The following is a 57671-nucleotide window of genomic DNA, read 5'->3' as shown; positions in this document are numbered from 1 at the left end:
ACAGTTTACAAAAAACTTAATAACTTCGTATCTTAAAGAAAAATTTACTAATTTTGTGGTCTTTAATTCTGGAATTAATACCAATCCTGTTAATTATTGTTAACTATGTCTGAAACAAAAAATATCAAAGAACTAAGCGTAGAAGAAAAACTTCGCGCGTTATACGACTTGCAATTAATTGATTCACGTTTAGATGAAATCAGAAACACAAGAGGTGAATTACCTTTAGAAGTTGAAGATTTGAGCGACGATGTTGCACAATTAGAAACGAGAATCCAAAAAATAGTTGACGAAACTAAAGGTTTGGATGAAGAAATTAAATTGAAGAAAGAAGCAATCAAAAATGCTGAAGCTTTAATTAAAAAATACACGAAACAACAAGATAACGTACGAAACAATAGAGAATTTGATGCTTTAGCGAAAGAAGTAGAGTATCAAGGTTTGGAAATTGAGTTATCTGAGAAACGTATTCGTGAGTTTACAGTTAAAATTTCTCAAAAAAATGCACAAGTTGAAGAATTTAATGCAAAATTAAACTCAATGAAAGAGCATTTATCTCACAAACAAGCTGAGTTGGATACAATTGTAAAAGATACAGAAAAAGAAGAAAGTAATTTATTGAAATTATCTTCTGAATATTCTGCTAAAATCGAACAAAGATTATTAGACGCTTACAGCCGTATCAGAAATTCTGTGAAAAATGGTTTAGCTGTTGTTCCTGTACAACGTGGAGCTTCTGCGGGATCTTTCTTTACAATTCCACCACAAAGACAAATGGATATCGCTCAACGTAAAAAAATTATCGCTGACGAACATTCAGGACGTATCTTAGTTGATTTGGAATTAGCTTTAGAAGAGCAAGAAAAAATGGAAATCATTATCAAAGGATAATTTTCTTTGTTAAAAAATATTTTATTTAATATCAAAGTGTTACACGATTGTGTAACACTTTTTTTATGCTAAAACTAGTTGTTGTTATTTTTTAGCACGCTATTTGTAATACTGGCAATATAATTAGTTTGAAAATTTAGAAATTATGAAAAAAATTATATTTTTAGCAATGTTAGCTGTCTCGTCTATCTCATTAACATCTTGTGTGAATAATGATGATGGCTATTATGAACCTGAAATTGTTAATGTTGGACAAATCAATTATGATGGTGTATCATTTCCGCTTCGAAATGCAGTTGTTGCAGATATAAAAAAGGCTGATGGCGGATTTTATTATAGTGTAGTATTATCTACAAATCCAGTTCCTAAGAATGGTAAATTAAATGGAGCTTATTTGTATTTAGAAATTTTCCAAAGAGGTGATTTAAGTTTTAATGGATCTTACGTAACAGAAAATAATGATAGAGGATTGGATTATATCGAATATTATGAAGATCCTATAATGCAAAATTATGTGCCAGTTCTTAATTCTGGAACGTTTGCTTTGTTAGATACAGATTTTTCTTCTGGATCTATTAATCTAAAAAATTATTTTGACCCTTATAACAGAAGTTTATTATCTACAAACTTTGCATTGAGAGTTTCGAATGGTAAAACATTGACTGGTGATTTTGATGGATTATTTGATTTTATCCAATTATACAGCAAATCTGCTAAAGATGCTGTAAGTGCAAAATCTGCATCAACAGAAAGAGTAAAAACAGGAGTGAGAACACCTTCTGCAAGAAAATAAAATTTCAATTCATAGATACAAAAAACTCCGCTAAATATTTAGCGGAGTTTTTTATTGATATACTTTTTTGATTAAGCTTCTACTTCTTTATCACGATTCTTTGGAAAACGGCGATAACCTTTCAAATTAAATCTAAAATCTTTTTTCGTTGGACGAACAATAATACGTAATGATGAATCATTTGTAAAATAATTTTGAGCCCAATTAAAGAAAATAGCCAGTTTGTTGCGAACAGTCAAGATTAACATTAAGTGTAAGAACATCCATGTAAACCATGCCAAACGTCCAGAGAAAGAGAATTTAGGTAAGTCAACAACAGCTTTATGTTTTCCTATTGTAGCCATAGATCCTGGATCTTGATATTCAAATAAAGTTAATTTATCTTCTGATAAACCTTGTCCAATTTTATTGAAATTTTTGGCTAAATTCATAGCTTGATCCCCAGCAACACGTGCTAATTGAGGATGTCCATGAGGATATTTAGGTGTTTCCATACAAGAAATGTCACCAATAGCATATATGTTATCAGTTCCAATAATTTTACTTGTACGATCTACCTTAAAACGGTTACCTCTTTGTAACTCTTCTTGAGACACAGCTCCTTCAGGAATATTTCCTGTAACACCAGCAGACCAAATTAAATTTTTTGTTTTGATTGTGCGTCCGTCAGCTAAGGAAATAGTTTTTCCATCATAATCTGTAACTCGTCCTTCTGTCCAAATATGCACTCCCATATTTGTCAAATATTCGTGAGACTTTTTATGAGCTAAATCAGACATAGGTCCTAATAAATTAGGACTTCCTTCAATCAAATAAATATTCAATTTAGAGAAATCTAAATCTGGATAATCTTTTGGTAGAATGTGTTTTTTCATATGTGCAATTGCACCAGAAAGTTCTACTCCAGTTGGTCCACCACCAACAACAACAATGTTCAAAATTTCTTCTAATTCTTCTTCTGACTCAGCAGAATAAGCACTTTCAAAATTTGTTAACAATCTGTTTTTTAGCGTTAAAGCTTCGTTTGTGGATTTCATTGGGAATGATAATTCCTCAATTTGCTTATTACCAAAGAAATTTGTGGTACATCCCATGGCAATAACCAAATAATCGTAAGAAAAATCTCCGATTGTGGTTTCAACAATATTAGCTTCTTTTTTTATAGCTGTTACTTCAGCTAATCGTACGCTGACATTTTTACTTCCTTGAAATACTTTTCGTATAGGAAACGAAATATCACTAGCGTTTATTCCTGCTGTAGCAACTTGATAAAAAAGAGGTTGAAATTGATGATAGTTATAACGGTCAATAAGTGTAACAGAAAAGTGTGGGTTATTATTTAATTTACGGGCTAATTTAAGTCCGGCAAATCCAGCACCTAAAATGACAATCTTTTTCTTTTCCAAAATTCACTTTTTTGTAAAATTACGAACAAACTAAGAAACAATGAAAGATTTATTAAAAATTATTCTGAACCTTAGATATTTACTATGATATCGGATTGATTATTAGATTTTTTTAAATTTATGTTTTTTGTCAGTTTTAAATAAATTGTTAAAATTATTTGTGATTTCATGTATTTCTAAGCTTTTTTAATTTTGTTGAAAGATTAGAATTTAAACAATTTTTAAGCTGAATCGTTTTAAGAAATCAATCAAATTCACGAATTTTATTCCAAATTAATTAAGTCAAAAAAACAAGTAATGAGCAAATTATTTGAATCAATCAGTATAAATGAATCTATTTCATTAAAAAATAGAATTATTATGTCGCCAATGTGCCAATATTCTTCGGAAGATGGTTTTCCAAATGATTGGCATTTTCAACATTATGTTTCGCGTGCAGTTGGCAATGTTTCGGCGATTATACAAGAAGCTACCGCTGTTATTGCAGATGGTCGAATTTCGTATGGCGATTTAGGAATTTGGAAAGATGAACATATCGAAGTGTATCAAAAATTAACTTCCGAAATTAAAAAATACAATTGTGTTCCTGGGATTCAGTTAGCGCATGCAGGAAGAAAAGCAAGTACAGAAAAGCCTTGGTTGGGACACCATCAAATAAAATCTGACGAAAAAAATGGTTGGAAAACAGTTTCGAGTTCTAATTTACCTTTTAATGAATCGGATGAAATTCCACATCAATTAACAATTTCTGAAATTAAAGATGTTGTAAAAGAATGGGGAAAAGCAACTGAACGCGCGATAAAAGCTGGTTTTGAAATTTTAGAAATTCATGGTGCGCATGGATATTTGGTTCATCAATTTTTGTCGCCTTTAATCAATAATCGAACAGATGAATATGGTGGAAGTTTTGAGAATAGAATTCGTTTTGTGTTGGAAATTGTTGCTGAAATGCAAAAATATATTACAACTCAATCGCTTTGGGTTCGTTTGTCAGCTTCGGATTGGGCAGAAAATGGTTGGAATTTAGAAGAAACAATAGAATTGTGTAAGATTTTAAAACAAAATGGAGTAGAAGTGATTGATGTTTCGTCTGGAGGAGGAGTGAGTCATCAAAAGATTGATGTCAAAAAAAATTATCAAGTTCCATTCGCAAATGAAATTAAAAACCAAGTCGAAATCATTACTGGAGCTGTTGGATTAATTTTTGAGCCAAAACAAGCCGAAGAAATTCTTCAAAATGAAGAAGCAGATTTAATCTTTTTAGGAAGAGAATTATTACGCGATCCATATTTTGCATTACGTGCTGCAAAAGAGTTAGAAGAAGATATAAAGTGGTTGCCACAATATGAAAGAGCAAAAAATAATCATTACGCATAAATTATGTTAGCATTAAAAAAAATCCATCATATTGCAATCATTTGTTCGGATTATCAAAAATCAAAACATTTTTACACAGAAATTTTAGGATTCGAAATTGTGCAAGAAGTTTACCGAAAAGAACGTGATTCTTATAAATTAGATTTAGCTTTGCAAAATTATTACTGCATCGAATTATTTTCTTTTCCTAATCCACCAAAACGTGTTTCTCGACCAGAAGCTTCTGGATTGAGACATATTGCTTTTGCTGTGGAAAATATAGAAAATGAAGTAGAAAAATTAACGCAGTTGAATGTGATGGTAGAGCCAATTCGTGTGGATGAATACACGCAAAAGAAGTTTACTTTTTTTGAAGATCCCGACGGTTTGCCGATAGAATTATACGAAGAATAGAAGAATAAATGGTAAAAAAGAGTTTACTTGCCTTAGCAATGGGAGGTTTAGCCATCGGAATGACGGAATTTTCGATGATGGGAGTTTTAGAAGATTTTGCAAAAGATTTGAATATTTCAATTCCAACAGCAGGGAATTTTATATCAATGTATGCAATGGGCGTAATGGTTGGAGCTCCAACATTGATCATGGCTACAAGTAAATATTCGCCTAAAAAAGTTTTAATCTTTTTTATGTTATTGTTTACCATTTTTAATTCACTTTTTGTTATTGCACCAAGTTACAATACCTTATTAATTGCTCGTTTTATGTCTGGTTTACCTCATGGAGCGTTTTTTGGAGTAGGATCTGTTGTGGCAGCACAATTAGCAACAAAAGGAAAAGAAGCGCAAGCTATTTCGATTATGTTTGCGGGATTAACGTTTGCGAATTTAGTCGGAGTTCCATTAGGGACGAAATTAGGACAAGTTTTTTCGTGGCGATTAACGTTTGGGATTATTGCAAGTTTAGGATTAATCACAATGTTAGCGATTTCGCTTTGGGTTCCAAATCTTAAAAATACAAACAAAGGAAGTTTAGTAGAGCAATTAAGTTTCTTCAAAAAATGGGAAGCTTGGGTATTAATTGTGATGATTTCTATCGGAACTTCAGGATTATTTGCGTGGATAAGTTACATTTCTCCATTAATGACAAATGTGGCAGATTTACCCAAAACAAAAGTTCCAATTATTATGACCTTGATTGGTCTAGGAATGTTTGTAGGTAATTTTATAGGTGGAAAATTGGCAGATACCATGTCGCCAAATAAAGCTGCAATTATCTCATTTGCTTCGATGGCGATTTGTTTAGTGATTGTTTATTTCACTTCTCACATACAAATAATGGCTTATATTATGTCGTTTATTACGGGATTAATTGCGTTTACAATTGGTTCGCCAATTCAAATGATGTTGATTAATAACGGAAAAGGATCCGAAACTTTAGCCGCAGCAGCTGGTCAAGCAAGTTTTAATATCGGAAATGCTTTAGGTGCATTTTTAGGTGGAATTCCGATTGCAATGGGGTTAGGATTTAATTCGCAATTGTGGGTTGGCTTTATTATGGCTTCGGTAGGATCAATAATTGCAGCAATCTTTTTACAATTAAAATCGAAAAGAGTTTAAAAATATTACTTCAATCATAATCAAAGGATGTTCTACGGAGCATCCTTTTTTAGTTTATATTTGTAACAAATTAAACTCAAATGAATCATTACAAAGCTCTTATTATAGATGATGAACACTTTGCTCAACAAGGGTTAAAGAAAATTATTCAACATGCTTTGCCAGATTTTTTTGTTTCCATTGATACTGCAAATTCTGTAAAAGAAGGCGTTGAAAAAATTAAGGAAAATCAACCAGATATCGTTTTTTTGGATATTCACATGCCAGAGGAATTTGGGTTTAAATTATTTGATTATTTCGATGATATTACGTTTGATGTCATTTTCACAACAGCTCATTCAGACTATATTTTAGAAGCTGTAAATCAATGGGGATGTTTGGGTTATTTGATGAAACCTATTTCAATTTCTGATCTTAAAGTATTATTGAATCGTTTTGTAGAGCGTCAAAATCAAACAAAAATAACGAAAGAGATTATTAATATTGCAGATGATTTTGAAGATGAAGTAGAAACTGATAATCTGAAAGACGTTTTCAAAAATGAGCATGGAATTATATTTATTCCATCTATAACAGAGGTTTTGGTACTGAAAATTGAAAATATTATTTACTGTAAAGCAGATGATAGTTATTGTACAATTTTTACTGAAAAAGAGGCGTACATGGTAACTAAAACGCTGAAAGAGGTAGAAAATTTAATTGATCAAACCAATTTTTTCCGTGTCAATAGATCGTATTTGGTTAATATTAATTTTGCTAAAAAATTTGATAAACGAAACAATTTATTGATTCTGAATTGTCATCCAAAAGATGGTGAATCAAATCTTCCTGTAACTTCTTTGGGGTATAAAATTTTATCGAATGTGGTTGCGTAACTTCATTTTTTTACTTGTTTTATTTCATTGCTCTCATCAACTTTCTGCGCAATATGTTCTGACAAAACAATACACGTACGAAAATGGCTTGCCTGCCAATGAGATTTTGAGTGTTTACAAAGATTCTCGTAAAATCTTGTGGGTTGGAACTCGTTTTGGCGTATTTGTGAAAGACATGGACAATTTCAAAATGATGAAACGCTTCGAGAAAGTACAATACAATAATGTTTGGACAATAATAGAAGATAAGCAATATAATGTTTGGTTCGGAAGTTACGGACAAGGGATATTGAAATTTACTGGTCAACGTTTTGAACAAATTAATACAGCGAAAGGATTAGTTTCGGATCGTGTTCGAAATTTATTTTATTTAGATGATTTAATATATGTTGCTGCGCAAGGTGGCGTTTCGATTATTGATACAAAATCAAAGAAAATTTATAATCCTTCTTTTGAAAAAAATAACAATATTGTGTTCGAAGCGGTATCTTTTTTCGAATATCAAAACAAGGTTTATGTTGCAACAATAGATCATGGTGTTTATGAAGTTCATCGCGATAAGTTGAAGTTGGTCAATCCTTTCAATCGAATTAATTATAGTTTTTTGAATAATAATGATTTGTATTTGTCATCTTCTAAAGGTCTTAATATCATTTCGATAAACGATTTTTTGAATAAAAAATTGAATTTTAAAACCTACGATTTTCCAGTTTTTAGAAATCACAACATTTCAGATAAACGTCATTCTCTTTTATTAGCTGGTTACGAAACGGGTGCAGGAAATGGAATGGTTGCCGAATTAAAGGACAATAAAATAACAGATCAAACAGAAAATTTTAAAATCACTTCGGATTATCCATATCGAGTTTTTAGTAGTAAAACGGATGATTTAATTTATGTTGGAAGTGCTGATAAAGGACTTTTTGAAGTTCATTTTAATCATTTTTTAGATTTTTCAACGATTGATAATAAAAGAGTCATTGAAATTCTAAAAGTTGCGAATACACAATATTTTTTAACACCAGAAGGACTTTATTTTCAAGAGAATAATGTATTCAATAAGCAGATAAAGAGAAATGCTTTTTATCAATATATGCTTCGAAATAAGTCAAAATTCAAAGATTTTTTAAGTCAATCAAATAAAGATTTTTATGAAATTGATTTTGATTTGAAAGAAAAAAATCTTCGTTTTTATAAAATGATTATTCGTCATAATTCGTTTATTATAGCAACTAATTTAGGACTTTTCGAGTTAGATTTTAATGGAGAATTCAAAGATTATTTACCTAATCGAACAAGTCAATTTACATATTTTAATAATCAATTTATTCAGACAAATCCTTTTGGAGGAATTTTGGTTTTTGATGATCTGAATAATCTAAAATATCACGCATATTCAGCTACGCAAGCGAATGTTCCGAAAGATGTTGTTTCGATTTGTCAAAATAAAAAAGCTGTATTTTTTGGTTCTTCTTTGGATGGATTATTCAAGTATGAAAATGGAAATTTTATTTCTTATTTGCAAAATAATCAGTTTAATGAATCTAAAATTAAAATGATAAAATGCGTTGGAGATAATCAGTTGTTGGTTGCAACAGAATTTGCGAAAGTCTATATTTTAGAGGTAAAAGGAGATGAATTAATCACAAAAAAAGTAATCAATATTCGTGAAATTGGCGGGGAAAATATCAGTTCAATTGACATTTTTGGGAACTCAATTCTGATTGGAACCAATCGTAATTTACTCGTTTTCAATAATGGTAAAACATATATGATTGGTAATGAACAAGGTTTTGTAAATAAGGATATACATTCGTCTATTTTTGACGGAAAAACGGCTACAATTGGTGTTGAAAATGGATATTATAAGTTAAATCTTGAGAATTTATTAAAGCAAAAAAATCAGTCGAAAGAGATTATAATTACAAGTTTTAAAATTAATGATCAATCTTTTGGAATAGATAAATTTATGTGGTTTGATTTGATTGATAAAGATTTGAATTTAAAGAATAATGAGAATAATATTACATTAAATTTTGCTGTGGTTGATGCTAATTTTGCTCAAAGTTATAAGTACAGATATCGTGTAAATCCTGATGAAAAGTGGAACGAGTATTTTTATAACCCATCTATTTATTTGCGGAATATACCATATGGTAAATATCGTGTTCAATTAGAAATAACGGATACAAGCAATGGACAAAAACAAATTATTGATTTGGTTTCGTTGAATGTTGACGAACCTTTTTACTTGAATATTTATTTTATTTTGTTGTCAGTCTTAACTTTAGGATTGATTATTTATCGTTATAATACAAATAAAATCAAGACGTTAAATAAATTTAATCAATTAAAAATTAGTCAATTAAATGAAAAAAATACTCAAGAAAATCAACGTTTGCAATTAGAGCGGCAATTAACCGAAACGAAGTTAACAGCTTTACAATCGCAAATGAATCCGCATTTTATTTTCAATGTGCTGAATTCTATTCAGTTTTATATTTTGGATAATGATATTGATAATGCGTTAAATTCGTTGGGACGTTTTTCTCACTTGATTCGTCAGATGTTAAATCTTTCAACAAAAGATGAAATTAGTTTGAAAGACGAAATTGATTTTTTGAAATTATATGTTGAAGTTGAGAATTTTAGATGGAAAAATAAAATAGAATTTGATGTTCAAATTGATAGTCAATTGGATATTTATCGCATCAAAATTCCTCCAATGTTGATTCAACCAATTATCGAAAATTCTTTTGTTCACGCATTTGATCAAAATCATTTACAACCGATTATCAAATTGATTATTCGTGTAAAAATTGATTATTTAGAAATAATCATTGAAGATAATGGAAAGGGAAATACAACACAAATTACGCAAAATAAAACTCACGATTCGAAAGCACTTAAGATAGTTAATGAGCGTTTACAATTGCTTAATCGTAATATTGAAGAAAATATTTTTATAAATTTTCATGAAAAAGGAACAAAAGTTCGAATGATTTTGAAAGTTGATTAAAATTTCACCTGAATAAATTCACAATTCACCTTGCTGAAACGTGAATTAACGAAATCTGAACTCTATTTTAATGATAGATATTATTCAGTATATATATTTGTTGTATCGATTTCAAACTAAGTATTAAACTTTGATGCTTTGTTTTCTAAACCTATGAAGACACCATAAAAGTATCTTAAAAGTTACATTTTTCGACGTGTGAGTCAAAAAATTTTACAACAAGAAGCTACTGCAAAGTAGCTTTTTTTTATCTTTATCCCCATGAAAAATGTACAATTAGGAAATACAGATTTAGAAATAAAACCAATTTTTTTCGGAGGAAATGTTTTTGGTTGGACATTGAATGAAGAAGAATCTTTTCGAATTTTAGATGGATTTTTGGACAGAGGATTTAATGCGATAGACACTGCAAATAACTATTCGTATTGGGTGGAAGGTAATGTTGGAACAGAGTCTGAACGAATTATCGGAAATTGGTTAAAATCGAGAGGAGTGAGAGATCAAATTGTTTTGGCAACGAAAGTTGGTGGACGAAATATGATTCAAGATAAGCCAAATACTACAAAAGCTCATATCTTAAAAGAAGTAGAAGAATCACTTATCCGTTTACAAACAGATTATATCGACTTGTATCAAACTCATTATGATGATGTAAATACACCTGTAGAAGAAACTTTATCCGTTTATAATCAATTGATAAAAGAAGGAAAAGTGAGATTTATAGGAGCTTCTAATTTTTCTTCGGAGCGATTGATTGAATCGTTGGATAAATCAGAACTTTATAATTTGCCGCAATACAAAACCTTGCAACCTGAATATAATTTGTATGATCGTCAGCATTTTGAAGAATTTTTGCAACCTGTTGCTGAGAAATATAATTTAGCTGTTATCCCTTATTACAGTTTAGCGAGTGGTTTTTTATCAGGTAAATATAAAACTGAAGAAGATTTACAACAAAGTTTGCGCGGTAATGGAATCAAAAAGTATTTGAATGAAAGAGGATTCAAAATTTTGGACGCTTTACAAACTATTTCTACACGATATAATATTTCTTATTCGGCAGTTGCATTGGCTTGGTTAATGGATCAGAAAACTGTTGTAGCTCCCATTGCGAGTGCAACTAAGGAACAACATCTTGATGCTTTTGTAGAAGGTGTAAATGTGCAATTATCTCATGATGATGTTAAACTTTTGACTGAAGCAAGCGAATATTAGAATGGAAAATTTACAAATGAAACCCAAATTAACTCCAATCATTTTATGGATAATGATTATTGGGAGCGGTTTGGTTGTGGCAAATAATTATTACAATCAGCCATTATTGTCATTAATCGCTAAAGATTTTAATGTTTCCGAAAGTAAAGTTTCTAATATTGCAATGTTAACACAAATTGGATACGCTTGTGGATTGTTGTTTATTATTCCTTTAGGAGATTTACTGAAACGAAAACGAATGATCTTAATCGATTTTGTTTTTATAATCGCAGCTCTTTTGGGAATGTATTTTGCACCATCTGTAAGCTGGCTTTTTCCATTAAGTTTTCTAATCGGTTTCACCTCAGTTATTCCGCAAGTTTTTGTGCCAATGGCGGCTGAATTAGCTGAACCTCAAAAAAAAGCGCAAGCTGTCGGGATGGTTATGAGTGGTTTGCTTGTTGGTATTCTACTTTCTCGTGTTTTTAGTGGCTTTATTGGTGAATATTTAGGATGGCGAGAAGTTTATATGATAGGCGCAATTTTAATGTTTGTTCTATGGATTTTTATCTATATATTTTTACCAGAAATACAACCAAATTTCAAAGGAACTTATGGTAATTTGATGAAATCGATTGTAGATTTAGTAAAAAATCAACCACAATTAAGATTAGCTTCTTTTCGTGGAGCTACAGGTTTTGCAGCATTTAGTGCATTTTGGACAACATTGGTTTTTCACTTAGAAGAAGCACCATTTTTTGTTGGAAGCGATATTGCTGGTGCTTTTGGATTAATTGGAGCAGTAGGAGCATTAGCTGCTGCATTAGTTGGTAGAGTTTCAAAAGTTCTGTCAACATCAAAAATTATCTTTTATTCCATCATTACTATGCTAATTTCTTGGGGATTTTTCTATGAATTTGGCTATACATATTGGGGATTAATTGTTGGTGTAATTTTGATCGATTTAGGTTTACAGGCAATGCATGTTTCTAATCAAACCATTATTTTTGGATTAGATGCCAAAGCAGGAAATCGAGTGAATACAGTTTACATGACAAGCTATTTTATTGGTGGATCTTTAGGAACATTTATTGCAGCAAATGCGTGGGATAAATTTCAATGGAATGGAGTGGTTGCTGTTGGCGTTTTTTTTACTTTAATCTGTTTGATTTCTCATATTTTATTCAATAAAAATAATAAGTGATGAAAGATTTTTCTTATGAAATAACATATAAAACAGCGAGAAGTAGCGGTGCAGGAGGGCAAAATGTAAACAAGGTTGAAACGATGGTTTTAGCAAAATGGAACGTTGAAGTTTCCCAATTTTTTTCTGATGAAGAAAAAGCATTAATCACAGAAAAGCTAAAAAATAAGATTAATTCAGAAGGATTTTTACAAATCAATTCGCAAGAATCTCGCTCTCAATTGGACAATAAAGAATCTGCAACAAAGAAAATGTTAGAATTAGTTGAAAAAGCATTGATTATTCCAAAGTTTAGAAAAAAGACTAAACCTACTAAAGCTTCTCAGCAAAAAAGACTGAATCAAAAGAAACAACAAGCTGAGAAAAAAGACTGTCGTAGGTTTAAATTTTAGAACAATTAAATTCGATCAACTAAAAAAATTAATAAACTACATTGTATTGCTATAATCATTACTATTTTAAAAATAAAAGACTTTTTTCTTATTTTATGACGATAAATCTGCATTGACATAAGAGAACCAATTGTTCCACCAATCAAAGTCACAAAACAAAGTGCTAATTCAGATACACGTCTTTTACCAATAATTGAGTTTTTTTATCTATTTTAAATAAAAAAAAAGAGAGGACGTTGATAAGGAGTAGAGTAAAAAATAAATATTTATCCATTCAGTGTGTGATTAAGTAGTAAAAATACTTATAATTAGGTAGATAAAAAATATTTTTCCTAGAAATCTATGTTGTTTATCTTTGTACTTCAAAATCATAAAAAATCTTCAAAAAATAAATTGTAAAATTCTAATTATAAAATAATTATGCAAGATTTAAAAGGGAAAAATGCTTTAGTCACAGGAGGTAGTAGAGGTTTAGGAAAAGCTGTTGCTTTGGCATTGGCTAAAGAAGGTGTTAATGTAGCTGTGACAGGACGAAATACAAAGACATTAGAAGAAACTGTAGAAGAGATCAAAAGTTTTGGAGTAAAAGCGGATTATTCGATTTTTAATGTAGCTGAAAAAGTTGAAGTGAAAATGCAACTTGAACGATTAATTGAGAGTTTTGGAGCGTTTGATATTTTGATTAATAATGCCGGTATTGCGGCTTTCGGAAGTTTTTTGGAAATGCCAAAAAATGATTGGGAAGAGATTGTGCGTACCAATTTATTTGGACCATATTATGTTTCTAAAGCTGTAATTCCTTCGATGGTAGAGTTAGGAAGTGGTGATATTATCAATGTATCTTCAACTGCAGGATTAAAAGGAAACGCAGTAACTTCTGCTTATTCAGCTTCAAAAGCGGGATTGATAGGTTTATCAGAATCATTAATGTTCGAATTAAGAAAGAAAAACATTCGTGTTACGACTTTAACTCCAAGTACAATTGCATCTGAGATGTCAAAAGATGTGTTGAAAATCACAGACGGAAATCCAGAAAAAGTGCTTCAGCCTGAAGATTTTGCTCAATTAATTGTCGATTTATTAAAATTAGATAAACGCGCAATGTTGGCATCAGCTTCTTTGTGGTCTACAAATCCTTAAAAATTGATTAATTAATCATATTTATAAAATCCAATTTCATTTAGAAATTGGATTTTTTTTGAAAAAATATTTTGCAGAATCATTTTTTATATTAACTTTGAATTGAAAAGTACTTTTAATATGAGCACAAATAATCCTGTAGAAAGTTTAAACGAAATCAAATCAATGATGCAACGCACATCAAAATTCACAAGTATTAGTGGATGGAGTGGTGTTTGGGTTGGAGTAGTGGGAATGATTTCTGCTTTTATCGCTTATGTTTTGATTCTACAAGATGCACTTCAAGTAAATTATAGAGGAACATTGACACCTATTTTAATGAATAATTTAGAAATTAAATTATTCATTTTAGGAATTGTAACTTTAATGGTTGCATGTATTGGAGGTTTCTTTTTTATGACCAGAAAATCGACAAAAGATGACGTTAAATTTATAAATCCAGTTACAAAACGAATATTGCGTAAATTTCTTTTTGTTTTAATCGTTGGAGGAATAGTAAGTCTGATCTTCATCAATAATTTTAGTTTTGCTTATGTAGCTCCAGCAACGCTTTTGTTTTACGGCTTAGCTTTGTATACGGTAGAACGTGACACAATTGTAGAAATAAAATATTTGGCAATGTGCGAAATATTTTTAGGGTTATTGGCTTTCTATTTTATTTTCAATGGTTTATTGTTTTGGTTTATTGGTTTCGGGATTTTACATCTAATTTTTGGGATTTGGATGGTGCGAAAATATGATTACAAAGCTTAAATTTGCAACATGGATTTTAATCTTAATAAATTAAACAAAGTCTTTGATAATCGTATTCGTGTGGGAATTATGAGTGCTTTGGTCATGAATGAAGAAATTTCTTTTAAGGATTTGAAAGACTTTTTAGATTTGACTGATGGCAACTTGGCTTCGCACTTAAAAAACCTAGAAGAAAACGATTATATGACTGTACACAAAGGATTTATAGGTCGAAAAACGAATACAACTTATTCGATAACAGCACTTGGAAAACAAGCTTTTCAGGAGCATTTGAACTATCTTGAAAAATTAATAAAGAATATAAAATAATTTTTTTTGCATTTAAACTTTGAAAAACAAAGTACTTTATAAAATAAATAATAAAATTCAAACTTATGGAAAACAATGATTTAAAAAATGAATATCAACCTGAAAATCAATCAGTTTATTCACAAAACAAAACAATGATAAAAGGATTTTTGGTATGTCTTTTAGTTTTAGGACTTTTAATTCCGATTCCGTTCATATTAAATTTAATTGAAGAACGACAAGGAAACAAGGAAAAAGTAATTACCGAAATTTCAGATAAATGGAGTGGGAAACAGACAATTTATGGTCCTTTTATCGAGGTTACTTACATGGAAAATGTAAATGATGGACAAGGAAAAGTTGTGAAGCAACAAGTGAAAAAGTATATTTCTGCTAATGATTTAAATATAAATGGAACGATTGATACGCAGTTAAAAAGTCGTAGTATTTATGAAGCAGTAGTTTACAATTCGAAACTGAATATCAATTCGAAATTTAAGAATTATAGCGATATGCTTAATGAAGTGGAAGTATGTGCAGAAAATGTAGTTTCGACTAAAATTGTTTTTGGAATCTCTGATTCTAAAGGATATGAGAACAAAGTAATTGTACAATCTAACAACAAAAATTATCCATTGAATATGGATAATATAACTTCTACAATTACTATTCAACCAGAAGTTAGAGTAGAAAATGGAGAATATTTGGAACAAGTGAGTACCACTAAAAAAGTGATGCCTGTGCAAATGATGTCTCAAAAAATAGATCCTTCTACATTCGATTTTAATCAAGTTTCAATCAATTTGGTGATGAAAGGTTCTCAAATGTTGAATATCATTCCATCTGCGATTAATACAAAAGTTGATTTGGCTACAAATTGGAAAGATTTGAAATATGATGGAAATTTTTTACCTAATTCTGATCCCGAAACGAAGAATGGAAAAACAAATGTAAAATGGTCTATTTATCAACAAAATCCTTTGCAAGGACAGATTTGGCAAGACGCTTCTAACTTTTCTGATTATAGTTTTGGCGTTAATTTCTTGCAGATGAACGATCATTATGACAAAACATATCGTTCGACAAAATATGCGATTCTGTTCATTGGATTAACATTTGTAGCATTTTTCTTTATCGAAAGCCGAAATAATTTCAACATTCACTTGGTACAATATGCGTTAGTTGGATTTGCAATCTGTGTCAATTTTGTGTTATTGTTATCGTTGTCAGAATATTTAGGATTTGATATTGCTTACTTTATTTCATCTGGTGCAACTATTTTATTGATTACATTTTTTGTCAATTCTTTCCTAAAATCATTTGGTTTCACATTCAAAATTACATTAATGTTAATTTTATTATACACATTTATTTACAGTGTTTTACAACTCAAAGAACACGCGTTATTAGTAGGAAGTATAGGATTATTTATCATTGTTGCAATCCTAATGTACTATTCAAAAAACATCGAATGGAACAAAACAAAATAACATTTGCACACTTATTTTTTGGGATTTTTGTCATCGGTCTTGTACTGATGGCAATTTCCTTTACGGATATTGTGATTAAAAATAATGATACAATTTTCAGCTTTTCTATTCTTATTTTAGAGCTTGTGATTTGCTTATTTGCAATGTCATTTTATTTGAAAATTGATAAGATTTCGGAGTTGTTTTTAGGAAAAATTTTCTCTAATTCTGGACAAATATTTGTTTGGACCAACATTACATGGCTTTGTATTCCAGTAGCTTTTGTTTTGGATGTAACAATTATTCGAGGATTTCATGATTTAAGTTTTTATTTGCCGCTTTTAGGTTATTTATTGTTTCTTTTAATTATAGTCGATTTTTTTGCAGCAATATTCTACACTAATTTTGATGATGAAGAAACGATAGGTTTTAATTATCTTAATTATTTTTCGATTTTTTTAGCGGTAGTTTTAATACTATTTTTTAGTTTGATTATAATACTTTTCGCTGTTTTTGAGTATCCTTCAATATCAATCTGTTTTATGATGTTTAATATTTACCTCATAAATATTATTACAAAAATTTTAAAATTAAAAGCTTAAAAATTTTTGTTATGAATGTTTACTTTGAAACTATGAAGATAGATATTCAATATTTTCAGCCAAAAGGAGAAGGTTATACACCAACGAATCGAATTATCACTTTAGATAAAATTTCAAATCAATTAAGATTTGATGATATCGATGATTAAAACATTCATAATATATAAAGTTTAAAATCTGATAAATATAAAAATTATTATTCAAATCTGTCAAATTTATAAATTAGCTGTGTGATTATCGAATAATTCTACTAAGTTTAAGGCTTGAAAATGCAATTGTAGTAATTTGCGAACCGTTTTTTAAAACAGATAGAATTATTAAATATATGAAAAGTAAAAAGTTAACCAATGTATTAACACTTGGATTTGCGTTGTTTGCGATGTTTTTTGGTGCAGGAAACCTTCTTTTACCTCCTTTGATAGGATTAGAAGTGGGTTCAAATTATTTCGTCGCGATGATAGCATTTGGGTTAACTGGTATTTTATTGCCATTTACTGGTATTTTATCTGTTGTTTTTTCGGGTGATAATTTTAATGATTTAGGGCATCGTGTGAACAAACATTTGGCGGCTATTTTAGGTACAATTATTATGATTTGTATCGGACCGTTAATTGCGATTCCTCGTACTGCCGCAACAACATTCGAAGTGGGATTAAAACCATTTTTTCCAACATTGGATCCGATGTGGGGATCGTTACTATTTTTTGCAGTAACACTTATTTTAGCGATTCGTCCCTCAAAAGTGGTAGACGTTATTGGAAATTATTTAACACCAGTATTATTGATTTTATTGACCTTATTAATAGTCATTGGAATTATATACCCAACCGCTGATTTCTTACCTTCAGACTTAACGATGATGCAATCTTTTTCGAAAGGTTTTATAGAAGGTTATCAAACATTAGACGTTTTGGCTTCTGTTATTTTTGCTGGAATTATTATTTCAGCAGCACGAGATAAAGGGTATACTGATACAAAAAGTAAATCTCAAATTGTAATTATATCAGGTTTATTGTCTACAACTTGTTTGTTATTTGTATATGGTGGATTGATTTATTTAGGTGCTACTTCTGGAATTACAAATCCAGAAATTTCTCGTGCAGAATTATTAATAGAAATCTCTCGAAATACATTAGGACAGTATGGGTTAATTGCAATTGCGTTATGTATGGCGTTTGCTTGTCTTACCACTTCAATCGCATTAACATCTGCGGTAGGTACATTTTTTGGACGTTTAACAAATGGAAAAGTAAGTTACACTGCTTTAGTGATTTTATGTACAGTAATATCGTTTGGTTTATCAATAAAAGGTGTAGACGAAATTATTAATTTTGCATATCCACCTTTGGCTTTCGTATATCCAATTACAATCACGTTAGTTATTTATATAGTGTTGTTTGGAAAAACAATTAAAAGCAAAACTCCTTATATTTTTGCATTAATAGCGTCTACAATCATCGCAATTTTAGGATTATTGAAATTATTAGGAAAGTTAGATGAATCGACTATAGAAAATCTGAATAAAATTCCATTTTTCGAATACGATTTAGGTTGGATTGCACCTTCGATTATCGGTTTTGTAATTGGTTTATTAGTTGATAGATTAAGAAAATAAAAAATCCTCGGAAAATTATTCCGAGGATTTTAACCAATCAAAACTACTATAAAAACACTAATTGAATAATGATAATGTCTATCTTTTATTCTTTTACAAATTTCTTAAAGTTTTGACTTTAAATCTATTATTCTTAAATGATTTCTTTTATGTCTAGATAGAATTAATTTATAACTATTTATTTATGATGGTTATAGAGAATTTCAATCACATGATTTAAGATAAGTTTATGAATTTTTCGTATTTTGAAAAATCAAAAAAATAATCCAAAAAAATGATCGAAAATTGTTCGCGTTGTAACGAAACAATGGAGTGTAAGGTAGATGATATTTCGAATTGTGCTTGTACTACAATTGTTATAAAAGATGAAATAAAAGAGTTTTTGAAGAAAACGCATTACAAATGTTTGTGTAATTCTTGTATAGAAAAACTGAATTATTTTGTAGAATTAGATCAAGAATATCCACATCCAACAATGCCTTCGGAGTTTGTTCCTCATATACATTATTATATCGAAAATGGGTATTGGGTTTTTACAGAATTTTTCCATTATCAGAAAGGAAAATGTTGCCAAAATGGTTGCAGACATTGTGCTTATGGTTATAAGAAATAAAAAATGGTTCAACTTACATTGAACCACTAACCAACCTAAAAATACTATAAAAAAACTCTATTTGATTAAGGATATTCTTCTTCAGAAAATCAACTTCATTATCCTTAACAACTATGAATAAATTATTTATGGTACAAAGGTAGGTAGATTTCTTAATTTGATAAATAAATTTATATTTATTTTTTTATACTCAAATAGATAGAATTTATATTAATGTTAAGAAAATATTAAATTTACCTATTTATGAATATTTGCTAAAAAATCAATACTACATTTCCGAATGTTGTAATTCTAAGAAAAATATTGCATTATTTTTTTTGAAATTTTTTCAGCAGTTGTTTTATCTTCAGTTTCTTCCAAAGTTGTTACATAATCCTCTAAGAAACTTTTGATTTCTTGTTGATTAGAACCTTCAAAATTAGCTAAATAATCTTCGAAATCGATATTTCCTAAAACACGATCAAAGTAAGTTTTGGCTTCATCATATTTTTTCATGCTCACTAACAAAGGCGCAATGCTATGACTAATATAAAACTCGTTTACAGCAGCTTGTTCAGCATTTTCTTCTTTTTTGAAATGTGCAGAATTTAAGTAACTATTATAAGCTTCCACAGCTTTTTCATTTTCACCTAAAACCTCATAACAACGTGCTTTGAAGAATTTAATTTCGTAAAATTCGTCTTCATTCAGTTTATTGAAAAATGTAATACTTTCTTTGGGATTTGAATAAAATTTTCGGTATCCAATAATAAAATCTTCTACAAATTCTGTATCTGTTTGTTCAATAGCGAAATTCAATAAGTTTTGAGATTGTTCTTCTGTTAATTGTCCAATAAAAGCTTCCCAATAATTCACCAAAGTATTGAAATCATACGCCAAATCTTCCACAAAAATTTGTGCAGCAATTCGTAGAAATTTATCACCCAATTGATCGATTATTTCATGGTCTTCATCAGAAAAATCAGTTGAATTATACAATAGATTTTCGATAATTTCTGACGCCTTATCTTCTGAATAATCATTATTTAATTGTTTCAAAGCATTGCTAACATTGAATTCCATTTGTGTAAATTTTAAATTAAAAATCAACACAAAGGTAACTGATTTACTGCAAAAAAAACTTGATAATTTCAAAAGTTAATCGTCAATTCTAATGAGAATTTAATGAATAGTTTTTTTGAGAAAGTAGAATTTTAGTTATCTTGTGGTAGTTTTTATTAGTTTATTTAAAATAAACGTTTTATGTTACGAATCTATTCGATAGTACTAATTATATGTGGTTTTTGTTTTACAAAAGCTCAAAATTTGAATGTTGGCGCTCAGTTTCCGATTAATAAAATTGAAAATATCAATCAATCTTCAAACTTTAAAATTATTGTATTTACGCCAAGTTTATACAAAACGAATCCGTATGCGAGCATGATGACAACTTCGCTGAATTATTATTTTGTGAAGAATTTGGCATTTTCGTCTCAAAATCCACCAAAAATTGATGTGATTTATATTGTAAATGAAGATAATAAATGGAGTAAAGAACCGCAGCAAACGTTTGCTTTTAATGAAACGACTAATCAAAATAAGTTGGATGGAACGAAGGTAATTTATGATGAAGTTGGAAAAATTTACAATGCAATAGGGTTGAAACCTTTTAAGCAAAATTCAATTTCGAGTATAATTCCAACGTCAAATTCTAACAATGTTTTAGTAGAAAGTTCGATTCTTTTTCTAGTGGATCAAAACAATAAAATTTTGATGCGAGATAATGATTATCGTGCGCAAGGCGAACATCTGAAACCTTTGGAAAGATTGATTAAAAGAACGTCTAAAATCGATAACATAGAAGTAAATATCACAGAAAATAAAACCTTGAAGGTTGGTGATAAAGCACCAGATTTTATTTTGAATGGACCGAATTATAAGACTAATTCGACAGATAAATTTTTGAATGATAAATCGACTTTTAAAGTTTTAACGTTTTATCCTGCGGCGTTTAGTGGACAAATTTTGCCTGATTTTACGTCAATTGATACGAAAGCAGCAATGACTTGTGCTGCTCAAATTCAATTAATCGATCATAATCCATTGTTACAAAATGTAAAAAATTACGCAGTTTCTAGTTCTACAAATCCGTTGTTAGAATTATGGAAATCAGCTTTGCGAACAAATAATATTACGTATTTGAATGATGAGAATTATGCAATTTCGTTGATGTATAATTCTTATAATCGTTTAGGTTACAATAATAGAGCAACTTATGTGATTGATAAAAATGGAATTATTGTGTATGCAAATCCAGATTTGACGTTTGAAGATGAAGCAAAATTTCCAACTATTTTAGAAAAAATCATTCTGAATAGTAAATAAATTATGAATCAAATTGTGTAATATCTTCAAATTTAGCCTCAATCAAATTTCTTAAATCTTCGGGGTTTAGAATAATTTGTAAACCTCTTTTTCCTGCACTAATACAAATCTGATCTTGCAAAACAGCCAGTTCTTCTATGTAAGTAGGAAATTGCTTTTTCATTCCGATAGGTGAGCAACCACCACGAATATAACCTGTAACATTCAGCAAATCTTTCAAAGGAAGCATTTCGCAGTTTTTATTACCAGAAATTTTCGCAAATTTTTTCATATCAAGATGTGTGTTTGCAGGAATTACGGCAACTAAAAATGGTTCTATATTTCCTTTCAAAACCAAAGTTTTATAAATTCCTTCCGGATTTACGTTCAATGAATTTGCAACATGCAAAGCATCAATATGTTCTTCATCAACTTCATATTCGCGCAATTCGTACGAAATATTGTGTGTGTCTAAAATTCGTACTACATTTGTTTTAGCAGTTTTATTGCTCATTCTATAATAATTTACACAAAGTTATTACGAAAAACTTTTATAAAGGTTTTTCTATAGAATTATTGTCTAAGATAATTTTTTGAACGAAAATTTCTATTCTCAAAACTATTCTTACCTTTGCATTATAAATGAAGTTTTTGCAACACATATTACGTTTACCGTTTTTTAGCACTTATTATCGTACAATATTTGCTCGGGTAGACTATGTGTATACTTCGTATTAATTTTGTACGTCAAAAATTTAATCATAATCTACAAGCCCGAGCAGTTTTGCTCGGGCTTTTTTTATTTAAAAAAAATCATGGAAAATTTAAAAAGTTTAAAGGAAAATGTAGCTATTTTTTTACCAGAAAATGGATTGGAAGAAAAATTAAAATTAGCTGAAAAAGAAAATCGACCATTACGAATCAAATTAGGTTTTGATCCTACCGCACCAGATTTACATCTTGGTCACGCCGTTGTATTGAAGAAATTGAAAGAATTTCAAGATTTGGGACATCAAATAGTTATTTTGGTTGGGAGTTTTACAGCTCAGATTGGAGATCCAACAGGAAAAAATAAAAGTCGTCAACCGCTGAATGCAGAACAAGTTCAGAACAATGCGGAAACCTACATTAATCAATTGTCAAAAATTATTGATGTGAATAAGGCTGAAATTGTGTTTAATTCAGACTGGTTAGATCATTTACCTTTTTCGGATATTATTCAGTTGTTGTCAAAAGTTACGGTTGCACAACTGATGCATCGAAATGATTTTAATAAACGCTTCACCGAAAATACGCCGATTGCAATGCATGAGTTGGTTTACCCGATTTTACAAGCATACGATTCTGTTCAGATAAGTGCTGATATCGAAATGGGAGGAACGGATCAATTATTTAATTGTACAATGGGACGACAATTGCAAGAAACCAATGGAGAAGCTGCTCAGATTGTAATGTGTATGCCACTTTTGAGAGGAACCGATGGAAAAGAAAAGATGAGTAAATCGTTGAATAATATTATTGGTTTGACGGATGAACCAAATGAAATGTTTGGGAAAACAATGTCTATTCCAGATGATTTATTAGAAGAATATATTGCGTTAGCATCGGATTTTTCTATTGAAGAAAAAATGAATTTGAATGAGCGATTAAAAACAGATAATCCAATGTTAATTAAGAAATTAGTTGCAAAAAATATTATTATTCAATACCATTCTGTAAATGAAGCTGAACAAGCAGAAGAATTTTTTAACAATCAATTTCAGAAAAGAAATGATGAAAATAGAGTTTTCGAAGTTGTTAAAATTAGTTCTTTAAACTTTGAGAATGATAATATTACATTGTTAGATGTTTGTCATCAATTAAAGAAAGATTTATCGAGAAATGCAATCAGACGTTTGATAGAAAGCGGTGCAGTACAAATTAATGGAGAGAAAAAAATGGATGCTTTTGATGATTTTGAATTAAAAACCGAAACTAAAATTAAAATAGGAAAACGAGATTTCTTCGAGTTGAAGTAATAGTGAAAAGATGATTTACTATTTAGTAAATCATCTTTTTTATCTCCTATTTTCTTAATCTTGAAAAATTTGATCAAAATTTTTATATTTCTTTTTTAAGCGTTGTTTCGCTTTTTTGACTGAATCAGCCGAAATTCCTAAGATTTGCGAAATTTCTAAATTGTTCAAGCCTAATTTTAACAAATAAATAGTTCTCAAATTAGATTCGGTTAAAGATGGAAAATTTTGAGAAAGATATTTTACAAAATCGTTTTGTTCATGAGCAAAAATATTTTTGAAATTTCCCCAACTTTCGTCTGTCATTAAATGCGAATCTAAGAGATTAACTAATTCATTATATTTTTTTTCTTTGTTTATGGTACTTGAATTGGAAATAGAATTGATTTCATTTTTTAATGTAACTATTTGTTTATTCTTTTCAGACAAATAAGTTTTATAAGATTCTAAAGTTTGAGCAGTTTTATTTAATTTATTTTCAGATTTAAGTTTTTCATTTTGAATAGATAATATTTTATTATCGTATGTAGAATTTTGTATTTTTATTTTTCGACGATAAGAAATTATTACAAATAAAATGATAATGATTAATAGAAAAGAAATAAGAAATAATGCATTTTTTAGGATGGTTGTTTTCTCTTGTTCTGCTTTTTCTGCTTCAAATTTAAAGTTGAAATTATCTTGTTGAATTTTCCAATTAATTTCATTAATCACATTTTGGCCATCAGTTTTTTGCAACTCTAACTCCAATTCATCTAGTTTTCTTCGGCTAATTAACTCCTCATTGATATTATTGTTTTTTACAGCAATTTCTAATAAGATTTTATAAATGTCATATTCAAAACTGTTCAAATAAATTTTCTGAGAAGCATATTCTTTTGCTTCATTCAAAATTATTTTAGCATCATCAATTCGATTTAATTGCAAGTACAATTTTCCCAATTGAATATTAGCGTACATTAAATTTCGAGCGTTTTTTAATTTTTTAGAAATTTCAATATCTTTTTTCAAATTATCAATCGCTAAATCGTACTGTTTGTTGAGAATATTTATAGAGGCAATATCACCTAAAGCTTTTGCATATCGAATTTCGTCCTTATTTTGAATTGCATATTCTTTTGTTAATTCGAAGTAATTATTTGCTTTATTAATATTATTTTTATTCATAAAAACATGACCAATCGCATTCAGAATTGTTCCATATTCGTGGTCTTTTTTGTTGGTATATTTTAAAGCTAACAAAAGATATTTTTCACTTTTATCAAATTCTTTTACATTCATAAAGTAGAATGCATTCTTTTTGTAAACATCACTTTTAGAAAAAATATCCTCATCTTTTGTTAAGTCGAGAAGTTTTGATGCTTCCATAAAATATGGATAAGCATTTTGATATTGGCTAAAATTATAATAGTAATACCCATATTGTGTATTCACCCAAATTTGTAATTCTGGTGAGTTAACATTTTTTGAAACTTTTAATGCAGACTCAAATAACGAATTACTTTTTTTGTTTAATTTATCGTTGGTTTGTGCATAGAGATTAGCTAAATAAACTTGATAAATTGATTTTAGACTTTTTGATAAAAAAGAAGTTGATGAGATATCTAATTTCTTGAAATTATTTTGCAATTGAATAGTATCTGTCACATTTTTATTCTGTTCGATGATTTTTTCAATAAGAATACGTTCATCATTTTTACTAATAGAACTAAATGATGATAAAAATAAAAAAGGAAAGAGTAGGAGCGTAAAAAAAATAGAAACTTTCAATATATTATTTTTTCAAATATAGACCGAAAAAATTGTAAATCTTAACAAAAAATTGAATTATTTTTATGTTTTACTTCATTTTCAAAGTATTGATATTTAGATGAATATGAAATGTCCCCCCAGTTGTCCCCCCTCTAAATTGAGTATTTATTTTTTTTATTATCTATTTTTGAATTAAGTATCTCGAAAGATTACTAATCTATCATCAAACTATTAATTAAAAATTTTAGACTCTTCAACTACTTAAACCTATTTATAAATCCAATTACAAAATTATCTCCTCCATAATGTATGTTATGGGGGAATTTTTTTTGAATTTTTTTCTTTGTAATTTAGTTTAATATTTTAATTAGAAAAGAACGGATGAGAAAAATAAACTACTCAGTGTTGGATTTGGCTTATGTAAGAGAAGGAGATACATTAAATCAAACGTTCAAAAACACGTTAGATAACGCAAAATTTGTAGACGAAATAGGGTATAGCCGTTATTGGTTATCTGAACATCATAATATGCAGAATGTAGCGAGCGCGGCAACTTCTTTATTAATAGGCTATGTAGCAAATGGAACTTCAAGAATTAAAGTTGGTTCGGGAGGAATAATGCTACCTAATCATACTGCTTTATCAGTTGCAGAACAATTTGGGACTTTGGATGCGCTTTATCCAAATCGTATCGATTTAGGTTTAGGTCGTGCGCCAGGAACTGATCAATTAACAGCTTCTATTTTGCGTAGAGGAGATAATTTTATGAATTACGATTTCGAAGCTGAAATCAAAAATCTACAAAACTATTTTAGTTTAGATAATAAAGAAAGTAAAGTGCGTGCGATTCCTGGAGAAGGAGCAAATGTGCCGATTTATATTTTGGGATCAAGTACAGATTCGGCTTTTTTGGCGGCTAAATTAGGTTTACCTTATGCATTTGCGGGGCATTTTGCGCCACAACAATTTTATAATGCGGTAGAGATTTATCGTTCTCAATTTCAACCTTCAGAATTTTTGCAAGAACCTTATACGATTGCTTGTGTCAATGTAATTGCGGCGAATACAGACGAAGAAGCGCATTATTTATCGATGTCGATGTACCAAGGATTTTTGAATATTATTACCGATAAACGCCAACCAATTGTTCCACCCGAAAAAACACAATTAGAATTGGCTTCGCCTGAGCAAAAATATATGCTAAAAGGAATGACAGCTTTGTCTTTTATTGGAAGTAAAGGTGCTTTGGCGCAGAGTTTAGATGAATTTATTTTTGAATCTAAAATTGATGAAATTATGGTTTCTACGAATGTTTTTGATCAAAAAGCAAAACGAAAATCGTATCAAATTGTAAGTGAATTATTTCGTTAAATGAAATCAAAGAAATCAATCTCAAAGTTCAAGTATTATTCAATGTTTGTTGATCAATTCAAAGATCAATTGACGATTGTTTTGATGCTAAATCTTGTTTTATTTTTTATTGCAAACCATTGGAGTTATCTTGTTCCTGAAGAATTTTTGTTTGTAAGTCACAAAGATATTTTTGGCTTATTTAGAGAACAATTTGTGCTGAATGAATTTTTTGAGGTATTGGCTTATACTTTTTTGGGCGCTTTATTTATCCATTTCGGAACATATAAAATGAATAAAATCTGGATTTTTAGGCTTAATGCGTTGCTTTTAGTAATTGTTTCCACTTATTTTTGGACAATTCCTTTGCTGCAAAGTGCTGAGATTGTTTTACAAAAAGGTCATCCTTATTTTATTGCGGCGATTATTGGTCAAATTCTTTTGTATTTGATTGTCGGAAACGAATTTTTAGGTTCAATCAAAAATAAAAGAAAACAACCCAAAATCAATCATTCTTAGTTATATTTGCCAAAACTTAATTTTTACAAAAATCAAACTATGTACTCATTTGATAAATTTCACGAATTAATTGCCGAAACAATCGATAAAAATCCATTTTCTAAAAATCCAGAAGAATTATACGAACCGATGGATTATATTTTGAATATTGGTGGTAAAAGAATTCGTCCAATTTTGACTTTATTGGGAACTGATTTGTTTGATGGTGAAGTTGAAAAAGCGTTGAAACCTTCGTTAGCGATTGAGTTTTTTCATAATTTTTCGTTGATGCACGACGATATTATGGACAATGCTTCATTAAGAAGAAGTAAACCAACAGTTCACGAAAAATTTGGATTAAATACAGCGATTCTTTCTGGTGATGCGATGTTGGTAAAAGCATATCAATATTTAGAAGATTTAGAACCAGAATTATTTAAACGTTCGACAAGATTATTTTCTAAAACTGCTTTAGAAGTTTGTGAAGGACAGCAATTGGATGTGAATTATGAAACAAAATTGAATGTTTCATACGAAGATTACATCAAAATGATTTCTCTAAAAACGAGTGTTTTACTTGGTTGTGCTTTGAAATTAGGCGCAATGATTGGAAATGCTTCGGAGGAGGATTCAGATAAATTGTACCAATATGGTTTGAATTTAGGAATCGCGTATCAATTGAAAGATGATTATTTGGATGTTTTTGGTAGCCTTGAACATTTAGGTAAAAAACACGCTGGAGATATTTTCGAGAATAAGAAAACGATTCTTTACATTTCTGCTTTAGAAGCGGCAAACGAAGAAGAAAAAGAGGAATTATTATATTGGTATAGTTCAAATACAGATAATATCGATAAGGTATATGCGGTAGAAAAATTATTCAGAAAACTGAATGTTAACCGTAAACTTTCAACGTTAATTAGAGAATATACGAATAAAGCGCACAGCTATTTGGATCAAATTGATGTTCCAGAAGAACGTAAATCTTATTTGAGAGAATTAAGCGAAGTTTTAATTGATCGACAAGGATAAAAAATGCAATTTCGAACGTCTTTTCAAATTCAATCTTCTGATTTTAAACTCAATCATCAACACAAAATATTGACGATAGGTTCTTGTTTTTCAGATGAAATTGGAAAGCGTTTGACCGATTTAAAGTTTGATGGATTAATTAATCCATTTGGAGTGATTTTTAATTCACATTCCATTCAAAATTTAATAGAAAGAAGCATTCATAAAAAATATTTTACAACAGCTGATGTACATCAAAATGGAGAAGAATTTTTCTGTTTCGATGTACATTCTTCGTTTAATGCGTTGACGAAAGAAGCTGTTCTAGAGGAATTAAATTCGACTTTAGATCAAGTTCATGATTACATTCATTCTTGTGATGTTTTGATGATTACATTGGGAACATCGTGGATTTATGAATGGAAAGAATCTAATCAAGTTGTCGCAAATTGTCATAAAGTAGAGGCTAAACAATTTGAAAAACGATTATTAACAACAGAAGAAAATCTAAAATCATTGGAATTAATTGTTTCAGATTTGAAGAAAATTAATCCAACTATTCGCATTATTACAACAGTTAGTCCTGTTCGTCACACAAAAGATGGAATGGTCGAAAATAATGTAAGCAAAGCGAGATTGTTAGACGCTTTATATCAATTAAGTCAAAATAATCAAGTTGAATATTTTCCGTCATACGAATTGGTTTTAGATGATTTGAGAGATTATCGTTTTTTCAAAGAAGATTTGATTCATCCATCAAAACAAGCCGTTGATTATATTTGGGAAAGGTTTTCGGAGACTTATTTCGAGCAATCAACGCAAACAATTATTCAAAAAATAAACAAAATTATTTCAGCGATTAATCATCGTCCTTTTAATGAAGAATCAGAAAATCATCAACAATTTTTAGTAAAAACGATTGAATTGATAAATGCATTAGAAAAAGGAAATCAACTTGATTTTTCAGCTGAAAAAGAACTTTTGAAATCAAAAATAAAACATGTTAATTGATACACATACACATTTATATTCGGAGCAATTCGAGAATGATATAGATGAAGTAATTGCGCGAGCAAAGCAAAATGGAGTAGAGCGATTTTATTTGCCAGCAATTGATAAAAGTTATACGGAGAGAATGTTGGCGTTAGAAGCAGCACATCAAGATTCGATGTTTGCGATGATGGGTTTGCATCCGTGTTCGGTTCATCCAGATACAATAGAAGAGGAATTGACTCATGTGCGCGAATGGATTGATAAACGTCCATTTAAAGCGATTGGCGAAATCGGAATTGATTTGTATTGGGAAAAAGAATTTCTACAAACGCAACAAGATGCTTTCAAAACGCAAATTGAATGGGCGAAAGAAAAGAATTTACCAATTGTGATTCATTGCCGTGATGCTTTCAACGAAGTTTTTGAAGTATTAGAAGAAGTGAAAGATGAAAAATTATTCGGAATTTTTCATTGCTTTTCTGGAACAAAAGAAGATGCACAACGCGCAATTGATTTCAATTTGAAATTAGGAATTGGTGGAGTTGTAACCTTCAAAAATGGTAAAATAGATCAATTTTTAGGAGATTTTGATATCAAACATATCGTTCTCGAAACAGATTCACCTTATTTAGCGCCTGTTCCGTTTCGTGGAAAGCGTAATGAAAGTAGTTATTTGACACATGTTTGTGATAAGTTGGTCGATATTTACCATCAAACACCAGCTGAAATTGCAGCAATTACAACAAAAAATGCGTTTGACATTTTCGAACGTTAGGATAAATCAGAATAGAAAAATTATATTTGCAAAAGAAAACCTTTGACAAGATGAAATACAAAAGAATATTACTTAAATTGAGTGGTGAAGCATTAATGGGAGATTTACAATATGGTATCGATCCAAATATGCTGAAACAATATGCGCAACAAATTAGAGAAGTTGCTGAACTTGGTTGCGAAGTGGCAATCGTAATCGGAGGTGGTAATATTTTTAGAGGTGTACAAGGTGTTGCTTCTGGTATGGATCGTGTACAAGGAGATTATATGGGAATGTTAGCAACTGTGATTAACAGTATGGCATTGCAAGGAGCTTTGGAAGATGCTGGCGTTAATACGCGTTTACAAACGGCTATCCGTATGGAGCAAATCGCAGAACCATTTATCAAAAGAAGAGCAACGCGTCATCTAGAAAAAGGTCGTGTCGTAATTTTTGGTGCAGGAACAGGAAATCCATATTTTACAACAGATACAGCAGCCGTTTTGAGAGCAATTGAAACGCAAGCTGATGTTATTTTGAAAGGAACTCGTGTTGATGGAATTTATACTGCAGATCCAGAAAAAGATCCAACAGCAGAGAAATTCGAAACAATTTCTTATCAAGAAGTTTACGATAAAAACTTAAAAGTAATGGATATGACAGCTTTTACTTTGAGTGAAGAAAATAATTTACCTATTATTGTATTTGATATGAATACAGATGGTAACTTGAAAAAATTAATTTTAGGAGATAACGTAGGTACTCTAGTAACAAATAAATAAATCCCGAAATGGAAGAATTAGATATTATTTTAGAAACGGCTAAGGAGCAAATGCAGGGAACTGTAAGTCACTTAGAGGTTGCATTCGACAAATTAAGAGCAGGTAAAGCTACTCCTGCAATGTTAAGTTCAGTTCGTGTTGATTACTACGGAAGTTTATCTCCGTTAACTCAAATTGCAAATGTAAATACACCAGATGCAATGACATTGAGCATTCAACCATACGAGAGAAATTTAATTCACGAAATCGAAAAAGCAATCATCAATGCTAATTTAGGTTTTGCACCTTCTAACAATGGAGATACAATCATTATCAGTATTCCTCCAGTAACTGAAGAACGCCGTAAAGAGTTAGTGAAAATGGCTAAATCGGACATGGAAACCGCTAAAATTTCACTTCGTAATGCACGTCAAGATGCCAATAAAGCATTGAAAGCTGTAAAAGAAGCTTCTGAAGACATGGTGAAAGATTACGAAACACGTGTACAAGGATTAACAGACAAGTTTTCTAAGAAATTAGAAGAAGCTTTAACGAAAAAAGAAGCTGAAATCATGAAAGTTTAATCTTTCTTGAAAAAAAAATATTTTAAGGCAGCGTTTCGCTGCTTTTTTTATTTATTTGCATAATCAATTTCAAACGATGAAGAATTATATATTCCTGCTAAATTTCTGTATCTCAATTGCCACATTTGCTCAAATTAAAGTAAGAGTATTCGATGCTCAAGACGAATTTCGTTTAACAGGTGCTAATGTTTATAGTGATACCAAACAATTCCTAGGTCAAACAGACGAATTAGGAGAATTGGATATCAATGATTCTGTTCATTTTATTGATGTAATCAAAAACGGATATTTCTCGGAAAGTATTCAGACTGATGGTAAAAAGTTGGTCGAAATTATGATGAAACCTTCTTTCATTAGTTTGGATGAGGTTAGTTTTACGACAAATGATTCCGTTGGTCGTAATTTGATTATCAAAGCAATTCGCAATCAATCCAAAAATACAATCAGAAATGGCGGAAATATTTTCCTAAAATCATACACAAAATTTTGGAGTACAGTAAATAACGATTCGATTCCGTATATTATTCAACCCCAAAATCACAAAGATTCTGTCAACAATCAATGGAAAAAATTGTTAGACAATAGTCATTTATTTTTGGGAGAACGTGCAATGGATCACAAAGTTTCAAAGCGTTTTGGACTAAAAAATATTGTACAATCTTCTCGTATTTCTGGAATGCGTTCGCCTTTGTACGAATATTTGGCGATGCAACCAATTGCGTTCAATTTTGATCAAGATAAAATCAACTTTTTCTTCAAAGGAATTATTAATCCAGTGAGTCGCGAAGGTCTTTCGCATTACCGTTATGGTTTCAAAGAAGATATTTTTATTGATGGACGAAAAACGGCTGTTATTAGCTTTTTTCCGTCGATCAAAACGGATAAAAGACAAATTAAAGGAACACTTTGGATTGATGATAGAACGTATGCATTAATTAAAATTGAAGCAGAAAATACGATTTCAAATTATGTTGCCGAATTAGAAGCAGATTGGAAATTGAATAATGGTTCTTGGATTCCAAATCAACAAAAATATCGTATGGAAGCTGGTAATTTTAAGATTACAGAGAAATTATCCGATGATGATTTTATTGATAAAAAAGAAAAAATTTGGATTAATCTTGAAACAACTTTCAAGGATATTCAAAATCCAGCACATTTCAAACGCAACGAATTTTTAGGTTACGAAGACGAAATTTCTTTTCAAAATATGAACGAAAAGAAATGGGACAATGTGATGGAAGATTACCGCGATTCTTCATTATCAAACAAAGAGCGAAATACTTATACGACAATTGATAGTATTGGCGATAAATATAAGTTAGAACGTCAAATGAAATTGATGAGAATCATCAATTCTGGTGGGAAATTATCATTAGGAAAAGTTGATTTAGATTTAACAAAAATCTTAGCGTTTAATGATTACGAAGGTTTTAGACTTGGTGCCGCGTTTAATACAAATGAAAATTGGAGCGATAAATATTCGTTGAATGCGTATTCAGCTTATGGTTTCAAAGATGAAACATTCAAGTTTGGATTTGGTGGAGATTATTATGTAAATAAGCCTTATTCGGGTCGAATTTTTGCAAAATACTCGCAAGATGTTTCGGCTTCTGGGAAAACGCCAATTTTATTACAATCGAATTATACACGTCTAATTTCTGGAGCTTTTAGTAATATTTATAATCACGAATATTTTTCGTATAAACATTATTCTTTTGGATATGAGCAAGATATTTTCAAGAATGTAACCTTCAATATTTCGGCAAATTATGAAAAACAACAAGCAGAATTTGATTATTCTTTCCTGAATAATATAGGTTGGTACGATTTGTATAATACGCAATTAGCGATCCGTTTTGCACCAAAAGACAAGTTTATCCGCACGCCTTACGGAAAAGTGACGGTGAATAGCGGGAAATCTGTTTTCTATGCAATGTTGACGAAATATTGGGATATTTTCAATTCTGATTATGATCCACTTCGTTTCAATATTTCTTATTTTGATGTGTTCGATACGCGAGTTGGTAAAACAAATTTCAATGTAAATGCGGGTTGGGTTGAAGGAAAAATGCCGTTGATGAACTTGTTCGAAGGACAAGGAAACGCAAAACGTAATGATTTTGCAAACTTTGGAGTAGGAGGTTTAACAAATTTCGAAACAATGCGTCCTGGAGAATTTTATTCGGATCGATTTGTATCCTTTCAATTGAAACATATTTTTGCTGGCGTTAAAGTCGGAAACAAAATTATTTTCCCACAATTCGTTTACCGTGGAGTTTTAGGTGATATGAAAGATAAAACAGATCATCAAAATTTAGATTTCAAAACATTGAATCATTATTACCACGAAACAGGAGTTGAAGTAAATAATTTAATTTTCAAAACATTTGGATTGGGAGCATTTTACCGTTTAGGTGCTTATTCAGAAGAAAAATTCCAAGATAATTTCTATTTAAAATTAACTGTAAATTTGAATTTTTTGTAGGTATTTAGATTTTGTCATTCTGGACTCGTTTCAGAATCGTATATATTGATTTAAATTTATGAATAAAGAGTTTGAACTTAAAAAATATAGAGATTTAGTACTTGCGACTATAGATTATTATATTGTTCATCTTGCTTTTAATAATGAAATGAAAGATGAATATATTCGTCTAAAAACTCAAACAGAGGAGTATTATTCAAAAAGAAAATTAACTATTTTAAAAAACTGGTTTAAAGATTTAACGTCTGATTTTATCGAAGATAGAGATTTTGGTTTTAATGAATATTTGATAAAGACAACCAATTATGACATTGATATTTTTGAATCATATTTTAAAAGAATCGAAAAGATAATTGAGAAAGATCAAATTAAAACTGATAGTCAATTTTACGAATTAAAAAATTATGTAGATTATTTAATTCAAAATAATAATTCTGATAAAGTTCTTATTCAAAGAATAAATGAACTTCTTTTGCGTTTTGAATCTAAGAACTAGAATAATTTCACTTCAAAAAATAAACTAAAATCAAAAATCCTTTACATTTTCATTGAAATTGTAAAGGATTTTTAGGTTGGTTGAAAAATATTCGCAAAAATTATGCCTATAATTTTTATAACTTTAAATAATAACTAAATTTGTAAGGATAAATTAAAAAATTATGCAATCGTACGGAATTAAAGCCTTATTAGAAAAAGGCAAGGATTTGTTGCTACAGGAAGTAGTTGTAAATGGATGGGTAAGATCGTTCAGAAGTAATCGTTTCATCGCGTTGAATGACGGTTCTACAATTAATAATATTCAAGTAGTAGTAGATTTCGAAAATTTTGACGAATCAATTATAAAACAAATTTCTACAGCAGCTTCTTTACAAGTAAAAGGAGAAGTGGTAGAAAGTGAAGGAGCTGGTCAAGAGATTGAAATTGTTGCGAAAGAAATCAAAATTTTAGGAACTGCGCCATCTGATGATTTAAAAGGAACAATTTTACAACCAAAACAACACAGTTTAGAGATTTTGCGTGAGCAAGCACATTTACGTTTCAGAACAAATGTTTTTGCTGCAACTATGCGTGTTCGTAACGCGTTAATGTTCGGGATTCACAAGTATTTCAACGAAAATGGATTCGTTTACATCAACACGCCAATTATTACAGGATCTGATGCTGAAGGAGCAGGAGAGATGTTTCATATCACAAACTTGGATATGGAAAACTTACCTAAAAATGAAGAAGGTAAAGTAGATTATACACAAGATTTCTTTGGTAAATCGACTAACTTAACGGTTTCTGGACAGTTAGAAGGAGAAACAGCAGCAATGGGATTAGGGAAAATTTATACATTTGGACCTACTTTCCGTGCAGAAAACTCGAATACTTCTCGTCACTTAGCTGAATTCTGGATGATTGAGCCAGAAGTTGCGTTTTTCCGTTTAGATCAAAATATGGATTTGGCAGAAGATTTTATGAAATCTGTTATCACTTATGCAATGGAAACGTGTAAAGATGATTTGAAATTCTTAGCTGAACGTTTTGACAAAGAACAAAAACAAAAACCAGAAGCAGAGCGTTCTGAATTAGGTTTAATTGAGCGTTTAGAATATGTTTTAAATAACAAATTCATTCGTTTAACTTATACAGAAGCAATAGATATCTTAAAAGATTCTAAACCAAATAAAAAAGGTAAATTCAAATATCCAATCGAAGGTTGGGGAGCAGATTTACAATCAGAACACGAACGTTATTTAGTTGAGAAACATTTCAAAACGCCAGTTATTTTATTTGATTATCCTGCAGAAATCAAAGCATTTTACATGCGTATGAATGATGATGGAAAAACAGTTCGCGCAATGGACGTTTTATTCCCTGGAATCGGAGAAATTATCGGAGGTTCTGAACGTGAAGAGCGTTTAGAAGTTTTAGACGAAAAAATGGAAAAATTCGGAATTGATAAAGAAGAATTATGGTGGTACCGTGACACAAGACGTTTCGGTTCTGTGCCACATTCAGGTTTCGGTTTAGGTTTAGAGCGTTTGGTATTATTCGTTACAGGAATGGGTAACATTCGTGACGTAATTCCTTTCCCTAGAACACCGAATAACGCTGAATTTTAATCAAAATATTTTTACGGATTTATGCTTAAAAATTGTAACTTTAAGCTAAATCCGTTTTTTATATAAGCCAAAACCCAAAATATGTTAAAGCAGGAATTAAATTTAAAATTACAACAAAAACTATCGCCACAACAAATCCAATTAATGAAGTTGGTTCAACTTCCTACGGTTGCTTTTGAACAACGCGTAAAGGAAGAGTTGGAAGAAAACCCTGCTTTGGATGATCAATCTTCTGAATATGATGAAGATTACGGAGGAGAACAGGAAGAATGGGACAATCAGAGTGATGATTTTGGCGACGAGCAAGTGATTGACACAAGTGACATCAATATTGATGATTATTTGAGCGATGATGACATCCCAAATTATAAAACGTATACGAATAATTATAGTGATGATGACGAAGATAAATCTGTTCCTTACGCGCAAGGAGAGAGCTTTATCGAGTTTTTGACATCACAATTATATACGAATCGATTAACTTCGGAACAATTTCAAATTGCTGAATTTATCTTAGGAAATATTGACGATGATGGTTATATGCGTCGTGATATTAAATCGTTGGTTGACGATTTAGCATTCTCGCAAAATATTTACACTTCGCCAGAAGAGGTCGAAAATTTGTTGATTAATTATATTCAACGAATGGATCCAGTTGGTGTAGGTGCACGTGATTTGCAAGAATGTTTATTGATTCAATTAGAAAATAAAAATCAAACAGAAGCAGTAGAGTTAGCAGAAAAATTAATTTCAGAATCGTTTGATGCATTTACGAAAAAGCATTATTCGAAATTGATGGCAAAATATGATGCGGATGATGATGAGTTGCGTGATGCAATTTCGGAGATTGAACGTTTGAATCCAAAACCAGGAAAATCATTTTCGAGTAGTAGTAAAATTGTAGAGCAAATAACGCCAGATTTTACGATTCATATCAACGATGGCGATTTAGAATTGTCGTTAAATGGACGTAATGTACCAGAATTGAAAATTTCGAGTGCGTTTGCAGAAATGTTAGATACATACAAAAAAACCGAAAATAAATCGAATCAACAGAAAGAAGCTGTGATGTTTGTCAAACAAAAGTTAGATTCTGCGAAATGGTTTATTGATGCGGTTCAGCAACGCCGTAACACGCTTTTATACACGATGGAAGCGATTATGAAATTTCAAAAAGAGTATTTCTTAACAGGAGATGAAACGAAAATTAAACCGATGATTTTAAAAGATATTTCAGACAGAATTGGAATGGATATTTCGACAGTTTCTCGTGTAGCGAATTCTAAATATGTCACAACGCCTTACGGAACATTTTTGATAAAAGATTTGTTCTCAGAATCGTTAACAAATGATGAAGGTGAAGAAGTTTCGACGCGCGAAATTAAACGAATTTTACAAGATGTAATTGCAGATGAAGACAAACGTAAACCTTTGACAGACGAAAAATTAACCGAAATTTTAAAAGAAAAAGGTTATCCAATTGCTCGTCGTACAATTGCAAAATATCGCGAACAACTAAATATTCCGGTTGCGAGATTGAGAAAAGAAATCTAAACTTTTAGAAGAAATATTATCAAACAAAAAAAGAGCTTTTTATAAAGCTCTTTTTTTGTTTTTACCCCAAGTTGTCATCCATTCAAAATAATCTTCTTTGTACGAATTATCATTCAATTGCGTAATAATTTTTTGTTGTTTTTCTTTGTTCAAATCATCATCAATTACAGAAAAGTTTAAGAAAATATCTTTACCAATTAATTTAGAAAAGAAATTTTCATTCTTTAATTCTTCTAAAACTTCGATACATTTTTCATTAATTTTATTCTGAAATTGATAAAACCAATCTTCGTCATCGTCGTGTTCATCAACGATTTCTTTACACATTTGATTGATTTCTTGAAAAGAATTTTCAGCTCCTAAATAATCATATTTCCATTCAGAAGGCTCGTATTTGTAGTAACAAAAATCGTCTTCATCCGAAACTTTTTCCAAATGTTCTACAGAATTTGCCGAAGGATGAATAGCTATTTTCGAGTCGTTATTGCACAAGGCAAAAGCGTAAAGGTCTTGGGAAGGATTTTCGTTATAAATTTTCAAAAAGGCTTGTTTGGTTGATTGCACTAATTTGTTTTTTAATTCATTAAAATCCATTCATTTATATTTTTTTAATCGGTTAAAATTATTTTTTGAAATGTAGTAAAATTCTTTAAATATTAAATCATTGTTAATTTATTTTTTAAAGACAAATTCAATTATTATTCATTTTCTATGTAACTTTTCTGTAATTCACACGTCATTATAGTAAACAAACCTAATATGTCTAAATTATATATACCAATTTTATTATTTGCCTCGACCTCGATTTTTGCGCAACAACAATATAAAGGAAGCTTGCAATATACGAATCAAATGCCTGTTAGTCTAGCAGATGTGATTATTCTGAAAGATGATCAAATTATTGAAGAAATTTCAACTGATGATAAAGGAAGTTTTACAGTTGATTTAGCCGAAGGAAATTATATGTTTCGAATAGAAGAAGCTGGTGTTTTGCTTCATACTCAAACGATTTTATGTGGAAAAAATCAGGATTTAGGCGTTATTATTCTTCCTAAAACTGAAAATATTACATTAAATGAAACGGTTGTAAAGAGTCAGAAAAAATTAATAGAAAAGAAAGTTGATCGACTTGTTTTTAATGCTGATTTAGCGGAGGGAGCAAAAGGCGGAGATGCATTAGATTTGCTAAAATTGGCGCCTCGTGTAAAGGTTGATAATGATGTAGTTTCGATAATTGGTAAAAGTAATTTGCGTGTGATGGTGGACGATCGTTTATTGGAAATGTCTGGTGATCAATTGACAAATTATTTAAAAACGCTTCGTGCAGATGATATTGAGAAAATTGAAGTAATTACAAATCCACCCGCAAAATATCAAGCAATAGGAAATAGTGGAATTCTCAATATTGTACTGAAATCAGGCAAAAAAGACTCGTGGAATGGAAGTTTGTCGTCATCATTGCAACATTATAACAAACCATATTGGAACAATAGTGCATCGTTTAATTACCGAAAAAATAAATGGACTTTAGTTTCGAATATTTTTGGTGGTTTTGGTGAATATGATGGAATTGGACAATCTGATATTTATTTTAGAAAGACTAATGAAGTTTGGACTGAAAGAGAAAAAAATAGTGGAAAAAATAGAAATATTGGCGGAAAATTAGGATTGGATTATAAAGTTTCAGATAAATTGACGACTGGTTTTACGGTTGATTTATATGCTGGAAATCGAAAAGGAACTGGTGGCACGAAAACAACGATAAATAGTTTGGATAAAAATGAATTGTTGAGTTATATTCTGAATGATCGAAATGGAAGCAAAGGAAACACGAAATACAATACGCTGAATTATCATGTGATTTATAAAATGGATACGATCGGAAAAAAACTGACATTTGATTTTGATTGGGTAAATTTTAATAATAACAATACAAGTGTAACTTCAAACCGATTTTTTAATTCAGAAGATGTTGAAAATAAAACAGAATATCAAGGAAATAAAAGTTTGTCCGACCAAAAAGCAAATAATTATAGTTTGAATATTGATATGGAACATCCCGTTAATACTTGGAAACTAAATTATGGTGGACGTTATAGTTGGACGAAAAATAATAGCGATAATTTATTTTACAACACATCTTCTGGGTCGCCTGTTTATGATGAAAAGTTGAGTAATGGTTTTTATTATGACGAAAATATTTTGGCTTTTTATGCGAGTATTGAAAAAGATATTTCAGAAAAATGGTCTGCAAAAGTTGGTTTGAGATACGAAAATACAGATGCAAAAGGTTTTTCTCCGCAAGAAAATCAACATGATACCTATAAATATGATGGATTATTTCCAACCGCTTATTTGATGTATAAACCTGCTGAAAATCATTCGTTAAGTATTAATGTTGGGCGTCGTATTGATCGACCTTTTATGGGACAATTGAATCCGTTTCGTACCATTTATTCTCCTTATTCTTTTGCCGAAGGAAATCCGAAATTAAAACCTTCTTATTCGTATAATTATGAGTTGGAATATGCATACAAAGATTTGGCAGTTACAACATTATATTACAGAAATTCTACGGATGAAATCAATCAAATTGTGGTTGTAAATCCAACAGAAAATACACAAAATTGGATTCCATATAATTATGCTGATTCGGAGAGTTTTGGAATTAGTGAAAATCTAAATTTCAAGCTTGTAAAATGGTGGAAAGTCAATGGAACGATTGATTTGTATTACAAGAAAACAAAAGGAATTATTCCTGAATACAATTATGTATTGGATGGATTTAATGGAGAATTTCGTTTGACAAATAATTTAGAATTGAATAAATCGAAAACATTATTGTTTAATCATACCACAAATTATACAACAAAAACAATTGATGCCATGTCAAGAAGTCGCGCTAATTGGAGTACAGCTTTTGGTTTGAGAGCGTTATTTTTGGATAAAAAATTCGAGGTTTCGTTTAATGTGAACAATGTATTTAAAGATAGAGCTTGGCAAGATCAAAGTTTTAGTAACGATACAAAATTTGTTTATACAGGACAATCCGCTCGCTATTATCGTGTTGGAATTCGATACAATTTCGGAAAATCATTCACAATAGAACAATCAAAAAGTAGTTCGGAAAAAGGAAGATTGTAAATTGTTAAAAATAAACCCCAATATTGATTTAAAATATTGGGGTTTATTTTTTTATTTGATATAAATGACTTTACTTCTTTTCCATTTTATAGAACAATAAAATAACGAAACTAATCGCAAACGAAACGCCCATTGCAAGTGCCGAAGCTTTCATTCCGCCAGAATATTCAATCAATAATCCATAAATAACTAAACCTAAAAATAAGGCAAATTTTTCGAAAACATCGTAAAAGCTAAAATAGGTTGTAGTATCTTCTGTTTCTGGTAATAATTTGGCGTATGTAGAACGTGATAAAGCTTGCAAACCTCCCATTACAAGACCAACCATTGCAGCCATTACGTAAAATTGAGTTTTTACATTAGGATCATTTTTATTAATCAAATAACCAATAATACATGTAATAATCCAGATAAAAATCCCGATTAATAAGGTTTTCTTATTTCCTATTTTTCCTGATAGAAAAGAGAATAACCATGCACCTAAAACAGCTTCAATTTGAATTAATAAAATGGTCATAATCAATTCTGAAGATTCCATTCCTATTTCTGAACTTCCAAACATTGCCGCCATCAAAAAGATAGTTTGCATTGCTAAACTGTAAAAGAAAAATCCAGCCAAAAAAACACGAATATTTTTGTATTGATTAAGATCTTTGAAGGTATGTTTTAAATTTCTAAAACTCGATTTGATGATATCTTTTGGAATTTCGCGATCATATTTGTGGTTTGGTAATTTACTTAATGCAATTTGTCCAAATCCTAACCACCAAATTCCTGTTAATAAGAAACTTATTCGAGTAAACATTGCTTGTTGTTCTTCTGGGGCGAATTGTATCATTGCCAAACAAATCGTCAATAAAATGACAGAACCAATATAACCAAACATATAACCTTGCGCCGAAACTTTGTCCATTTTTTCGTCTGAGACAATTTCTGGTAAATAGGCGTTGTAAAAAACTAAACTTCCCCAAAAACCTATGCTTGCAGTGATATTGAGTAATAAAGCTAACCAAACTAAATCGCTTGATGTAAAGAAAAACATTCCGATGCATGAGAAAGATCCTAAATAGCAAAAAAAGCGAAGAAATTTTATTTTATTTCCGATTAAATCTGCAATTGAAGATAAAACAGGAGACAAAACAATCACAAAAAAGAAAGCAATTGCCAATGAAAAATTGAATGCGGACTCTGGTAATAATCCTAAAAATTTAATTGGGTGATCGTTCGCATCATAGGTCATTAAAGTGTAATAAACCGGAAAAATAGCAGAGGCAATAACTAAAGAATGAACAGAATTTGCCCAGTCGTAAGAAATCCAAGCTCGTATTAGTTTGGGATTATCTTTTGTATTCATAAATTTTTTATAGTAATGTTGGTTAAACTTAAGAATAATTTATCAAAAATAATGTTTCGTAAAAATTAATTGTTCAATCTTCTATTCTTTCAGTTCAAATTTGGTCAGTTTATTGTCTTTGTAACAATAAAACTCATAACTATCTTCTCCAATTCTGAATACTTTTTCGAGATGGATTTTATCGTAATTAGGTAAAATTTCATTGTATTTCTTTAATAAATTTTTAGGTAATTCATTCGGTTGAATTGGACGTTCAATCTCAAATTCACCATCTAACGAATATTCCATCACAAAATCGCTGTTTCGCCATTTTAAAGTGGTTTCATTTTCGTCACCTTTACTTGTTGTTGTAAGTTGAACTTTATCTTCTTGAATGATTTTTTGGGAACTTGTATAAAAAAGTGTAATTCCAGAAATAACCATCGCTGCATAGCCAACTTTTCTGAAAATAAAATCGCTAAAATAAGGTAAAATATATTTGACCGTATAAGAAGAAATAATTGAGGCAATTGCAATCGTCAATCCAAGTAATAATGCGTTCTTTGAGTATAAAGCAAGAACAATATAAATGATTAATTTTATGATATGAAGTATAATTTCGTTGGCAGCTCGCGTTGCAATAATTTCTTCTTTTGTTAATCCATATTTTAAATAAAATCTATTGAATAATAAACCTATTGCTCCTGTTATTCCAGAAACGAATCCAGCTAAAAAACCAACAATGGCCAAAATATATTTTGGTGAAGGTTTTTCTTCATTGTCTTGTTGTTTTTTGTTTAGAAATAATTGTGGAACATTTGAAATCAATAATACAGCTACAATAATTTGTAAATAAATTGGGTTGATAAATTTGATTAAATAAGCGCCCATTAAAACTGCTGGAATCGAAAATGGCACGAACCAAAAGAAGATTTTCCAATGTACAGATTTTCTGAAAGCCGCTATTCGAGAGGCAGAACTTGTAAATGTTCCGATTGTTAACGAAAAAGGGACTAACGAAGTTGGAATAATAAGATTGAGGATTGGAATTAAGATTAAACTTGCGCCACCGCCACAAATTGCACTTATCCAAAATGCTAAAATAGCTCCAATAAATAGGAGAAAAATAGTAAAAATCATGACCAGAAATTTTATTCTGTTACAAAATTAGGACGATGATTTTAGAAATTAATGCTTAAAGACTTATCTTAAGTAAAACTTAAGAATAAGTAAATCTTAATTGAAAAAGATGATTTTTCGGATAAATTGTTTGCGAAATCTGTTGAAAATTATTTTTTAATAAGGCTTTAGACGAGGCGATATTTTCTTTTTTCACCCAAGCTTCAATCAGCATATATTTTCTCGATTTCAACTCTTTCGAAATCAGATTGATGATTCGTGTTGCGTAACCTCTGTTCCAAAATTGTTCATCAATCGAATAGCCAATAATCGCTTTGTCGTGAACAGGTTGAAACATCACAGTACCAATCAAGGTTTCAGAAGATTTTTCGATAACAGCAAAACGAAATTCATATCCAGAATTCTTTTTTTCTTTATCTCTTTCCAGCATTTTGTACGAATCTTCGATTGTTTTCATTGGAGCGGTTTCGCGGTATTTCATGGCTTTTGCATTCGAATAAATTTCGAAAAGTCGTGCTACATCAGTGTCCAAAAGTTCTCTGAAATAAATTAATTCGTCTTCCATATTTTGGTTTTAAGAATTTGCTTGACGTTCTAATTTTTCAATCAGTAATGCTTTTGCGTTTGTAAGTGCATAATCTTTAGCTTCTGCAAATGAAACGTTATATTTTCGTTTGAGTGATTGAATATCTTTTGGTAAATCGTTTAAAAGTTTATCATAATAAACATCTAACATTTCAGAAGTTGGCATTTTGAAATCAATTTTTAATTGAAATCTTCTCAACAATGCAACATCAATAATATGTGGATGATTTGTTGCGGCTATCAACAACGAATTTTGTGGCAAATAATCAATTAATTGAATTACTGTGTTCACTAAACGACGCATTTCGCCAACATCTTTGTCATCATTTCCACGCGCTTTTCCGATTTGGTCAAACTCATCCAAAAATAGAATTGCTTTTTCACGAGCAGCTTTATCAAAAAGCATTCGAATATTTTGCGAAGTTTCACCAATTCTTGATGAAACAATATTACTTAAATTCAAAATCAATATTGGTTTTCCGATTTCATTTGCAATTGCTTTTGCAGTTGTTGTTTTTCCACAACCTGAAAATCCATGCAACAAAATTTTATTATTGACAGGTAAATTATATTTACTCAATTCCTCTATATATCTATGTTCTTTGATAAGTTGTTTTACTTGAGCAAGATTTTGATCATCTAAAAAAACATCATTCAAAGAAATTTCTTCCTTATCGTCAACAATTAAATCGTAAATATTCATATCAATTTTACTTCAAGACTCAAAAATAAACTATTTTAATCCGAAAGCCGATTTTTAGCACAAAAAAAGCTTCAGATTTCTGAAGCTAAAATTTTAAACCGTCATATGAGAACTGATTGCAATTCTATTCCAAGCATTAATCGTGGTAATTGCAATAATGATAATCGCAATATAATTTTCAGAAAAAAGTGTTAATGCTTTTTGATAAGTTTCTTCTGATAAACCATGTTGACTAATATTTGTAATTTCTTCTGTCATCTCCAATATCACACGCTCTTCTTCTGTAAAAAGTGTCGTTTCTCGCCACGCATTCAACAAAAAAATACGTTGATTTGTTTCGCCTAATTTCATCGCGTCTTTGGTGTGCATATTAATACAAAAAGCACAACCATTGATTTGTGAAGCTTTGATTTTAATAAGTTCTAAATGTAATTTATCTAATTCAGAATTTGCTAAATAATTCTCTAGACCATACATTGCTTCGTAAGCTTTTGGTTCTAATTTTTGAATGTTTAATCGTGATTTCATTTCTTAATTTTTTACAAAGTTCGTTGATTATTTATTCAATAAAATTAAACTGGTTTAAGAAAACTCTTTCTTTCGGATTTCGCTTAAATATTCGGGTGTGAAACCTAAATAAGAAGCTAATAAATATTGCGGAACACGTTGTAAAAACTCAGGAAAATTTTTCTTGAAGTGAAGATAAAACTCCTCTTTCGAAAACTCTTTCAAATATTTGGAACGCATTTGAGCAGTAGCATTTGCTTTTTGATAAATTTGTTTGAAATACGAATTGAAAATAGGATGTTTTTCGCATAAAATTTCTTCGTTCGTTTTACTCATTTTCATAATAATTGCATTTTCTACAGCTTGAATATAAAACTCAGAACTTTGTTGATTAATGTAAGAAAACAAATCTGTCAACCACCAATTTTCGATAGCAAAATCAATGGTTTGTTCTACACCTTTTTCATTGATGAAAAATAATCGAATACATCCAGAAATAATAAAATAATTGTACGTACAAACTGTTCCAGCTTTATGAATCATTTCTTTTTTCTTCACCGAAAATTTCTCAAAATATTGGACTGAATCGTGAAATTCTTCTTCAGAAATTGAAGTGAAAATTTGAATATGTTTCTTTAACTGACCGAAAGAATTTTCCATTTTATAAGCTTAATATATTTCTCTTTAAAATTAATGATTAGTTTCCGAAAGGACTTAATTTAGTTTAAAATTAATCAGGTTTATAGTCAGAATTTGGAGTGCAATTTACTTGAAATGAATCGTCGAAAGAACATAAAAATAATCTATAAAGATTTGACATTTTTTTTTACTTTTACGAACCAAAAAATAACAATAATATGGCTTCAGGAATATTTGCAATTTTAGATGATATTGCAGCATTGATGGATGATGTAGCGGTTACAAGTAAAGTAGCAGCGAGTAAAACAGCAGGGATTTTAGGAGATGATTTGGCTGTAAATGCTGAGAAAGCAACGGGATTTTTATCTTCGCGCGAAATACCAGTTTTATGGGCAATAACAAAAGGCTCTTTTATCAATAAATTGATCATTGTTCCAATTGTTTTGACACTAAATCATTATATGCCAGAAGTGATAAAATATGTTTTGATTTTGGGAGGTTTTTATTTAGCTTTTGAAGGTGTAGAGAAAATAATCGAGTTTATTTTTCACCGTCCAAAAAAAGGTTCAGAAGTTATTCATGAAGATAAAGTAGAAGATAAGAAGCAAGTTTCGGAAAAATCAAAAGTGAAATCTGCGATTATTACGGACTTTATCCTTTCGATAGAAATTGTGATTATTGCATTGAGTACAGTTTTGGAACAACCAATGTTGACACAAGTTTTTACAGTTTCGTTTATTGCAATTTTAGCAACCATTGGTGTTTACGGGATTGTAACCTTAATTGTTCGTATGGATGATGCAGGTTTTAAACTGATAAAAGCATCACACGACAAAGGAGCTGTTTCTAAATTAGGACATTTTTTGGTTGATGCATTACCATATGTGATCAAAATTTTAGGATTTGTAGGGACTGTTGCGCTTTTATTGGTTTCAGGCGGGATATTTGTTCATAACATCGATTATATTCATCATCATTTACCTACAGCAATTCCAATGATGATTAGCGAAGCTTTGATTGCTTTGATTGCAGGATTATTGGTTGTGGTACTTGTCACAATAGTTAAGAAAATAATAGGTTTAGCTAAAGGTTAGGAGATAGAATAGATTTCGAAAAGAATTGTTAACTATTTCGTATCTTTGAATAAAGATTTACAAATGGCAGATTATATCAGAATTCATCCAGAAAATCCACAAGAAAAAGCGATTGATCAAGTGGTTAAGATTTTACAAAATGGAGGTTTAATTATTTATCCTTCCGATACTGTGTATGGATTAGGATGTGATATTACGAATATTAAAGCAATGGAGAAACTTGCTCGATTGAAAGGTGTTAAACTTGAAAAATCTCATTTTTCTATTGTTTGTAATGATTTAAGCCATTTGTCACAATATACTTTACCAATTGATAACAGTACGTTCAAAATTTTGAAACGCGCTTTACCAGGTCCTTTTACATTTGTCATGAATGCATCGCGCAATTTACCTGTTGCTTACAAAGGTAAAAAAACGGTTGGTATTCGTGTTCCAGATCATGCTGTTCCGCAAATGATTGTCGAAAAATTAGGAAATCCTATTGCTTCAACTTCTATTTATGATGAAGATGAAATTGTAGAATATACAACAGATCCTGAATTGATTTTTGAAAAATGGGAGAAGCTTGTAGATGCTGTCATTGATAGTGGTTATGGAGATAATATTGCGTCTACTGTTGTTGATATGACGGATGGAGTAGAGGTTTTACGTGAAGGTAAGGGTGATATTGAAGATTATTTATAGGATTCAACATTAATTATATAAAACCAAAAAAGGATTTCAATTGAAATCCTTTTTCTATACTAACTAATTGATAAAATTATTTATCAATCGAACCCATTACGCGTTGCATAAAAGTATTGGCAGCAGTACGCTCGTCCAATCCTTCTTCTTCCATCATTTGCTTCATTTCCATAGCTCCACAAATGTTAGAAATCATTTCTCCAATTACTTCTTGTTCTGGCTCCTTTACAGCTGGAGAATCAGCATAAACTTCCAAAACTTCTAAAGCTGTTTCCATTGCTTCAATAGAAACGTTTTTTGCTAAATTCTTAAATACCGGCAACTTCATTGATCAATTCTTTTACAGCATCAATTTTAGACGCAGTTACTTGTCCTACATTTTCTCCTCCTTTGAAAACCGCGAAAGTTGGTAAATTTGGAACTTCAGCTAATTTTCTTGATTCTACTAATTTTTCAGCATCAACATATAAAAACTCAGCTTGACCTTCATATTCAGCCGCTAATTTTTTGAATTTTGGTTTTACTAAACGGCAGTTTCCACACCATCCAGCACCATATTGTACAATTACTATATTGTTATCAGCAACTACTTGTGCTAAGTTATCTTGTTCTAATTCTGCAAACATTTTATTAATTTTTATAAGTTAAAAATTGGGTATAAAAAAGGCTGTCTAAGTGTTGAGCTTAGTGATTTTTATTGAAAATGAATTCGTTAAAATCTCCTGTCAAATTTTTTAGACAGCCTCTTCGTGAATTTTGAAAATCAAAAGATTTTCAAGTTATTTTTAGTGAGAAGCTAAGTAAGAAGCTACACCATCTTTAGTAGCGTTCATAGCATCTTTTCCTTCTTCCCAGTTTGCTGGACAAACTTCACCATATTTCTCAACGTGTAAAATTGCATCTAATAAACGTACATACTCATCGATGTTACGTCCTAATGGTAAATCGTTGATTGTTTCGTGACGAACAACACCATTTTTGTCGATGATGAAAGTACCACGGTAAGCAACTGGAGCTCCTTCAAATTTTAAAGAATCATTTTCTTCATTGTAAACATACTCACCAGCTAAAACTCCGTAATCCATAGCGATAGTTTTTGCTAAGTCAGCAACGATTGGGTAAGTAACACCTTCGATACCTCCGTTATCTTTTGCAGTGTTTAACCACGCTAAGTGAGTTTCTTCTGAATCACAAGAAGCAGCGATTACAACAGCATCTCTTTTTTCGAATTCAGCTAATTTAGCTTGGAATGCGTGTAATTCTGTTGGACAAACAAATGTAAAATCTTTTGGGTAGAAGAATAAAACGATGTTTTTCTCTCCGATTGGCATTGAAAAGTTTTCTACGATTTCGTCTCCATCAATTACTGCTGGCGCTGTGAATAAAGGCGCTTTTTTTCCTACTAATGACATAATTTTAATTTTTTATATTTTGTTTTTTACTTCTCGATGTGATAAAACTTGTAATAGTTTTTATCTCTTTTACTGATACAAATTTAGACTGATATTTTAAACTGTCCATATATTTTCAATTTCAAATATAGATTATACTATAAATTATATTTATGATATATGATTAATAATAATTATTGAGTTAATATTCTATTGAAATTCAATACAACAGCCTTTTTATCTTATTTATACGCTAATTTACGAAGATTATTTACCCTAAAGAATGATATTCATTATGTTGATGATTATTTAAAATGAATTAAATTTTATTTAAAAACGACTGTGATAATTATGATTTAATGATAAGTTCACAAGGCATAGAGAAAGATTAAGATATTAAAACGAAAAAGGTTAGTGAATTCACTAACCTTTTTCGTTTTATATTTTTTTAATTTTTCTTTCGATATAGGTATTAAAATTTTTTCCATCCATTGAAATTTCAAAAGCTGTGTTAACTTCATTATTTTCGAGTAGCGAGTAAATCAATCTAAATATGGGTTGATTGGGTTTTGTTTCACTCAGAAATGTAATCTTTTTTTCGGGATAAGTAATCGAATAATTGATAACATGACCTTCGTTATCAAAATAAATAGCTTTCGATAAATTTTTATTTTCATCTAAATAAACAACCAGTAAATCATCATATACTGTCATTTTTTTAGAATCTCGTGAAGGATATTCAGAATGACTTTTTCGGACAATAATATTGTTATTTAATTGATGACCAAAAGAAAAAGTTCCTTTTCCTTCGCCAGGTTTTCCAATACCAATTCCTCCCCAATTTCCAATTAACCAACCCCAGTTATTATTCGTTTGTGCGAATGCACAATTAGTAATATTTAGAAATAAAGTTTGGGTAATTAATCTTTTATAAATAATTTATATATCGTGTGTTATTTGTATTGCATAAAACAAACTTCGATTATTTCATCTTCATAATTACAGTTGCTAATTTCAACCGGAATATTATTAACACCAGATTTAACAGTTTATATAGCTGAATTTTTTGTGTAAATTTTTGAAGAATTCTTAAACTTAAATTAAAAAATACCTTTTTCATTCATCATTCCTCGATTGTTGATAGTAACTATATATTTACAATCACTCAATGTGTTATTTCAATTTGTTACATCTATTATAAAAGAACAAGAATAGTGTTTAATGTCATCATCTTGCCACAAACAAGATTGAAAACTTTTTAATTAAACGAAAAAACTAAATTTTATATACCTCATTAACATTGATTTGAGTTGTAAATAAACCGTAATTTACAAAAACAATTTCTTTTTTTATCTTATCAATTGTTCCAACACTAGACGAACCATGAATTTTGACACGATCACCAACTTTCAACGCATCAATTTTTTTCTGAGTAGCTGCTTTTTCTTTCTTTTCGATGACTTCTTTTTGTTGAGAAATTGTTTCTGAATTTTCTTTTAACTCGCGTTTAACTTCTTTCTCTACAATCTTTTCAATTTTCTTTAATCGTTGAACTTCTTTCGTTTTTTTCGAGTTTTCCATTTCAATTAATTTCAAGAAATTCGAAATCATTTGCTTTTTATTTTTCGTTTTCAAGTAAGAATCCGCCATGTCTGAAATACGTTCTCCAAGTTTCAAACGTTTTTGCTCGCGATCATATAATTGCTGAAAATCATATAGTTTTTGCTGAATTTTTTCATTCGTTTGCTCTAATTTTTCGTTGTGCTCAAGATTTGTTTCGCGCAACTCTTCAACATGATCTTTTGTTTTCTGAATTTCAAATTTTTCTTGTTGAAGTTTTAAAATAGTTTTATCCAAACTCACTTTTTCACGTTCAACTTTTTTCTTCGCACGATTAATCAAACGAAACGGAATTTTATTTTTCTCAGCAACCTCAAATGTAAATGAACTTCCGGCTTGTCCAATTTCCAAACGATAAAGTGGTTCCAATGTTTTTTTATCAAACAACATACAAGCATTTATCGCTTCTGGCAAACTTTCTGCGCTCAATTTGATATTTGTATAATGCGTCGTAAAAACACCGAAAGAATTACGTTCATAAAATTCTTCAAAGAAAACTTCGGCCAAAGCTCCACCCAATTCTGGATCAGAACCTGTCCCAAATTCATCAACTAACAATAATGTTTTATCGTCTGCATTCTTCAAGAAATAGGACATTTGTTTTAGACGATAACTGTATGTTGATAAATGATTTTCAATGGATTGATTATCTCCAATATCTGTGAAAATTTGATTAAAAAATCCAAATTGACTTTGATCTTTTACAGGAACTAAAACACCACTCTGAATCATAATTTGAAGTAAACCAATTGTTTTTAACGTAATTGATTTTCCTCCAGCATTTGGACCAGAAATAATGATAATTCGACAATCTTCGTTAATTTCTAAACTCTGCGGAATCGTTTTTTGAGCTTTTCTTTTATTGTTTAAAAATAAAACAGGATGATAAGCATCGACTAATTTGATAATTCGATTCTCAGAAAGTTGAGGTAAAATTCCATTAATCAAAAAAGCATAATTTGCTTTCGCTTGTGTAAAATCGATGTATTCTAAAAACGTTTGATATTCTTCAAGATTTGGTTTGTATTCTGCAATTTGAGCAGTTAAATCTAATAAAATCTGAATAACCAAATGTTTTTCTTCTTCTTTTAATTCTTCCCATTCACGACGAGGATTTTGTACACTTTCTGGCTCAATAAACGTAATCGATCCAGTTTTAGAAGTACCTAAAAATTGCCCTTTCACACGTTTTCTCAAAGCAGATTTAACGGCCAAAACGCGACGATTTCCAACAACAGATTCACGAATGTCATCCAAATAATCCGAATGATAAGACATCGATTTATTGAATAATTCGGTAATTCGTCCATTCAAATGACGCAAACGATCGCGTACAATTTTCAGTTCAGGACTTGCGTCGTCCTTGATTTCTCCAAATTTATTGAATACTTGATCGATTAATTTTATGATATTTTTTTCGTAAGTAATCGTTGAAGCTTTCTCAAACAAAACAGGTGCATATTCGTTGAAAGCTGTCAAATATTTCAAGATTTCTTTCACTTGAAGCGTATTTGCCTTGATTTTGAAGAATTCTTCTGCAGGCAAATAATAATTCTCAATTTCTAATCGGTTTAGATTTTCATCTAAAATATAATATTCTGAAAACGGAAAACGATTTCCCGTCTCGAAACTTGTTAAATATTCGTTTGTCGTTTGTAGATCTTGTACCAAAAGTTGGTGATCCTGATAAGGTTTTAAGTTAAAAATAAGTGCCTCAACCTTTTCTGTATAAGCAAATTCTGCGATTTCTTTTTGAACCGCATTAAATTCTAAATCTTTTAAAGTTTGTTCTGATATTTGCATTAACGCAAAATTACGGATAAAATTTCGACAAATTCAAAATCATGAAATACTTTGAAATCCGTGATTTTTTATGACCGATCAAAGTGAATGACATTAATTTTGACCTTATTAATATATGTCATTTGATCTGTGTTAGTATTTGCTTTGCTACTTCTGAAAACTGATTTTTTAGTTTCATTTGGTTTTAAATCAATAGTTAAAGTTTCGGAATTGATTGTCGGATTTATATTATTTTCAATTTTCCGGCCTAAATCATAAGGATCATCATCAGCAAAATCTATACAAGAATTTAGTATAAAAAAGGGAATTAGGTAAAGAAACTTTTTCATAGAGGTTAAAATTGGTTAATTTTGTTTCTGTATAAATATATGAAAATGGATGTGAAATTAGATGCTTCTTGGAAAGAAGTTTTAAAGAATGAATTTGAAAAAGATTACTTTAAAATATTGACAGATTTTGTACGAAATGAGTATGAAACAAAAACAATATATCCTCCCGCATCCAAAATATTTTCTGCATTAGATTATACGCCTTTTGATGATGTTAAAGTGGTTTTGATTGGTCAAGATCCTTATCATGGGATTGGACAAGCAAATGGTTTGTCTTTTTCGGTTGTCGATGGAATTAAATTACCTCCAAGTTTGCAAAATATTTATAAAGAGTTGAATGATGATTTAGGAATAAGAATTTCTACTTCTGGAAATTTGGAAACATGGGCTAAACAAGGTGTATTATTATTAAATGCAACATTGACGGTTGAAGCTTCTAAGGCAGGTTCGCACCAGAAAAAAGGTTGGGAAATATTTACAGATGCTGTAATACAGAAGCTTTCTGATCAAAAAGAAAATTTAGTTTTTATACTTTGGGGAGCTTATGCTCAAAAAAAAGGAGCAAAAATTGACCGAAATAAGCATGTTGTTATAGAATCTGCTCATCCTTCTCCATTAGGAGCTTACAGAGGTTTTTGGGGAAGTAAACCTTTTTCGAAAACTAATAATTTTTTGAAAAGTAAGAATCTACAACCTATAAATTGGGAAATCAAAAGTAAATAATTTACATCGCCATAATTTTTTGTAAATAAGAATTAAAAGCTGTTGGGGTGTTTACGTTTATATACGGAACTTTTTCGGTTATTTTTTCTTTTAGAATAGTATAAGTAGCTACAAAAATGGTAACATTTGGAAGATTTTTCGTGATTGATTCGAGATAAATTTCAAGAGAAGTGGAATCATAATTTTTAGAGATATAAATAAAAATATGTGTTATTTGAGTATTTTCAATACATTCTAAAATAGAATTTAAACTCTGATTTTCCCCTAAATAAATTCCTTTTTCGTTATTAATTTTTAAAAGAAGATGAGTATAAATTAATTCTAAATCTTCATTTTCTTTTTCAGGTAAAAATAAAAGCCATTTACGAGAATTTTGATCTGAATATGGAATTGATTTAATCAAATAAAAAAGATGTTTTCTAATTAGGTTTTTAGAAAACGAAATAACCGATTCTTGAATAGTATACTTTTCCATAATGATAGACATTTTGCTTAAAAAAGGAAAAACAATATCTATACAACATTTTTCGATTCCAATTTTATTGAAACAAAGTGTAAGAATAGCGTCAAAGAAACGTGTATCATATGAAAAACAAGAACAGATTAATAACACAATAATTGGTTCATAACTTTTGTTTTTCTGGATATAATTTTGAATTTCAAATTCGGATAAAAGTTGTATTTCTGAAAGTGATTTTACACTTAAATTTTCTACTGTATATTTTTTGTTTGATTCAATTAAAAAAGAAATAATAATAACTTTTTTTAAGTGATCGTGGTTAAATAATGAATTTTTATCAATCTTATCCTCGTTAAACAATTTGAACTTTTTATCCCATAAAACAATCATTTGTTCATCTAGTCTTGACAGATCTGATAGATCTTTTAGAGAATAAGTATTCATAAGTAGAATTCTAAAATAGTTCTCTTTAAAGTTAATAATATATTGTAAATAAATCAATATAAATTATAGTGATTTATTAATAAAACATTAATATTTTATTGAATATGATAATTTTATCTGCACGAAAAACATTGAAATTTATGTTATCTTAGCAAGAGTCATAAAAAATCAAAATCACAAATAAATGTCACAAATTACTCAAGAAGAAAAGAAAGAAAAGTTTGTACATCCAATACAAGAAGTATACACTCCTAAAAACAAAGTACGTATTGTAACTGCTGCTGCTTTGTTTGATGGGCATGATGCGTCGATTAATATTATGCGTCGCATTATTCAAGCAACGGGTTGCGAGGTAATCCATTTAGGTCACGATAAATCGGTTGAAGATGTTGTAAATACTGCGATACAAGAAGATGCAAATGCAATTGCAATGACATCTTATCAAGGAGGTCACAACGAATATTTCAAATATATGTACGATTTGCTTCAAGAAAAAGGAGCGGGTCATATCCGCATCGTTGGAGGTGGAGGTGGAGTAATTTTACCGTCAGAAATTAAAGAGTTGATGGATTACGGAATTACACGTTTATACTCTCCTGATGATGGTCGCGAATTAGGTTTGCAAGGAATGATTAATGATATGGTGGAGAAAGCAGATTTTCCGACAGGGCCATTAGAATTGCCAGAAGGAAAAGATGTTTATCAATCATTAGAAGATAAAGATATCACGACGATTGCGCGACTAATTTCGTTGGCAGAAAATCGTGAAGAAGATTTTTTGAAGGCATTTGATTTCGATAAAGTAGCTGATAAATCTGCACCGGTTTTAGGAATTACGGGAACAGGAGGAGCAGGAAAATCGTCTATGGTAGATGAATTAGTGCGTCGTTTTTTGATTGATTTTCCAGAAAAATCAATTGCTTTGGTTTCTGTCGATCCATCAAAAAAGAAAACGGGTGGTGCTTTGTTAGGAGATCGTATTCGAATGAATTCTATCAACAATCCTCGTGTTTATATGCGTTCGCTGGCTACTCGTCAATCAAATTTAGCGTTATCGAAATATGTGGAGGAAGCGATTCAGGTGTTGAAAGCTGCGAAATATGATTTGATTATTTTAGAAACTTCTGGAATTGGTCAGTCAGATACCGAAATTTTAGATCATTCTGATGCTTCATTGTATATCATGACGCCAGAATTTGGTGCTGCAACGCAATTAGAGAAGATTGATATGTTAGATTTTGCTGACATTGTGGCGATTAATAAATTCGATAAACGTGGTGCGTTAGATGCCTTACGCGATGTAAAAAAACAATACCAACGTAATCATAATCTTTGGGATATAAATCCTGATGAAATGCCTGTTTTTGGAACAATTGCTTCACAATTTAACGATCCAGGAACCAATCAATTATACCAATCAATCATTGATAAAGTGGTTGAAAAAACAAATGCAGATTTGAAATCTTCTTTTCAAATTACAAAAGAAATGTCAGAGAAAATCTTTGTTATTCCACCATCAAGAACGCGTTATTTATCAGAGATTGCTGAAAATAATCGTGGATATGATGTTCGTGCAAATGCACAGAGAGATGTAGCTCAAAAACTATATGGTTTCTTTAAAACAATTGAAACACTTTCTGGAAAAAAGCCAACAATTTCTCAACACGGAATTGATATTTCTGGAACTGAAAATGCAGATTTAGTTAAAATTCTTTTAGCTGAATTTGATAAATTAAAAATGAATTTAGATCCTTTCAACTGGGAAGTAATCACGACTTGGGACGAAAAGGTAAACAAATATAAAAATCCAGTTTATACATTTAAAGTGCGTGATAAAGAAATTAAAATTCAGACACATTCTGAGTCTTTATCGCATTTACAAATCCCTAAAATTGCATTGCCAAAGTACGAAGCTTGGGGCGATATTTTACGTTGGGTTTTACAAGAAAACGTACCGGGTGAGTTTCCTTTTACTTCGGGATTATATCCATTTAAACGTGAAGGTGAGGATCCAACGCGTATGTTTGCGGGTGAAGGTGGACCAGAGCGTACCAATCGTCGTTTCCATTATGTATCGAAAGGAATGCCAGCAAAGCGTTTGTCTACAGCGTTTGATTCGGTAACTTTGTATGGAAATGATCCAGGTCATCGTCCTGATATTTACGGAAAAATTGGTAATGCTGGAGTTTCGATTTGTTGTTTAGATGATGCGAAGAAATTATATTCTGGTTTCGATTTATCACATCCAGCTACTTCGGTTTCTATGACGATTAACGGTCCTGCGCCTATGTTGTTAGGTTTCTTTATGAATGCCACAATTGATCAAAATTGTGAAAAATACATCAAAGAAAATGGTTTAGAAACTGAAATTGAAGCAAAAATCAAAGCTATTTACGAAGACAAAGGTTTGGAAAGACCTCGTTATAATGGCGATTTACCAGAAGGAAATGATGGTTTGGGGTTAATGCTTTTGGGTGTAACTGGTGATCAGGTTTTACCTGCAGAAGTTTATGCTGAAATTAAGAAAAATACGTTAGCTCAGGTTCGTGGAACTGTTCAGGCAGATATTTTAAAAGAAGACCAAGCACAAAATACGTGTATTTTCTCAACAGAATTTGCGTTGCGTTTAATGGGCGATGTGCAAGAATATTTCATCAATCAAAATGTACGTAATTTTTATTCGGTTTCTATTTCGGGTTACCATATTGCTGAAGCAGGAGCGAATCCTATTACGCAGTTAGCGTTTACGTTAGCTAACGGATTTACGTATGTTGAGTATTATTTATCTCGCGGAATGGATATCAATGCGTTTGGGCCAAACTTATCGTTTTTCTTCTCCAATGGTATCGATCCAGAATATTCAGTAATTGGTCGTGTGGCGCGTAAAATTTGGGCAAAAGCCTTGAAAAATAAATACGGAGCTAACGAACGTGCACAAATGTTGAAATACCATATTCAAACTTCGGGTCGATCGTTACACGCGCAAGAAATTGATTTCAACGATATTCGTACGACGTTGCAAGCTTTATATGCGATTTACGACAACTGTAACTCGTTACATACCAATGCGTACGATGAAGCAATTACAACGCCAACAGAAGAATCGGTTCGCCGTGCAATGGCTATTCAGTTGATTATCAATAAAGAATTAGGTTTAGCGAAGAACGAAAATCCAATTCAAGGTTCATTTATAATTGAAGAATTAACGGATTTAGTAGAAGAAGCAGTTTTACAAGAATTTGATCGTATTACAGAACGTGGTGGCGTTTTAGGAGCGATGGAAACGATGTATCAACGTTCTAAAATTCAGGAAGAATCATTGTATTACGAAACATTGAAACACAACGGAACGTTCCCAATTATTGGTGTAAATACGTTCTTAAGTTCAAAAGGTTCGCCAACAGTGGTTCCTGCGGAGGTTATTCGTGCAACAGAAGAGGAAAAACAATTTCAAATTAAAACTAAAGAAAACTTGAATAAAATTAATGAACAACAAGCTGAAAGTGCATTAGAAACTGCACAACAAGCGGCTATTAACAATCAAAATATTTTTGAAGTGTTGATGGAAGCAACCAAAGTTTGTTCATTAGGACAAATCACTTCTGCCTTATTCGAAGTAGGCGGACAGTACCGTAGAAATATGTAATTTTTTTATTTGTAACGTCCTGAAAAAA

54 protein-coding genes (1 of these 54 running past the window's edge) are annotated in these 57671 nt (G+C 30.4%); 36 read left to right on the top strand and 18 right to left on the bottom strand.

The window, feature by feature from the left end; all coding sequences use genetic code 11:
- The 3 genes from B3M86_RS00965 to B3M86_RS00955 form a co-directional block, all read left to right on the top strand.
- A protein-coding gene (locus tag B3M86_RS00965) for a Nif3-like dinuclear metal center hexameric protein (protein WP_414646998.1) crosses the window boundary here: on the top strand, window positions 1-103 show its final stretch. 995 nt of this gene lie to the left of the window's left edge; 103 of the gene's 1098 nt are visible here — the last part of the coding sequence; the start codon falls outside the window, past its left edge; the stop codon is at window positions 101-103.
- A gap of 2 nt (window positions 104-105) precedes the next feature.
- Window positions 106-891, top strand: a complete 786-nt coding sequence (locus tag B3M86_RS00960; protein WP_115000894.1) for a zinc ribbon domain-containing protein — start codon at window positions 106-108, stop codon at window positions 889-891.
- Between the two features lie 145 nt (window positions 892-1036).
- Window positions 1037-1684 (top strand): hypothetical protein, encoded by a 648-nt coding sequence (locus tag B3M86_RS00955; RefSeq protein ID WP_291076240.1) that lies wholly within the window; start codon window positions 1037-1039, stop codon window positions 1682-1684.
- A 71-nt stretch (window positions 1685-1755) separates the two neighbouring features.
- Here the strand turns inward: B3M86_RS00955 and B3M86_RS00950 are convergent, their stop codons facing one another.
- Window positions 1756-3090, bottom strand: a complete 1335-nt coding sequence (locus B3M86_RS00950) for an NAD(P)/FAD-dependent oxidoreductase (RefSeq protein WP_286495204.1) — start codon at window positions 3088-3090, stop codon at window positions 1756-1758.
- A 297-nt stretch (window positions 3091-3387) separates the two neighbouring features.
- On the opposite strand from B3M86_RS00950, the gene B3M86_RS00945 reads away from it, so the two are divergent.
- From B3M86_RS00945 to arfB, 8 genes are all read left to right on the top strand, one after another.
- Complete coding sequence (locus B3M86_RS00945; RefSeq protein WP_291049159.1) at window positions 3388-4467, top strand: NADH:flavin oxidoreductase/NADH oxidase; 1080 nt, start codon at window positions 3388-3390, stop codon at window positions 4465-4467.
- 3 nt (window positions 4468-4470) lie between these two features.
- Entirely contained in the window at window positions 4471-4860 is a 390-nt protein-coding gene (locus tag B3M86_RS00940) for a VOC family protein (protein ID WP_125349274.1), read from the top strand.
- A gap of 8 nt (window positions 4861-4868) precedes the next feature.
- Window positions 4869-6023 carry an MFS transporter gene (locus tag B3M86_RS00935; RefSeq protein WP_286495202.1) on the top strand — a complete coding sequence of 385 codons (1155 nt, stop codon included), beginning with the start codon at window positions 4869-4871 and terminating at the stop codon, window positions 6021-6023.
- Between the two features lie 80 nt (window positions 6024-6103).
- Window positions 6104-6898 carry a LytR/AlgR family response regulator transcription factor gene (locus B3M86_RS00930; protein WP_221856275.1) on the top strand — a complete coding sequence of 265 codons (795 nt, stop codon included), beginning with the start codon at window positions 6104-6106 and terminating at the stop codon, window positions 6896-6898.
- On the top strand, window positions 6885-9917 hold the full coding sequence (locus B3M86_RS00925; protein ID WP_286495201.1) for a sensor histidine kinase: 3033 nt from the start codon (window positions 6885-6887) through the stop codon (window positions 9915-9917). Before B3M86_RS00930 ends, B3M86_RS00925 begins: the two co-directional genes overlap by 14 nt.
- A 261-nt stretch (window positions 9918-10178) precedes the next feature.
- Entirely contained in the window at window positions 10179-11132 is a 954-nt protein-coding gene (locus tag B3M86_RS00920; protein ID WP_286495199.1) for an aldo/keto reductase, read from the top strand.
- Window position 11133: 1 nt separating this feature from the next.
- Complete coding sequence (locus B3M86_RS00915; RefSeq protein ID WP_286495198.1) at window positions 11134-12315, top strand: MFS transporter; 1182 nt, start codon at window positions 11134-11136, stop codon at window positions 12313-12315.
- The gene (gene arfB / locus B3M86_RS00910; RefSeq protein WP_286495197.1) at window positions 12315-12707 is read left to right on the top strand and encodes an alternative ribosome rescue aminoacyl-tRNA hydrolase ArfB; all 393 of its coding nucleotides are present in this window, start codon (window positions 12315-12317) and stop codon (window positions 12705-12707) included. The genes B3M86_RS00915 and arfB overlap by 1 nt, the downstream gene beginning before the upstream one ends.
- A 5-nt stretch (window positions 12708-12712) precedes the next feature.
- Here arfB and B3M86_RS00905 read toward each other — a convergent pair whose 3' ends face one another.
- Window positions 12713-12898: a DUF1294 domain-containing protein gene (locus B3M86_RS00905; RefSeq protein WP_409410630.1), complete on the bottom strand. Its 186-nt coding sequence runs from the start codon at window positions 12896-12898 to the stop codon at window positions 12713-12715.
- Between the two features lie 229 nt (window positions 12899-13127).
- On the opposite strand from B3M86_RS00905, the gene B3M86_RS00900 reads away from it, so the two are divergent.
- The 7 genes from B3M86_RS00900 (at window position 13128) to B3M86_RS00870 (ending at window position 19187) form a co-directional block, all read left to right on the top strand.
- Entirely contained in the window at window positions 13128-13847 is a 720-nt protein-coding gene (locus B3M86_RS00900; protein WP_291076242.1) for a 3-ketoacyl-ACP reductase, read from the top strand.
- A 120-nt stretch (window positions 13848-13967) separates the two neighbouring features.
- Window positions 13968-14600 carry a hypothetical protein gene (locus tag B3M86_RS00895; protein WP_291049169.1) on the top strand — a complete coding sequence of 211 codons (633 nt, stop codon included), beginning with the start codon at window positions 13968-13970 and terminating at the stop codon, window positions 14598-14600.
- 9 nt (window positions 14601-14609) lie between these two features.
- The gene (locus B3M86_RS00890; RefSeq protein ID WP_291049172.1) at window positions 14610-14909 is read left to right on the top strand and encodes a winged helix-turn-helix domain-containing protein; all 300 of its coding nucleotides are present in this window, start codon (window positions 14610-14612) and stop codon (window positions 14907-14909) included.
- Between the two features lie 65 nt (window positions 14910-14974).
- Window positions 14975-16378 (top strand): cell envelope integrity protein CreD, encoded by a 1404-nt coding sequence (gene creD, locus B3M86_RS00885; RefSeq protein WP_291049175.1) that lies wholly within the window; start codon window positions 14975-14977, stop codon window positions 16376-16378.
- Window positions 16360-16959, top strand: a complete 600-nt coding sequence (locus B3M86_RS00880; protein WP_219034339.1) for a hypothetical protein — start codon at window positions 16360-16362, stop codon at window positions 16957-16959. Before creD ends, B3M86_RS00880 begins: the two co-directional genes overlap by 19 nt.
- Before the next feature lie 325 nt (window positions 16960-17284).
- Window positions 17285-18574, top strand: coding sequence for a branched-chain amino acid transport system II carrier protein (brnQ, locus tag B3M86_RS00875; RefSeq protein ID WP_286495192.1), 1290 nt, complete (start codon window positions 17285-17287; stop codon window positions 18572-18574).
- Between the two features lie 274 nt (window positions 18575-18848).
- Complete coding sequence (locus B3M86_RS00870; RefSeq protein WP_038331257.1) at window positions 18849-19187, top strand: cysteine-rich CWC family protein; 339 nt, start codon at window positions 18849-18851, stop codon at window positions 19185-19187.
- A 291-nt stretch (window positions 19188-19478) separates the two neighbouring features.
- Here the strand turns inward: B3M86_RS00870 and B3M86_RS00865 are convergent, their stop codons facing one another.
- A complete protein-coding gene (locus B3M86_RS00865) occupies window positions 19479-20249 on the bottom strand; it encodes a hypothetical protein (protein WP_286495190.1) in 771 nt (256 codons plus the stop codon).
- Window positions 20250-20429: 180 nt separating this feature from the next.
- On the opposite strand from B3M86_RS00865, the gene B3M86_RS00860 reads away from it, so the two are divergent.
- Complete coding sequence (locus B3M86_RS00860; RefSeq protein WP_038331384.1) at window positions 20430-21551, top strand: redoxin domain-containing protein; 1122 nt, start codon at window positions 20430-20432, stop codon at window positions 21549-21551.
- Window position 21552: 1 nt separating this feature from the next.
- Here B3M86_RS00860 and ybaK read toward each other — a convergent pair whose 3' ends face one another.
- Window positions 21553-22044: a Cys-tRNA(Pro) deacylase gene (gene ybaK, locus B3M86_RS00855; RefSeq protein ID WP_125349287.1), complete on the bottom strand. Its 492-nt coding sequence runs from the start codon at window positions 22042-22044 to the stop codon at window positions 21553-21555.
- A 301-nt stretch (window positions 22045-22345) separates the two neighbouring features.
- Between ybaK and tyrS the strand changes: the two genes are divergently transcribed.
- Window positions 22346-23548, top strand: coding sequence for a tyrosine--tRNA ligase (gene tyrS, locus B3M86_RS00850; RefSeq protein ID WP_291076244.1), 1203 nt, complete (start codon window positions 22346-22348; stop codon window positions 23546-23548).
- A gap of 54 nt (window positions 23549-23602) precedes the next feature.
- Here the strand turns inward: tyrS and B3M86_RS00845 are convergent, their stop codons facing one another.
- Complete coding sequence (locus tag B3M86_RS00845; protein ID WP_291076246.1) at window positions 23603-25315, bottom strand: transcriptional regulator; 1713 nt, start codon at window positions 25313-25315, stop codon at window positions 23603-23605.
- Window positions 25316-25678: 363 nt separating this feature from the next.
- Between B3M86_RS00845 and B3M86_RS00840 the strand changes: the two genes are divergently transcribed.
- The 11 genes from B3M86_RS00840 (at window position 25679) to rpoN (ending at window position 37398) form a co-directional block, all read left to right on the top strand.
- Window positions 25679-26668, top strand: coding sequence for an LLM class flavin-dependent oxidoreductase (locus B3M86_RS00840; protein WP_115001001.1), 990 nt, complete (start codon window positions 25679-25681; stop codon window positions 26666-26668).
- A 42-nt stretch (window positions 26669-26710) separates the two neighbouring features.
- Complete coding sequence (locus B3M86_RS00835; RefSeq protein WP_291059380.1) at window positions 26711-27166, top strand: hypothetical protein; 456 nt, start codon at window positions 26711-26713, stop codon at window positions 27164-27166.
- A gap of 39 nt (window positions 27167-27205) precedes the next feature.
- Window positions 27206-28177 carry a polyprenyl synthetase family protein gene (locus B3M86_RS00830; RefSeq protein WP_115000998.1) on the top strand — a complete coding sequence of 324 codons (972 nt, stop codon included), beginning with the start codon at window positions 27206-27208 and terminating at the stop codon, window positions 28175-28177.
- Between the two features lie 3 nt (window positions 28178-28180).
- On the top strand, window positions 28181-29167 hold the full coding sequence (locus B3M86_RS00825) for a GSCFA domain-containing protein (RefSeq protein ID WP_291076248.1): 987 nt from the start codon (window positions 28181-28183) through the stop codon (window positions 29165-29167).
- A complete protein-coding gene (locus B3M86_RS00820) occupies window positions 29157-29924 on the top strand; it encodes a TatD family hydrolase (protein WP_291076250.1) in 768 nt (255 codons plus the stop codon). The genes B3M86_RS00825 and B3M86_RS00820 overlap by 11 nt, the downstream gene beginning before the upstream one ends.
- Before the next feature lie 50 nt (window positions 29925-29974).
- The gene (gene pyrH / locus B3M86_RS00815) at window positions 29975-30685 is read left to right on the top strand and encodes a UMP kinase (protein WP_115000992.1); all 711 of its coding nucleotides are present in this window, start codon (window positions 29975-29977) and stop codon (window positions 30683-30685) included.
- 8 nt (window positions 30686-30693) lie between these two features.
- Window positions 30694-31248 carry a ribosome recycling factor gene (frr, locus tag B3M86_RS00810; RefSeq protein ID WP_115000990.1) on the top strand — a complete coding sequence of 185 codons (555 nt, stop codon included), beginning with the start codon at window positions 30694-30696 and terminating at the stop codon, window positions 31246-31248.
- Between the two features lie 76 nt (window positions 31249-31324).
- Complete coding sequence (locus B3M86_RS00805) at window positions 31325-33736, top strand: DUF5686 family protein (protein ID WP_291076253.1); 2412 nt, start codon at window positions 31325-31327, stop codon at window positions 33734-33736.
- Window positions 33737-33794: 58 nt separating this feature from the next.
- Window positions 33795-34232, top strand: coding sequence for a hypothetical protein (locus B3M86_RS00800; protein WP_280051165.1), 438 nt, complete (start codon window positions 33795-33797; stop codon window positions 34230-34232).
- Between the two features lie 163 nt (window positions 34233-34395).
- The gene (gene asnS, locus B3M86_RS00795) at window positions 34396-35844 is read left to right on the top strand and encodes an asparagine--tRNA ligase (RefSeq protein ID WP_125349294.1); all 1449 of its coding nucleotides are present in this window, start codon (window positions 34396-34398) and stop codon (window positions 35842-35844) included.
- An 81-nt stretch (window positions 35845-35925) separates the two neighbouring features.
- Window positions 35926-37398 (top strand): RNA polymerase factor sigma-54, encoded by a 1473-nt coding sequence (gene rpoN, locus B3M86_RS00790; RefSeq protein ID WP_115000980.1) that lies wholly within the window; start codon window positions 35926-35928, stop codon window positions 37396-37398.
- 39 nt (window positions 37399-37437) lie between these two features.
- Here rpoN and B3M86_RS00785 read toward each other — a convergent pair whose 3' ends face one another.
- A complete protein-coding gene (locus B3M86_RS00785) occupies window positions 37438-37992 on the bottom strand; it encodes a DUF4303 domain-containing protein (protein ID WP_084106915.1) in 555 nt (184 codons plus the stop codon).
- Between the two features lie 165 nt (window positions 37993-38157).
- Between B3M86_RS00785 and B3M86_RS00780 the strand changes: the two genes are divergently transcribed.
- Window positions 38158-40542 (top strand): outer membrane beta-barrel family protein, encoded by a 2385-nt coding sequence (locus tag B3M86_RS00780; protein ID WP_291049202.1) that lies wholly within the window; start codon window positions 38158-38160, stop codon window positions 40540-40542.
- Between the two features lie 70 nt (window positions 40543-40612).
- Here B3M86_RS00780 and B3M86_RS00775 read toward each other — a convergent pair whose 3' ends face one another.
- The 6 genes from B3M86_RS00775 to B3M86_RS00750 form a co-directional block, all read right to left on the bottom strand.
- On the bottom strand, window positions 40613-41896 hold the full coding sequence (locus B3M86_RS00775; RefSeq protein WP_280061172.1) for an MFS transporter: 1284 nt from the start codon (window positions 41894-41896) through the stop codon (window positions 40613-40615).
- Between the two features lie 81 nt (window positions 41897-41977).
- Window positions 41978-43015 carry a sulfite exporter TauE/SafE family protein gene (locus tag B3M86_RS00770; protein ID WP_286495183.1) on the bottom strand — a complete coding sequence of 346 codons (1038 nt, stop codon included), beginning with the start codon at window positions 43013-43015 and terminating at the stop codon, window positions 41978-41980.
- Window positions 43016-43094: 79 nt separating this feature from the next.
- The gene (locus B3M86_RS00765; protein WP_286495182.1) at window positions 43095-43580 is read right to left on the bottom strand and encodes a GNAT family N-acetyltransferase; all 486 of its coding nucleotides are present in this window, start codon (window positions 43578-43580) and stop codon (window positions 43095-43097) included.
- 9 nt (window positions 43581-43589) lie between these two features.
- Window positions 43590-44303, bottom strand: coding sequence for an AAA family ATPase (locus tag B3M86_RS00760; protein WP_115000956.1), 714 nt, complete (start codon window positions 44301-44303; stop codon window positions 43590-43592).
- 93 nt (window positions 44304-44396) lie between these two features.
- Complete coding sequence (locus B3M86_RS00755; RefSeq protein WP_286495181.1) at window positions 44397-44831, bottom strand: carboxymuconolactone decarboxylase family protein; 435 nt, start codon at window positions 44829-44831, stop codon at window positions 44397-44399.
- 54 nt (window positions 44832-44885) lie between these two features.
- Window positions 44886-45470, bottom strand: a complete 585-nt coding sequence (locus tag B3M86_RS00750; RefSeq protein ID WP_291076255.1) for a Crp/Fnr family transcriptional regulator — start codon at window positions 45468-45470, stop codon at window positions 44886-44888.
- A 197-nt stretch (window positions 45471-45667) separates the two neighbouring features.
- On the opposite strand from B3M86_RS00750, the gene B3M86_RS00745 reads away from it, so the two are divergent.
- Window positions 45668-46543 carry a DUF808 family protein gene (locus B3M86_RS00745; RefSeq protein WP_115000953.1) on the top strand — a complete coding sequence of 292 codons (876 nt, stop codon included), beginning with the start codon at window positions 45668-45670 and terminating at the stop codon, window positions 46541-46543.
- Between the two features lie 63 nt (window positions 46544-46606).
- On the top strand, window positions 46607-47227 hold the full coding sequence (locus B3M86_RS00740; RefSeq protein ID WP_219034359.1) for an L-threonylcarbamoyladenylate synthase: 621 nt from the start codon (window positions 46607-46609) through the stop codon (window positions 47225-47227).
- Window positions 47228-47303: 76 nt separating this feature from the next.
- Here the strand turns inward: B3M86_RS00740 and B3M86_RS00735 are convergent, their stop codons facing one another.
- From B3M86_RS00735 to B3M86_RS00715, 5 genes are all read right to left on the bottom strand, one after another.
- On the bottom strand, window positions 47304-47555 hold the full coding sequence (locus tag B3M86_RS00735; protein WP_038336694.1) for a DUF6952 family protein: 252 nt from the start codon (window positions 47553-47555) through the stop codon (window positions 47304-47306).
- Window positions 47536-47853, bottom strand: a complete 318-nt coding sequence (locus tag B3M86_RS00730; RefSeq protein WP_286495177.1) for a thioredoxin family protein — start codon at window positions 47851-47853, stop codon at window positions 47536-47538. Before B3M86_RS00730 ends, B3M86_RS00735 begins: the two co-directional genes overlap by 20 nt.
- 159 nt (window positions 47854-48012) lie before the next feature.
- Window positions 48013-48639, bottom strand: a complete 627-nt coding sequence (locus B3M86_RS00725) for a peroxiredoxin (RefSeq protein WP_038336698.1) — start codon at window positions 48637-48639, stop codon at window positions 48013-48015.
- A 417-nt stretch (window positions 48640-49056) separates the two neighbouring features.
- Entirely contained in the window at window positions 49057-49332 is a 276-nt protein-coding gene (locus tag B3M86_RS00720) for a hypothetical protein (protein ID WP_219034361.1), read from the bottom strand.
- A 561-nt stretch (window positions 49333-49893) separates the two neighbouring features.
- Entirely contained in the window at window positions 49894-52041 is a 2148-nt protein-coding gene (locus tag B3M86_RS00715) for an endonuclease MutS2 (RefSeq protein WP_286495176.1), read from the bottom strand.
- A 374-nt stretch (window positions 52042-52415) separates the two neighbouring features.
- Here B3M86_RS00715 and B3M86_RS00710 point away from each other — a divergent pair, with 374 nt between their 5' ends.
- Window positions 52416-53093, top strand: a complete 678-nt coding sequence (locus B3M86_RS00710; protein ID WP_219034364.1) for a uracil-DNA glycosylase — start codon at window positions 52416-52418, stop codon at window positions 53091-53093.
- A gap of 1 nt (window position 53094) precedes the next feature.
- Here the strand turns inward: B3M86_RS00710 and B3M86_RS00705 are convergent, their stop codons facing one another.
- The gene (locus B3M86_RS00705) at window positions 53095-53997 is read right to left on the bottom strand and encodes a hypothetical protein (RefSeq protein WP_280049674.1); all 903 of its coding nucleotides are present in this window, start codon (window positions 53995-53997) and stop codon (window positions 53095-53097) included.
- Between the two features lie 184 nt (window positions 53998-54181).
- Between B3M86_RS00705 and B3M86_RS00700 the strand changes: the two genes are divergently transcribed.
- Window positions 54182-57643 (top strand): methylmalonyl-CoA mutase family protein, encoded by a 3462-nt coding sequence (locus B3M86_RS00700; RefSeq protein ID WP_291076257.1) that lies wholly within the window; start codon window positions 54182-54184, stop codon window positions 57641-57643.
- Window positions 57644-57671: the final 28 nt, after the last annotated feature.

Origin of the sequence: Empedobacter sp. UBA6305, from assembly GCF_002440405.1 — a bacterium.
In the GTDB taxonomy this organism is placed as follows: domain Bacteria; phylum Bacteroidota; class Bacteroidia; order Flavobacteriales; family Weeksellaceae; genus Empedobacter; species Empedobacter falsenii_B.
This window is presented reverse-complemented; position numbering and strand designations above follow the sequence as displayed.

Excerpts from the sequence above, each read along its gene's own strand:
- B3M86_RS00960 (WP_115000894.1), top strand. The coding sequence starts at position 106 with ATGTCTGAAACAAAAAATATCAAAGAACTAAGCGTAGAAGAAAAACTT.
- B3M86_RS00955 (WP_291076240.1), top strand. The coding sequence starts at position 1,037 with ATGAAAAAAATTATATTTTTAGCAATGTTAGCTGTCTCGTCTATCTCA.
- B3M86_RS00945 (WP_291049159.1), top strand. The coding sequence starts at position 3,388 with ATGAGCAAATTATTTGAATCAATCAGTATAAATGAATCTATTTCATTA.
- B3M86_RS00940 (WP_125349274.1), top strand. The coding sequence starts at position 4,471 with ATGTTAGCATTAAAAAAAATCCATCATATTGCAATCATTTGTTCGGAT.
- B3M86_RS00935 (WP_286495202.1), top strand. The coding sequence starts at position 4,869 with ATGGTAAAAAAGAGTTTACTTGCCTTAGCAATGGGAGGTTTAGCCATC.
- B3M86_RS00930 (WP_221856275.1), top strand. The coding sequence starts at position 6,104 with ATGAATCATTACAAAGCTCTTATTATAGATGATGAACACTTTGCTCAA.
- B3M86_RS00925 (WP_286495201.1), top strand. The coding sequence starts at position 6,885 with ATGTGGTTGCGTAACTTCATTTTTTTACTTGTTTTATTTCATTGCTCT.
- B3M86_RS00920 (WP_286495199.1), top strand. The coding sequence starts at position 10,179 with ATGAAAAATGTACAATTAGGAAATACAGATTTAGAAATAAAACCAATT.
- B3M86_RS00915 (WP_286495198.1), top strand. The coding sequence starts at position 11,134 with ATGGAAAATTTACAAATGAAACCCAAATTAACTCCAATCATTTTATGG.
- arfB (WP_286495197.1), top strand. The coding sequence starts at position 12,315 with ATGAAAGATTTTTCTTATGAAATAACATATAAAACAGCGAGAAGTAGC.
- B3M86_RS00900 (WP_291076242.1), top strand. The coding sequence starts at position 13,128 with ATGCAAGATTTAAAAGGGAAAAATGCTTTAGTCACAGGAGGTAGTAGA.
- B3M86_RS00895 (WP_291049169.1), top strand. The coding sequence starts at position 13,968 with ATGAGCACAAATAATCCTGTAGAAAGTTTAAACGAAATCAAATCAATG.
- B3M86_RS00890 (WP_291049172.1), top strand. The coding sequence starts at position 14,610 with ATGGATTTTAATCTTAATAAATTAAACAAAGTCTTTGATAATCGTATT.
- creD (WP_291049175.1), top strand. The coding sequence starts at position 14,975 with ATGGAAAACAATGATTTAAAAAATGAATATCAACCTGAAAATCAATCA.
- B3M86_RS00880 (WP_219034339.1), top strand. The coding sequence starts at position 16,360 with ATGGAACAAAACAAAATAACATTTGCACACTTATTTTTTGGGATTTTT.
- brnQ (WP_286495192.1), top strand. The coding sequence starts at position 17,285 with ATGAAAAGTAAAAAGTTAACCAATGTATTAACACTTGGATTTGCGTTG.
- B3M86_RS00870 (WP_038331257.1), top strand. The coding sequence starts at position 18,849 with ATGATCGAAAATTGTTCGCGTTGTAACGAAACAATGGAGTGTAAGGTA.
- B3M86_RS00865 (WP_286495190.1), bottom strand. The coding sequence starts at position 20,249 with ATGGAATTCAATGTTAGCAATGCTTTGAAACAATTAAATAATGATTAT.
- B3M86_RS00860 (WP_038331384.1), top strand. The coding sequence starts at position 20,430 with ATGTTACGAATCTATTCGATAGTACTAATTATATGTGGTTTTTGTTTT.
- ybaK (WP_125349287.1), bottom strand. The coding sequence starts at position 22,044 with ATGAGCAATAAAACTGCTAAAACAAATGTAGTACGAATTTTAGACACA.
- tyrS (WP_291076244.1), top strand. The coding sequence starts at position 22,346 with ATGGAAAATTTAAAAAGTTTAAAGGAAAATGTAGCTATTTTTTTACCA.
- B3M86_RS00840 (WP_115001001.1), top strand. The coding sequence starts at position 25,679 with ATGAGAAAAATAAACTACTCAGTGTTGGATTTGGCTTATGTAAGAGAA.
- B3M86_RS00835 (WP_291059380.1), top strand. The coding sequence starts at position 26,711 with ATGTTTGTTGATCAATTCAAAGATCAATTGACGATTGTTTTGATGCTA.
- B3M86_RS00830 (WP_115000998.1), top strand. The coding sequence starts at position 27,206 with ATGTACTCATTTGATAAATTTCACGAATTAATTGCCGAAACAATCGAT.
- B3M86_RS00825 (WP_291076248.1), top strand. The coding sequence starts at position 28,181 with ATGCAATTTCGAACGTCTTTTCAAATTCAATCTTCTGATTTTAAACTC.
- B3M86_RS00820 (WP_291076250.1), top strand. The coding sequence starts at position 29,157 with ATGTTAATTGATACACATACACATTTATATTCGGAGCAATTCGAGAAT.
- pyrH (WP_115000992.1), top strand. The coding sequence starts at position 29,975 with ATGAAATACAAAAGAATATTACTTAAATTGAGTGGTGAAGCATTAATG.
- frr (WP_115000990.1), top strand. The coding sequence starts at position 30,694 with ATGGAAGAATTAGATATTATTTTAGAAACGGCTAAGGAGCAAATGCAG.
- B3M86_RS00805 (WP_291076253.1), top strand. The coding sequence starts at position 31,325 with ATGAAGAATTATATATTCCTGCTAAATTTCTGTATCTCAATTGCCACA.
- B3M86_RS00800 (WP_280051165.1), top strand. The coding sequence starts at position 33,795 with ATGAATAAAGAGTTTGAACTTAAAAAATATAGAGATTTAGTACTTGCG.
- asnS (WP_125349294.1), top strand. The coding sequence starts at position 34,396 with ATGCAATCGTACGGAATTAAAGCCTTATTAGAAAAAGGCAAGGATTTG.
- rpoN (WP_115000980.1), top strand. The coding sequence starts at position 35,926 with ATGTTAAAGCAGGAATTAAATTTAAAATTACAACAAAAACTATCGCCA.
- B3M86_RS00785 (WP_084106915.1), bottom strand. The coding sequence starts at position 37,992 with ATGGATTTTAATGAATTAAAAAACAAATTAGTGCAATCAACCAAACAA.
- B3M86_RS00780 (WP_291049202.1), top strand. The coding sequence starts at position 38,158 with ATGTCTAAATTATATATACCAATTTTATTATTTGCCTCGACCTCGATT.
- B3M86_RS00775 (WP_280061172.1), bottom strand. The coding sequence starts at position 41,896 with ATGAATACAAAAGATAATCCCAAACTAATACGAGCTTGGATTTCTTAC.
- B3M86_RS00770 (WP_286495183.1), bottom strand. The coding sequence starts at position 43,015 with ATGATTTTTACTATTTTTCTCCTATTTATTGGAGCTATTTTAGCATTT.
- B3M86_RS00765 (WP_286495182.1), bottom strand. The coding sequence starts at position 43,580 with ATGGAAGACGAATTAATTTATTTCAGAGAACTTTTGGACACTGATGTA.
- B3M86_RS00760 (WP_115000956.1), bottom strand. The coding sequence starts at position 44,303 with ATGAATATTTACGATTTAATTGTTGACGATAAGGAAGAAATTTCTTTG.
- B3M86_RS00755 (WP_286495181.1), bottom strand. The coding sequence starts at position 44,831 with ATGAAATCACGATTAAACATTCAAAAATTAGAACCAAAAGCTTACGAA.
- B3M86_RS00750 (WP_291076255.1), bottom strand. The coding sequence starts at position 45,470 with ATGGAAAATTCTTTCGGTCAGTTAAAGAAACATATTCAAATTTTCACT.
- B3M86_RS00745 (WP_115000953.1), top strand. The coding sequence starts at position 45,668 with ATGGCTTCAGGAATATTTGCAATTTTAGATGATATTGCAGCATTGATG.
- B3M86_RS00740 (WP_219034359.1), top strand. The coding sequence starts at position 46,607 with ATGGCAGATTATATCAGAATTCATCCAGAAAATCCACAAGAAAAAGCG.
- B3M86_RS00735 (WP_038336694.1), bottom strand. The coding sequence starts at position 47,555 with ATGAAGTTGCCGGTATTTAAGAATTTAGCAAAAAACGTTTCTATTGAA.
- B3M86_RS00730 (WP_286495177.1), bottom strand. The coding sequence starts at position 47,853 with ATGTTTGCAGAATTAGAACAAGATAACTTAGCACAAGTAGTTGCTGAT.
- B3M86_RS00725 (WP_038336698.1), bottom strand. The coding sequence starts at position 48,639 with ATGTCATTAGTAGGAAAAAAAGCGCCTTTATTCACAGCGCCAGCAGTA.
- B3M86_RS00720 (WP_219034361.1), bottom strand. The coding sequence starts at position 49,332 with ATGACAGTATATGATGATTTACTGGTTGTTTATTTAGATGAAAATAAA.
- B3M86_RS00715 (WP_286495176.1), bottom strand. The coding sequence starts at position 52,041 with ATGCAAATATCAGAACAAACTTTAAAAGATTTAGAATTTAATGCGGTT.
- B3M86_RS00710 (WP_219034364.1), top strand. The coding sequence starts at position 52,416 with ATGGATGTGAAATTAGATGCTTCTTGGAAAGAAGTTTTAAAGAATGAA.
- B3M86_RS00705 (WP_280049674.1), bottom strand. The coding sequence starts at position 53,997 with ATGAATACTTATTCTCTAAAAGATCTATCAGATCTGTCAAGACTAGAT.
- B3M86_RS00700 (WP_291076257.1), top strand. The coding sequence starts at position 54,182 with ATGTCACAAATTACTCAAGAAGAAAAGAAAGAAAAGTTTGTACATCCA.